We start from the raw sequence: 57,671 nt of genomic DNA on the forward strand, positions 1-57,671 counted from the left end.
TTCACCGACGGCACCAAGGCCGCGATCGAGATGGCGGCGGTCGCGAACGGCACGGGCCTCGATTGCCCGGACAACGGCCTCGCGTTTCCTCCCGCCGGCCTGCACGATCTGGCGCGCGTATTCCGGCCAGCGGAAGATGGCGGACGCTTGTCGCGCAGCGGTCTCGTTGACATCGCCGCCAGCCAGGAGCCGGACGGCCGCGAAGTGTTCAATAACATTCGCTACGGCGTGTTCGTCACGTTCAAGGCGCCGAACGAATACGCGCGCGCTTGCTTCAAGCAATACGGCCTGCTCGTCGATCCGACCGGCTGGTACGGCTCGATGTGGCGCCCGTTCCACATGATCGGCCTCGAAACCAGCGTGAGCGTACTGTCGGCGGTACTTCGCGGCGAAGCGACGGGGTCGTCGAAGGAATTCCGGGGCGACGCCGTGGCGACCGCCAAGCGCGACCTCAAGCCAGGCGAGATGCTCGACGGCGAAGGCGGCTACGCGGTCTGGGCCAATGCAATCCCGGCGTCGAAGAGCCTGGCCATCGGCGGCCTGCCGATCGGGCTCGCGCACAACGTTAGGCTCAAGCGTCCGGTCGCCAAGGACACCATCGTGCGCTTCGAGGACGTCGAACTGGAACGCGATCTCGATGTCGTCGCGCTGCGTCGCGAGATGGAACAAAGTGCGCTCGGCAAGCCGGCGAAGGCAGCGTGAGGCGCGCACATCATGGCATCGAATGGAGAGTCCAGCATGGATAGCGGAACCGAAGCGTTCGTGGTCGTCGCGGAGTTCGAAGTGAAGGCCGATTGCGTTCGCGACTTCCTCGCGCTTGCGCGCGACGACGCCCGGCACTCGCTCGCCGACGAGCCCGGCTGCCGGCAGTTCGATATCGTCCAGCTCGACGAGACGCCGGCGCGCGTCATGTTCTACGAAGTCTACGACGACCGCGCCGCGTTCGACACGCACTTGCAGACGCCGCACCTCGATCGATTTCGTGCCGGCTTTCCAGCGCTGATCGTGGCGGAGCGCCCCGTGCGCTTCGGCCGCCGCGAGCCTGCATGATGCGCGCGAGCCTCGCAGTAGGCTTCATCGGCACGGGCATCATGGGCTTGCCGATGGCCCGGCGCATCGCTGGCGCCGGCTACCGGGTCGCGGCGTGGAACCGTACTCGCGAGAAGGCGGCGCCGCTCGCCGGGGCGGGCATCGAGGTAGTCGGGCACTCGAGCGAAGCCGCGCGCGATGCGGATGTCGTGATCTGCATGCTCAGCTCCGGCCCCGCATGCGACGATATCCTGCTCGGTGACGACGGCATCATCGCGAGGATGCGCGCGGGCAGCGTGCTGATCGTGATGAGCTCGATTCCCGTCGATACCGCGCAGCGCCATGCGCAAGCCGCGACTGCGCGCGACATCGGCTATCTCGATGCGCCCGTCTCCGGCGGCGAGAAAGGCGCGCAGGATGGCACGCTCGCGATCATGGCAGGCGGTGAAGCGCCGGTCTTCGAAGGCGTGCGCGCCGTGCTGCAGACGATGGGCCGTCCGACGCGCATCGGACCGGCCGGTACAGGGCAGCTCGCGAAGCTCGTCAACCAGATGATGGTCGCGAGCACGATCGCGACGGTCGCCGAAGCGATGCTGCTTGCGGAGCGCGGCGGCGCCGATCCTGCGCAGGTTCGCGCGGCGCTGCTCGGCGGATTCGCCGACTCGACCATCCTGCGCCAGCACGCGGCGCGCATGATCACGCGGGATTTCGCGCCGGGCGGCCCAGCCAAGTATCAAATCAAGGATACGAAGACGGCGCTCGGTTTCGCGCAAAGCGTGGGGCTGGAGTTGCCGGTACTGGGGCTCGTCGATGGCCTCTTCACCGACATGGTCGAACATGGCGACGGGGAGCTGGACCACAGCGCACTGATTCGGGAACTGCGCAGGCGCAACGGCTTGCCGGTGTCATGACACTGGACCGAACGGATTTTTGATTCAACACGCACCACGCGTCGTTCCACGCTCTCTTCCGGGAGGCCGTAAGAGATTACGGCCGGTATTGATACATACATGCCGTATGCGCACGCTTGCGCCACGTACCACACGCGGTTTATATCGCGTCTGTAGAACGAAGCGGCGAAGCCGAATTTGGCGTAACTTGCCATGCGCGCGATTTCTCATCGCGGATTTGAAAAAAATCGGTAGCGACGTCCGTCACGAAGCCAGCCATCCACAACCCGACTCGCTTTACGGCTCGTTGGATGATCGCCACGGCCATGAAGTAACCCCGTCAATCGCGCGGCCGCTTACGGGGCGGAAGCGACTTCTGAGCGTCCGAGCGGCGCGTCGGACGAACGTCGGTTTAGGCCGACTGTACTCGTTCAGCAACCGGCACGGTGAGCAGCCATTCGCAGGTTCGCTCGACGCCAACGGCCGCTTTGTGGCGTCCTCGCCGAACGGATGCCGGTCCTTTCCATCGTGCAGTTGAATGACCGCATAGCTGTATGTAAGAGACATCGCTCTCCGTGTCAGCTCGAAGCGCGCTCTTTCAGAATTTCATTCGGAACAGATAGTGCTGAGCCGGCCCTAGGGGATCGGTCCATACCTCACTTGCGACATTGGCGTTGCAATCGCGCGTTGCTTCGACGACGGTCGATGCGCGCCCCGCACAACGTGCTGCGCCAGGGCATCAACCTGCGGCGCTTGCCTGCCGGCACGACACTGCAAGATTATCGGTCACTTGCTGACAATCCAGCGCGTGTTCGAGGTCACACCTTGAAGCATCGCGGCAGACCATGTCCGTACTTCCGGAACAGCCGGGCGAGATACGACGGCGAATCGAGCCCGACGGCTGCCGCGGCCATAACGACCGTCACGCCGGGTGTTTGCAACAGAAGCGAAGCGTGACGCACACGTTGCTGCGATTGATAGTCGACGATGGATTCGCCGGTCACGTCGCGAAACATTCGCGTCAACGTGCGTCGCGGCAGGCCGAATTCATAAGCGATGCGATCGAGGCTGATGGATTGATCGAGTGTCGAATCGAGAAACGTCTGGATGTCTTTCACGAGTTCCCGGCGTGCGTCGACGGCCGTCAAGGGCACATGTTTCGGGGTAAGTCCCGCCTCGACGCATGTGGCGGCCACCATCCTCGCAGTCAGATCCCTGCGATAGGCAGCGAGTTCCCCGTCACTGCGAGCACCCGTTTCGGTGGCGAGGCGGACTGCATTGAGAAGCGGTAACGGCGCGGACCAGATTGATATTCGCGCGCAAGAGAGCGTTCTGTGCCTTCGACGCGGATGTTGAGCGGTTCTGACAGCTGTCCCTTGACGAGGTCAAGAACACGGCCATTTCTTACCATCAAGTGTTCCAAATTCGTCCTCCGATAGATATGTAGTCCTCGCATCGGCGCCGTCACTGGAAGTGCACGGACCGATGGCTTAGATTGAGTCCATGGTAAAAATTAAAAAATTCCATGCGAAGTGATTCTTTCTCATGACCCCATTCCTCAAAAGCATTGGGTAGTCACCTTGATCGATCTATCTATGCAGCGCGTCAATAAAAAATCAGACAGTACATATGTATAGGATTACATATCTATTGATATCCAGTATCAAAAAACAGATCGTCGGAGGGGAATGAACTGCCGGTCTTGATCGCCGTGCGCAGGCTCAGGTTGAGCGATTTGATGACAATCGTAACCGGCATGACATAGCCACTGACTCACGGTCCCGCGACGAACGGTTCAGGCGTTTGGATGTGACCATCCGCGACAAGGGGTGCTGGGTAGCACTTCGGGTGGGATTGCGTTCTTTCACGTGAGCCGCGAGTTCGAATTAGCACTTGGCAGCCCCTGCGACCCGCTGGGTTGCGCAGTGAGCGCGAATCCGTCGCTGTCCTGCTGTCCCACCGGCTCCTGACAGTCATCTGAACGGGAGACGATCATGCCAATCCACTATGCGGTGGACAAAAGTTTTAATCCGATACCGAAGTAGCAGGCATTGGCGCGCGGTACGATGGCTTGACGGCTTACGAAGCTCGTAAGCAAGGATCGGTCTCTTGAGATCGACTTTGATGACGCTCCGGCAATCGCTGACAAGACACAGTTTTGAGTGTCCTAGTGCCCGCAAGCTATTGCTTGTCGGCCTGAACAGCTATCGGATGCTGCTTCCACGTGTACCTGAAAGCAACCACACGCTCATCAGTCCACAAGGCCAACCTTGAAGCGCTCTACAGCGAAGTCGACGAAAGCTCGGACCTTCGGTGTCATCTGCTTACTGCTTGGCCACAGAATCCAGAATACGGTCGACCGGGTCATGTGCCTGTCGAGCACCGTCTTCAACCGACCAGCAGCGAGGGCCTCTTTGATCGCAAAATCGGGAAGACATGTTATTCCACGACCGGCTTGCGCAAGGTAGAGCAGTGCTTCAAGGCTGCTAACCACCATTGTCATTGGCAATGCCAATTCTCCTGCGGCCGTTCGCGAGCGACGAAGGGGCCAAGGCTCAAGCCTGCCAGTAGAGGGGTACCGGTAGTGCAAACAAGCGTGATTCGTTAGTTCGGCGGCCTTTGTTGGTTCGCCTCGGTCGGCCAGGTACGCTGGAGCCGCCACCAAATGCAGTCTGAACGCCCCTAGCCGCTTTGACATCAAGCGCGAGTCATTCAGTTCGCCGCCACGGATGACGACATCCAGGCCCTCATCAATGACGTCGGAGACGCGGTCGGTAATGTCCAGGTCTAGTTCAATGTCGGGGTAAGCCTGCATAAACGCCGAGATCACCGGTAATGGCAAGCCACCGGCCAGCGGGAGACCTATTTTCAAGCGCCCGCGCGGCTCGTCCGACATGGCTGAAAGTTCGTTTTCCGCGCTGTCGATTTCTACCATGATGCGTTGGCATCGCTCCAGAAATACCTGGCCCTCCGAGGTGAGCTTGACGGAGCGCGTGCTGCGTTGAAAGAGGCGAACGCCGACCCGCTCCTCTAGCCGCGAAATACTTTTGCTGACAGCGGACGGGGTCAGACCTAAGGTGCGCCCCGCGCCAACGAAGCTCTCAGCCAACGCAGTCTGTACAAACACTTCAACGCCACTTAATTTATCCATCCTCTGCCTTTAATGACAAAAACTCACTTAAATAATGAAGTGGAACCCACTTTATCTATCAGTGGCGTAAGCCTAGCATTGGACTTGGAAAAGGGCTATGCAACCTGGCCGCGGCAAAGAACGGGGGCGAACGTAAATGTCCGCCGTGGACAAAAACAGTCAGCATAGCCGTGAGCGTCCGAGGACGTCGTACGGGTCTCTCCGCCCGGTTCGAGGGTTGCGCTTTTGGCGACCCGGCCACAACCGCCGCCATCCTGAACATGGCGGACAGCCTAGAGTCCGCTGCGCGTGGCTTTGGACTGGGGGCACCATGCCGCAGATCGTTGGGGCTTACAGCGCTAAGTTCGCGACATGGCATTAATGGAAATGCGGGTCCATAGCGGCCCAAGGCGAATACGGTTCCGTGCCGAGCCTTCACTTTAATTCGAGAAGAGACTAATCATGAAAGAACAGCGTATTCGCGTCGGCATCATCGGTACCGGCGGCTGGGCCCGGTATGGCCACATTCCAGTCCTGCAGGCCCTTCAAGGCTTTGACGTTGTCGCTCTTGCTGGACGCAATAAGGAAAAGGTTCAGAAATATGCAGACGAGTTTGGCATCGGCATGGCGTACGGCAATGCTGAAGAATTGATCGCGCATCCCACTATCGACCTTGTCGTGGTGCTCGCGCCCACACCGGAGCATGGCCGACTATCCGCTGCGGCCATCGCCGCAGGCAAGGATGTGTACTCCGAGTGGCCCCTGTCTACCAGCACTGCCGAGTCGGAGCGGATCCTAGCGCAAGCCCAGGCGCAGGGCGTGAAGCATGTCATCGGCCTGCAACGGCGATTCTCGCCTGCGGTGCGCTATCTGAAGCATCTGATGCAGGAAAATTACGTTGGCACCTTGCGCGGGGTGCGCATGTCGGTTGGGGTAGACGCGTTCGGTCCGGTGATGCCGGACGCCGTCAAATGGGTGCTCGAGGACGCAAACTTCACACACCTGCTGCCGATCTATGGCGGTCATTTCCATGACGTCCTGTTCAGCACGGTGGGTTTCCCCAAGCAACTCGCGGCAATAACGAAGGTCCAATTTCCCATGACGACCCTTGCCGAAACGGGGCAGCAGGTGCCGTATTCAAGTGCGAACGAAGTTATTGTCATGGGGACGCTGGAGGGTAGCGCGCTCTTTTCGATCCAGCTCGAAGGTGGTCAGGCTCACCGTACCGGCCTGCAGATCGACATTACGGGCACCGAGGGCGTGCTCCGCATGACAAACCCGCACGCGTTCCAGAACCAGGCAGACCACAGGATTGAAGGCATGAAGCACGGCGCCGCAACTTTTGCGGAATTGCCGGTTCCCGCCGAATTTGCATTCTTGCCGATGGCCGGCATGGACGCCAGCGCCCGGGATGTCGCCTACCTGTACAGCGCTTACGCCAGAGACAAGGCTAATGGGACAAATGAGGCCACCAGCTTCGAGGACGCAGTGCGTCAGCACCGCCTGATCGACCGGATCAACGCCAGCTCGGCAGCATTCTTCGCGGCAAACGACGCGCCATGAGTGGGTGGCGAGCGCAGTCGGCTCGCCGCCAAATTGCGGGGTGGCCTACGTCTAATGAGGGGCTGAACCGGCCGATGCATTCGCCATCGCCGCTCCCGGATGCGTCGCACGTGAAATCGGCCAGATGGCGCGGGCCGTGCTCGGCAATCCACCTTAGTGGTTCCATGCGCGGCTCGCATGCAATGGCCGCTAGCAAGCAGAACAGCGTGCAAATTGCTGTCCGGTTCAGACCACCCTAGGTAGCCCAAAGGATACTGGCTTCCGATAGCAACATCCAGCTCCCGCACGCATCTGAAACTTCGCCAAACCGCGAAGTTCCGCGATGCGGCTAGCCAGATCCTATCTCGAAGCCGAGCGGTGAACCGCCGCCCCAGTTCGCCGCGAGGCCAGATGTCAGATGCTTGGCGCGAGGTTGTTAAACCTGCACTAAAAGATCGACGTACAGACAGCGATCGCACGCTGAACCGCAGGTAAAAATCGGCGGCCCATGCCGTGCACAAGTGCGAAGCTTTCCGAACCCGTCTGACTGACAATCTGGCGCGCAATGAGTGAGTCCGGAAAACCATCGAGACTCCACACAGGCAGGACACCGACACCAACATTGTGCTGAACAAGCGCAATGATTGCAGGCACGTCGGAGCTATCGGCAACAATGTTGCACTGGGCATCCACGGAACGAAATTCCTGAAGGACGCGTTCGTAGAAGCCGGGGCCGGAACTCCGCCGAAGAACAACCAGCCGCTTCCCTGAGAGATTTGCAAAACTAAGACTAGGTGCTCGTGCAAGGTCGTCGTTCGTTCGCCGATATAGAGCCGCGAACTGAAGCTCCGCCAAAGGATGAACGGCAAGTGCAGGATTTGACACGGGCAGGTGCGTGAGGGCGAAATCGATCGCCCGACGCTCAATCATATCTTCGAGCAAGCGTGGCTCGCCCTGATGGAGGGAGAAGGTGACCGACGGTAGCTCTGCACCTAGAGCTGCGACGGTACGCGCAACGGGCTCGATCCCTGCGGCGACGAACCCTACCCTGACTCGACCACTCACGCCCCGACCAAGGGCCGCCATTTCCTCGCCGATTTCGTTCGCACTATTCAACAGCTGACAAGCACGCTCGTAAAGCGCGAGTCCGGTGTCAGTCACCAAAAGCCCGCGGCCTGTGCGTTCAAACAGAGAAACGCCCCATAGCGCCTCCAGCTGTTTAATCGATACGCTCAAGGGCGGTTGCGCAATATGCAGCACCTCTGAGGCGGCCGCGAGCGATCGGTGCTCGACAACCGTCTTGAAGTACAGAAGCTGACGCAGATTCATCCCCAAGCCTCGTTCTGATGGGCAACGGTAATGATACCCCGAAGGAGCGCGCCGAAAGACCGCGTTCCGATTTTTATAAGGATGATTACAAGTTTCGTACTGGTGCAAACCTTCGCCGAAGCGTTACCTTGCCTGCATGAATGAGGAAAAAATCAACCACGCCCCCATGATTGCTCCGATTCAACCGCGTGGCGCGCACGAGCCGTCACTAGTTTTTCCAATAAGTGTCGCGACAGTTATCAACGGCCGAAACCTCGAATCCAAATGCGAGACCGCTATCGAGCTTCTGACTCACGAGGACGCCGGCTTCCCTCATGTCGCTCACCTAAGTTCGGGTGAGCTTCAGCTTGACACGCAGGGACGGCTACGCGTTGCGTTGTGGTCGTCGTCGCAAACCACCGCAAATCTTCGTCGCACATGTGTAACCACCTTAATGTTCGCTTGCCCTGATGGGCTCTATGAAGTTCGCTGCCGTTGTATTGCGTCCACGCTGCTACCGGGTCACGCTGCACTCCACGCTTTCCTCCTGCAACCAATAAGCATCCGGGACAAATCCGCTCCCTACGCGCAGGTGCTCTCGGGGATCCGTTATCGCCTCGTTGACCGCGATACCACTTTGCAGCGCTGGTACGCCGTGCAGGCTGCACTTTCCGGCTGTTTTTGACGCATGTGTGCCGTGCCATACGCGTTTCGTATCAGTGGTTATGGCAACGGTAATAGCCCCCCGACGACCTGGTCTCTAGAATCTTAATCAATCAGGGAGGTCGTTATGAAACGCATCGTCGTGGGCATTACGGGCGCTACAGGCGCACCGGTTGCCGTGCGGATATTAAAGTTCTTGCGGGACATGGACGTCCAGGTGCATCTCGTCGTTTCTCAATGGGCGCGGGCAACACTGCAGCAAGAGTGCGGCATCAGTGTTCGGGCACTTTCAGAGTATGCACACACCGTCCACGACGCCCGGGACCAGGGCGCATCAATATCGAGTGGCTCGTTTCATACAGATGGAATGATCATTGTTCCCTGCAGCATGAAGACGCTAGCTGCAATCCGCGTCGGTTATGCAGACAACCTCATCGCCCGCTCTGCCGATGTCACCCTCAAAGAGCGTCGTAAGCTGATCATCGTGGCACGCGAGACGCCGCTTAGCTCGATTCACCTCGAGAACATGCTGCATCTCTCCAACCTTGGAGCGGTCATCTTTCCGCCGACCCCCGCCTTTTACAACAACCCAGCCAATCTCGACGAGATGCTGGACCACCTTGCGGTCCGCATTCTCGATCAGTTCCACCTGGATCACCCGGCCGCAAAACGATGGACGGGGATGAAACAGGTTCTTCAACAGGAGTAGAAAACACCATGGCATATCAGGACTTGCGCACCTATCTGGACGCGCTCGCCAAAGAAGGACAACTCATCCAGCTCAAGGATCCGGTTCTTCCCGAGCCGGATATCAGCGCGGCGGCCTGCGCGGTCAACAAGCTTGGCGAAACTGCACCTGCCTTGCTTTTTGACAACATCCAGGGCTACACGGACGCACGCATTGCGATGAACGTTCACGGTTCCTGGTACAACCACGCCCTTATGCTGGGCATGCCTAAAGAGACACCCCTAAAGGAACAGTTCCACGAGTTCGTCCGCCGTTACGAGACCTATCCCGGTGTCGTCGACGGACGCGAAACTGCGCCTTGGCAAGAAGTTGTCGTCGACAAAGACATCAACCTGTTTGACATCCTTCCGCTGTTCCGCCTCAATCATGGCGACGGCGGCTTCTATATCGACAAGGCGTGCATCGTGTCGCGTGATGTCACCGATTGGGAAAATCCCAACACACAGAATGTCGGGATGTATCGCCTTCAGGTGAAAGGAAAGAATCGCATCGGTATCCAACCGGTGCCTGCACACGACATCGCGATTCATCTGCGCAAAGCCGAGGAGATTGGCGAAGATCTGCCCATTGCAATCTGCATCGGTAACGACCCGCTGATCAGCACAGTCGCCGCGATGCCTATCCTCTATAACCAATCCGAATACGAGATGGCCGGCGCTCTCGCGCAAGAGCCGTATCCGGTCGTCAAAGCGCAACATACGGGACTGCAGGTTCCTTGGGGCTCGGAAATTGTGCTCGAGGGCAAGATCCTCTCGCGTGTGCGCGAAGGTGAGGGACCGTTTGGCGAGTTTACGGGTCATTACTCCGGTGCTCGCCAGATGCCGGTAGTCGAAATAACTAAGGTATCGCATCGTCGTAATCCTCTATTCGAGCATCTGTACCTTGGCATGCCGTGGACGGAAATCGACTACCTGATGGGTGTGAACACATGCGCTCCGCTACATGTCCAGCTGAAGGAAGCATTCCCGGAAGTACAGGCGGTCAACGCCCTGTACACCCATGGGCTCGTGGTCATCGTCTCGACGAAGCGACGCTTTGGTGGCTTCGCGAAAGGCGTCGGCATGCGTGTGCTGACAACGCCGCACGGCTTCGGTTACGCAAAGCTGGTGATCGTTGTGGACGAAACCATTGACCCGTTCAATTTGCCACAAGTGATGTGGGCGCTGTCGACGAAGTTCAATCCGCAGTATGACCTCGTTACGGTTCCGGGTCTGTCGGTCCTGCCGCTCGATCCCGCATCCGACCCGGCCGGTATGACGCACAAGCTCGTCATAGACGCGACGACCCCTGTTGCTCCAGAAGAGCACGGCCATTATTCACAGGAACTGAGCGATCCGATCAACACAGAAGAGTGGGTCGAGAAGTTGCGCAATATGCTCTCCCCGGCTTAAAGGAAAATAAAATGAGTAAGAAGCATGTCTGTCCCCGCTGCGAGTCCGTCAAGACGGAAACGTTGACGCAATCTCCCGTCCCCGGTGTGTGGGAGGTGTACCACTGCGAAGAATGCTTCTTCGCATGGCGCAGCACCGAGCCCGAGTTCATCACCGACCCGGCGAAGTACAACCCAGAGTTCAAGCTCAACCGTGCGGAGCTGGATAAGGCGGACGTAATGCCGGCAGTACCGCCGCTTCGCAACCTGTAACAGCTTGACCGCAGCTCATTGATAGATGCCCAGCGCTGCCTGGGCGTCTGAACGCCGGGAACACGGACGAATGACGCATGTGTCACCGTCTCATTATTTCAGAAACGTTTGAGGTTCCAAAAAATGAAGGTGCTTAACAAGGCAATCGCGGTACTTGGTGCACTGGTGCTGCCCGTTGCAGCTCTTGCGCAATCGTCACAACCCGTTTCCCGGGAGCAGGTCAAAGCCGAAATGTCTGAACTGGAGGCTGTCGGCTACAACCCCGCGAGCCGCAATGACGCCAGCTACCCTGCCGAAATCCAAGCGGCTCAGGCACGTCTCTCGGCCCCAGCAACCGCGGCAACCGATACGACGACGTCTTCATATTCCCCACCGATCGTAGTCAATCATTAAACTGAACGCGGGCCGTCTCGAGCGGCTGCGCCATACAAAACCGCGCATTGCAGCTACCCTCATGATTTTTCGACATACCCAATCAAGGCCTCGCAGCGCATGCAGCGCAATCGCGTCTGAATTCGGAATACAATGCCCCCAGCGGCTGACAGCTACAACGGTATCCCGCAATGTCGGTGCGTTCAAATACGCCAACAGACCTGCAACCGATATGCATTTGAAGTGTATCGGCTTCTTCCGCATACACGCCTCAGCAACTACGAACCCTGATCGTTGACGTGCTTGGCGCTGCCCCCTGAAACGCGTAAGCGCACTATCAAGCACACCGAGGCGTCCCTCGGCGACACTGTGTTTTGATGCTGTAACCACCATCGTGCATCCCGCGGACACACACTCAAATCACTTGGCTAACGAGCCCCCGTGCGTGCGGATTTGGCAACCTAAGCCAAGTGCTTGGGCATCGCTCTTTTGAACGCAGGAAAATGCGCACCAGTCGGGGCAACATCGAGCCCAACACCCCGAATGAGGAGCCTGACCTGTATTCGGGCTTGATAGGGACTACGGCCAGCCCACCACGTTGCCAATGCTAGCCGTCTCTGTCGGTGCTTTCGGCACTATGCAGAACCGCGCTGCCGACCACAACTGATGAAATTTATCTTGAGATTCAATCCCACTTACCTTCGCCGCCCACTAGTTCTTTGCGCCGCGGCCGTCTCGTTGCCCGCATCCGCGCAAAGTAGTGTCACCCTGTACGGGAACGTCGACGAAGCCATCGTGTACGCGAACAATCAGAACGGCCATTCGAACTTGTACCTGCGTCAAGGCAATCTGTATGCGTCCAAGTTCGGGTTCAAGGGGATGGAGGTGCTCAGTCCGACGTTGAGCGCGATTTTCGACTTGCAGCAGGGCTTCGATCCCGGAACCGGCGCCGAGCAAACGGCCGGGCTGGCTTTCAACCGCTATGCGTATGTCGGACTGCAGGACACACAGGCCGGTACGGTGGCTTTAGGCCGTCAGTACACACCGTACTATCTGCTCGTAGGCACGCTAGGGCCAGTGACCTACCTGACCGGAGCGACCGGCGCACATCCCGGCGATATCGACGGGTTCGATACCGACATTCGCGCAAACAATTCGGTAACGTACGCGTCCCCGTCGATCCATGGGATTCGGGGCAGCGTGCAGTACGGGTTCGGAGGCGTGCCCGGCAGCGTGCAACGTGGCAGTCTCATCAGCGCTGCGCTGCGGTATGACGGCGGTCCGCTCGCGATCGGGGCCGCCTATCTCAGGATGTACAACACGGGCAACACTGTTGGATTCGACCCGAACGGCAGCTCGCAATTTCCTCACTCGGCGCTGAACAACGGCTATCTGTCGGCACGAGTCGTCCAGCAGGTCGCGGCTGCCGCCCAGTATACAGTTGGCGATTTCGTGTTCGGTCTGAGCTATTCGAATGTGGTTTATCAGCCGGATGGTCATTCGCTTTTTGGCGATGCCGCCGTGTTCAACATCTACGGTGCGCTGGTGAGTTATCGGGTGAGCACCGCGGTCGATTTAGCCGCTGGCTATAGCTACACGCGCGCGTCATCCGCCAATGGCATCGACGACGCGGCCCGCTACCAGCAGGTCTCGCTAAAGGAGCTGTACCACTTTTCCAAACGCACGACTTTGTATGCTTTGCAGGCCTATCAGCACGCCTCGGGTAAAACGCTCGGTGTTGGCGGTAGCGGCGATATCATCGATGCACGACCGATCGTTGGGGACTCGCAGAACACGACGCCATCGTCGACGCCGAATCAGTTTGTCGCGATGTTCGGGCTGGCTATCGCTTTCTGATAAACCGGGAGCTCGTCACCCTGAATTGCGCGCTCGAGGCGTTTCGCGACGGCCGCAGCGTTATCATGCACACTGCGCGCGATCCGCGCATCGGCGAGATGCTGGACGCACTCTTGGCACAAGGCATGACCCGCGACGATGCGCGTCATCGCGGTGACCGCACGCTCGGACAGCAGTTCGGAGGGATCGCGGATGCCGTGCTGAAGGCCCTGCAGTTGCGTCGTCTGATTCTGTAGGGCGGCGATACGTCAAGCCGAGTCACGCAGGTGCTCGGAACAGATGCGCTCGAAATCGACACGCGCCTGACGCTGGGGGCGCCCTTGTGTCGCGTGATCTCCGAAAAACTACGTCTGCGTGACCCCAAGGAGCACTGAGAGGCGGGCAGACAGGCGATGCGGGATTCTTCGTCGGTCGGGAGACGGGAATGTCACGTGATATTCGCCGAGTGACGCATGCGTTCACGGGCGGCGAGGTCCCTCTACATCGCCTTTTTTTCGTTCTCGTCAGTCGCGATTTCGTTGCGGCTGGCGTGCAGCCGTGTGCATCTGATCAATTTTCCTAAATCATCCACTCACCAACACCTAGGGAAGGTCTGCACATCGCGTTTTCAGAGCGCCGATCTCTTGCCACTTGGACCGAGTCAGAGATGAGAATCTACCGACAGGTTGGTCGTCTGGCTTTTGAACCGCGACGCCCCTTGTTTGCTGAGACTTGTGGCCTCAATCTCCGAGCATTTCACGCTTTCCGCAAAGCCTTACGTGCCATCCACAGGTTGCCCAGCGCAAATAGTGTCGTGGTCTGGGCGGTGTTTTTCATCAACGCCCGGTACCGGGTCTTCGTGTAGCCAAACTGCTGTTTGAGGACTCGGAACGGATGTTCGACCTTGGCGCGGATGCCGGCCTTCAGACGTTCAATCTGATCGTATATCGCGTACAGACGATCGTTCAGGTCCAGTTCTCTACGCCTGCCTGGCCGCATCGCGACATGCCAGCGAACCGCGTTTGCCTTGCAGCGCTTTTCGATACCCTGATATCCGGCGTCAGCGTACACATCCGTTTCCTGGCCGTGCAACAACGCTTCGGCCGCGTTGATGTCGTGAACGTTGGCCGCAGTACCGATGACGGTGCGCGCCAGCCCCGACTCTGCGTCCACGCCGACATGCGTTTCCATCCCGAAGTACCACTGATTTCCCTTCTTCGTCTGGTGCATTTCCGGGTCTCGTGTACCAGAGCCGTTCTTCGTCGAGCTGGGTGCAGAGATCAAGGTAGCGTCGACCGCCGACCCTGTTTTAAGCATCAAGCCTTTCTCGCTCAGGATCTCATTGACCAGCGTGAGCATCTGCGCAGCCAGGCCGTGCGTTTCGAGCAGGTGGCGGAACCGGAGAATCGTGCTCTCGTCCGGCAAACGCGTCATCCCCTCGTCTAGCCCCGCAAACTCACGATACACTGGTACGTCATAACGCGCCTCTTCCATCGCCGGGTCTGACAGACCAAACCACCGCTGCATGAAGTGGATCTGCAGCATCGTCGCAATCGGGAACGGCGGCCGTCCAGTCTTACCCTTCGGATAGTGCGGTTCGATCAACGCAATCAACCTCGACCATGGCACAACGCGCCTCATCTCGTCGAGAAATTCCCGTTTGCGTGTACGTTTCGTTGACAGATCCAGACCAAGACCAAGCTGCGTCATCGAAGAACCTCTTAGACTTTCCTATCTACCACGATAGTCTACCCGCACGTCGGCGCCAGGACTTTTGCAGACCTTCCCTTGCCTTTTCTCATTTCCACTGCGGAGAAAACGGCCCTACGACAGGGAAATGCGTACAGGATTATCGTGAGCGCCGATCACGCAGGATGCCGGTGTATGTCGGACCATGCGCATACAAGCCGTCGACTTTACCTGAGTCGCGCCGTCCGGGAGGGCGACTCACCAAAGCGCTCCTTATAGCTCTGCGCGAAGCGTCCAAAGTGGGTGAAGCCGCAATCGAGTGCGATGCCCGCGATGCGTACGTCCGCAGACGTCGCAAGAATGAGTTCACGCGCGCGATCCAGTCGAATCTGCCGCAGATAGTGCATCGGGCTGGTCTGACGGAAGCGCATGAAGCCGTCGCATAACGTGCGTACCGGCACACCCACCGCGTCGGCGAGGTCGGCAAGCTGCAAAGGCGAGCCAAGGCGGGCGATCATCACGTCCTCGGCCCGGCGAACGAACCCCGGCGTGATGCCCGGGCGTGCCACGGAGCTGGCCGGAGCGTCGCGCTCGGCGGACCCCGCCGTGAGCAGATTGACCAGCAGCGACTCGACGTGCTCGCCCACGCGAGCATTGGCGCACGCGCTCGCGAGCAGATCCGGTGAACTGGCGATCAGCTTCAACTGGTCTTGCCATGCGCGCATCGCGCCGCTCGCGAAGCGCACGAGTGCGCCGCCCGGTTCCGCGCCGAGCGCCGCGTCGTGCGGCAAAGCGGCGGGATCGATACGTAACACGAGCTGCTCGCACTGTGGCGAGAGCTTCGCGCTGAAAGACTCACCGGGTGCGCGAACCACGCCTTGCCGGTCGTTGACCTCGATGGTACGGCCCGCCGCTTTCACCTCCGCGCTGCCGGACACGCAAAACATCAGCAGGTAATAGCCGTCCACCGCTTCGACGTCGACATGCATGCCGCTGCCGAAGCCGATCGTGCCGATTCCGAGCCGGCCGATCTTCACGAAATCCATATGCGAGCGCCCGCTGCCGTCGCCGAATGGCGCCAGCGAATGGGGCTGCATCACGCGCGAAATGAGTTCGCGCGTCTCGTCCAGGTCCTTCGACTCGAACAGACGATGATCGCGCAGCGCATGAGGACGGAAATCGGAGCGGGTCATGACGACGAAGGATAAGGTGCCCAGTTCCGGCCGCAACGGGTTTCATTTAGATAACTGCCTGAATCGGACAGGCGGCGCGAGTACTGCCAGAAGCGGATAGCACCGCTATTTTGGATCTCCAAAAATAAGTCCGCAGCCGTCAAAAAAACTGTTTGCAAGCGACGGTCCCTCATACAGGCAGTACCCAGCAATCTAGCGGAGTCATCAGCATGGAAATGGCCGAAACGCCCGTGCGCATTATCAGCAACAGGGATACGGATCACGTCGTGTTCCCGCACGACGACGGGTCGCGTGTACCGTACAAGGTATTCAGTTCGCAAGCAGTGTACGAGCGTGAGCAGGAGCGCATATACCGCGGCCCAACCTGGAATTTCGTTGCACTGGAAGCGGAAATTCCGCAAGCCGGCGACTATAAAAGCACTTTCGTCGGCGACACCCCGGTGGTCGTCACGCGTCTGGAGGACGGTGCGCTTTCGGCGTGGGTGAACCGCTGCGCGCACCGTGGCGCTTCAGTGTGCCGCAAGGCGCGCGGCAACGCCACGTCGCATACCTGTGTGTATCACCAGTGGAGCTTCGACAATAGCGGCAACCTGCTCGGCGTGCCGTTCCGTCGTGGCCAGAAGGGCATGACGGGCATGCCCGCTGACTTCGATCCGAAGAATCATGGCCTGCGCAAGCTGCGCGTGGACAGCTATCGTGGCCTCGTATTCGCGACTTTCAGCGACGAGGTCGTGCCGTTGCCCGAGTATCTGGGTTCGGAAATGCGCCCGTGGATCGATCGCATCTTCCACAAGCCGATCGAATATCTCGGCTGCACGAGGCAGTATTCGAAGTCGAACTGGAAGTTGTACTTCGAGAATGTGAAGGATCCGTATCACGCGAGCATGCTGCATCTGTTCCATACCACCTTCAACATTTTCCGCGTCGGCATGAAGGCGCGCTCGATCCCGGACGCAACGCACGGTCTGCATAGCATCATCACGGTGACGAAAACAGGCGAAGACACCTCGGCGGCGTACAAGCAGCAGAACATCCGCTCGATGGACGAGGGCTTCTCGCTCGAAGACGATACCGTGCTCGGCCACATCTCCGAGTACGAGGAAGACACGACGAACCATATTCAACCCATCTTCCCGCAGCTCGTGATCCAGCAGATCCACAACACATTGGTTGCGCGCCAGTTGTTACCGAAGGGTCCGAATAATTTCGAACTGATTTTCCATTTTTTCGGCTACACGGACGACACGCCGGAACTGCGGGCTCTGCGCGTCAAGCAGGCGAATCTCGTGGGGCCTGCCGGCTATATTTCGATGGAAGACACCGAGGCCACCGAACTCGTGCAACGCGGCACGATTCGCGACGGCGACGCGACGTCGGTGATAGAGATGTCACGCGGCAATCCCGAACAGCAGGACACGGTGATTACGGAAAGCCTGATTCGCCGCTTCTGGGTCGGGTATCAGCAATTGATGGGCTATTAAACAGGCATGCACATGGAAGCGATGAAATTGTGGTTCGAATTGCACATGCTGCAGAACCAGTACATCAGCAATCTCGACAACGACCGGCTCGAAGCATGGCCGACGCTATTCACCGAGGACTGCACGTACGAGATCGTGCCGAAGGAAAACGCCGACATGGGGTTGCCGATCGGCATCATTCACTGCACGAACCAGCGCATGCTGCGCGATCGCGTGGTGTCGCTGCGTAACGCGAACATCTATGAAGACCACACGTACCGGCATATGACCTCGGGCCTCGTCGTCACGGGAGAGAAAGACGGCGTGATCGAAACCGAGAGCAGCTACGTGGTGGTGCAGACGCGTGCGAATGGCGAGTCCGACGTGTATCAGGCGGGCAAGTATTACGACTGCGTGGTGCGTACGCCCGAGGGGCTGCGCTATCGCAGCAAGCGCGTGGTGTACGACACGTCGCGCGTGCAGACGCTGCTCGCCACTCCGATCTGAAGGAGCCCCTATGGAACAGACACTCGAAAACTGGCAAACCATCGGGACACTCGACGATTTTGTCGAAGGCGAACCGGCTGCCATCATTGCAGGCGAGCGGCAAGTCGCGGTTTTCCGGCTCGGCGACGAAGTCTTCGCGCTGAACGATCTATGTTCGCATGGCCACGCGCGTCTGTCGGACGGCTATGTGGAAGACGGCTGTGTCGAATGTCCGCTGCATCAAGGGCTGATCGATATTCGCACTGGCGCGCCGCGTTGCGCACCTATCACCGAGCCGGTGCGTGCGTTCCCGATTCGTGTCGTCGATTCGCGGGTCGAGATTCATGTCGACTGATCGGCATGTGATCGTGGGCGCGGGCCATGCCGCGCGGCGCGCGGCGGAAACGTTGCGCGAACGTGATCCGAACGCGCGGATCGTCATGCTCGGCGAGGAGCCGCATGCGCCATACGACCGCCCGGCGCTCTCGAAAGACGCCTTGCTCGCGGAGGGTGGCGAACAGAGGGCGTTCATTCGCCGGCCAGACTGGTACGCCGCACATGATATCGAATTGCGGCTGGCGACCACGGTCGAGTCGATCGACCGTGCGCGCAGCGAGGTGAGGTTGCGCGGTGGCAGTCCGATCGGATACGACAGGCTGCTGCTTGCAACCGGGTCGCGCGTGCGCAGATTCGCCGGACCTGTGGATCACCGTGTGCCGCTTTACTACGTGCGCACACTGGCCGACTCGCTGGCGCTGCGAAGCGCGCTCGGGTCGGGCAGGAAGGTCGCGATTCTGGGCGGCGGTTTTATCGGGTTGGAAGTTGCCGCTTCGGCGACTCGGGCGGGTTGCGAGGCGACGGTGATCGAGCCGGCGGCGGCACTGCTGCAACGATCGCTGCCGCCAGCGGCGGCGCGTTTCGTCGCAGCACTTCACGCGCGGCACGGCGTGACGCTCAGGCTCGACGAAACGCCGTTGAGCATAGGCTACGAGAATGGCCGCGCACTGATTGAAACAGATCGTGGGACGCTCGAGGCAGATATCGTCGTGGTAGGGATCGGCGTGTTGCCCAACGTCGAACTGGCGCAAGAGGCGGGGTTGCAGGTGGACAACGGCATTGTGGTGGATGCCCGGTGCCGCACGGCCGACCCACGTATTTTCGCGGCGGGTGAAGTGACCATGCATTTCAATCCGCTGCTGGGTCGTCACGTTCGGATCGAGTCGTGGCAAGTGGCGGAAAATCAGCCAGCCATTGAAGCGGCGAACATGCTTGGCGTTGCGCAGGAATACGTCGAATGGCCGTGGCTTTGGTCCGATCAGTTCGACTGCAATATCCAGACGCTTGGCACCATCGATGCGTCGCACACGCTGATCGCGCGCGGCGACACGCATAACGGCCCGTTTAGTCTGCTCGCGCTCGACGCGGACAGGCGTTTGCGCGCGGTGGTCGCGATCAACTCGGGTCGGGATATGGGCGCCTGCAAGCGGCTCGTTGCGTCCGGCAAGGTGCTCGATCCCGCACTGCTTGCCGACCCTGCAGTGGGTCTGCGATCGTTGCTGTGACGTGAGGAAGGTGTGGCGATGTCAGGCGCGAAATTGCTGCATTCGCTCACGACGGCGCCGGTTTTCCGAATGCGCCCGGAAAAGACGCTCGGCCATTCGATCAGGTCTTCGGCCTGCTCGTCGAAATCGACCCGCGACACATTCTTGAGATTGTTGCGAAAGAAGCGGCTGTCCTCGCGGAGGCTGGCCCCCGATCTCCAGCTATTTGCCGTTGCTGTCATAACCGGATTTTCGGGTTGGCAGGCCATTCCAAACTACGATTGCCTCAAATCGTGAACGATCCAATCGAGACATGACTGTGCAAGCTCGTCGAGACTCCGTCCGGCAAGCGTCAGCACCTGAAGACGGCGCTGCGTCAGAAGCGGATTGTCGAATGGAATGGCCTTCATTCGATCCACGGCAAGTCGCTTCGCGACGGAAACGTAACCTGACGGCATGATCGCCTCCGGCACCGCCAACTCGAAGCGGTACAGCGCGGCGACATACCGGCTCGTCATCAGCGGCGTGATCTCGACATTCTCGACGTTGCAGGCGATGTCGAAGAGCTGTCGATTCGTCGTGCCCTTATCCTGAAGCAATACCGGGTACGAACTGAGATCCTTGAGCGCGATCTTCGTCTTGCCCGCAAGCGGATGCGTCTCGTGCATCAACGCCATGACCGGCGCGCGCTGCGTGAACTGCACAACGACACCCGGTTCGGGTTTGAAGCTGAATGCGAGCGCGATCGACGCCTCTCCCGACAGAATCATCTGGCTGGCGCGCTCCGACGGCACGACTTCAAGCTGAATCGCGACATCGGGATGGTCCTGGCAAAAGGCACCCAGTGATACCGGCAGAAAGTCGAATGCAAAACCTTCCGTGCAGGCAATCGTGAGCGTGCGCGCTCGCCGCCTCTCCTCGCCCTGAATTTCGTCGAATACGGCCTGCGCATCGGAAACGGTACGTTGCGCGTGACGCAACAGCAGGCGTCCCGCATGCGAGAGCACCATGCCGCGCGCATGACGCTCGAACAGAGGCACGCCGATATCGCCCTCCAGCTTGGCGATATGGCGGCTCAGCGCCGACACGGTCAGGCCGAGCTTCTCGGTAGCGGACGTGAGCGAGCCCGCCTGGGCCACGACCGAAAAGTAGTAAAGCGATGGCTCCATCAACTTGCGCATGGCGATGCTCGGAACGCGGGGAACCGATGAGGTTTGACGTACTCGCAAATGTACCTTGTTTGATTGCGAATACAAAAACACTTCGACGCGGCTAATCTGCATGCAGCCGATCAAAAAACACGCAACCGATATGTCCCGACAAAGCGCCATCACCCAAGCCCACTCGCACTTCGACAGCGGTGCCTTCCTCGACACCCTTAGCCGCCGCGTCGCGCTCGCAACGGAAAGCCAGCGTGCCGACGCCGCACCGCTCCTGCGCCGCTACCTTTCCGAAGAGATCGGAAGCCAACTGGGCTCACTCGCCTTCACCTACGAAATAGTGGAAAACCCGGTGTCCGGCATGCCGCCATTTCTCGTCGGAGAACGCATCGAATCGCCGGAATTGCCGACCGTGCTCCTGTACGGGCACGGCGACGTCGTCGGCGGAGACGCGGCCAACTGGAGCCATGGCCGCTCGCCCTGGCAAGTAAAGATCGAGGGCGACCGGTGGTACGGACGCGGCATCGCCGACAACAAGGCGCAGCACTCAATCAACCTTGCCGCCCTTTCGGCTGTCTTCGCGGAACGCGGCCAACTGGGCTTCAACGCGAAGATCATCTTTGAGATGGGCGAGGAAGTCGGCTCGCCGGGACTCGACGCCGTTTGCGCGACCTTGCGCCAGCGACTGCGCGCCGATGTATTGATCGCCTCCGACGGCCCGCGCCAGCGAGCCGCTTCGCCGACCGTGTTCCTTGGCTCGCGTGGGGCGCTGCATTTCCGGCTGGCGCTGACCAATGCGTTCGGCGCGCGCCACTCCGGCAACTGGGGCGGCGTGCTCGCCAATCCGGCGACCGTGCTCGCGAATGCGCTCGCGAGTCTCGTCGATGGTCGCGGCCGTATCCGCATCAACGGCCTGTTGCCGCCCGCCATTGCGCCGCAGATACGCGCGCGCGTCGCGCATCTGGAAATCGGCAACGACGAGGGCGATCCGCCTCTGTCGCCGAATTGGGGCGAACCCGGTTTGACTCCCGCGGAGCGCGTCTTCGCGTGGAACACGCTCGAAGTGCTTGCGATGCAATCAGGCAACGTCGCCAACCCTGTCAGCGCGATTCCGCAGTCGGCTGAAGCGGTGTGTCAATTGCGCTTCGTCGTGGGCACGGACTGGAAACGCGCCAGGGAACTGATCGAAGCGCATCTCGCGCGGGAAGGCTTCGATGGCGTCGAAGTCACCATCGAGGCATCGGGCGCGGCAACGCGCCTCGATCCAGATAACCCTTGGGTGGCGTTCACCGAACGGTCCATAGAAACCTCGACCGGCAAACCGGTCACCCTGCTGCCGAACCTCGGCGGCACGATCCCGAATGAATCGTTCGCCGACACGCTCGGACTGCCGACCATCTGGATTCCTCATTCGTATCCCGGCTGCCGTCAACACGCGCCCGACGAGCACGTGCTCGCGCCCGTCATGCGCGAAGCGCTGGAACTGATGACCGGCGTCTTCTGGGATCTCGGCGAGCCCGGCGTGCCCCTCAACCGCTGACCGCTTTCCTCATCCCGACCTTTACCCCTCACCCGGAACACACACCATGGATTCGACTGTCATTGACGATGACGTGCGCCACCCGGACCCGAAACCCATGCGGCGCCTGATCGTCGCGACGAGCATCGGCAACGCGCTCGAATGGTTCGATTTCGCCGCGTACGGATTCTTCGCCGTCACCTTATCGAAACTGTTCTTTCCCGCGCACGACGAAACCGTCTCCCTGCTCATGACGTTCGGCACCTTCGGCCTGTCGTATGTGTTCCGGCCGCTCGGCGCCCTTCTGCTCGGACGCTATGCGGACCGGCGCGGACGCAAGGCCGCGCTCCTCGCCGCGCTCGCGCTGACGACCGTTGGCACGTTCATTTGCGCCGTCATTCCGACTTATGCGCAGATAGGGCTCGCCGCGCCGATCGGCTTGATGGCCGCGCGCATTCTCATCTCCTTCTCGACTGGCGGCGAGTTCGGCAGCGGTACCGCGCTGATGATCGAGCAGAAGAGCAAGCGCAAGGCGTATCTCGCGAGCTGGCAATTCTCGAGTCAGGGCATGAGCACGGTGCTCGCATCGTGCGCGGGTCTCGCCCTCAGCACGCAATTGTCGCCGGCGCAGATCGAGTCCTGGGGATGGCGCACGCCGTTTCTCTTCGGGCTGCTGGTCGCGCCGGTAGGCCTGTACATCCGCAAGCATATCGACGATACGCTGCCTGGCGCGGCACACGGCTCGGCTCATGCCACGGCACGCAATCAACCCGTGCGCGAGCTGCTCGCGCATTGCAAGGGCCGCATTCTACTGGCCGCGGGCATCATGGCCGTGTCGACGGCCGCGAGTTATCTCATGATCCTTTACATGCCGACGTACGCGGTCAAGCAACTGCATCTGCCGGCATCAACAGGCTTCGCCGCGACCGTCGTCACCGGCGCCATCCTGATGCTGTTCACGCCGATCATGGGCCATCTTGCCGATCGCTACGGGCGCAGCCGCATGATGCTGCTCTCTGCCGTCGCCACGCTCCTCACGATCTATCCATGCTTCGCCTGGCTGTTGTCGAGCCCGTCGTTCTCCGTGCTGATGACGATCATGGTCCTTGCGGGCGTGTTGAAGGCGATCTACTTCGGCCCGCTCGCGGCGGTGTTGTCCTCGCTCTTTCCGACCCACATGCGAAGTACAGGCCTTGGATTCAGCTACAACATCGGCGTGATGGTGTTCGGCGGATTCACACCGTGGCTCGTCACCGCGATGATCGGCGCGACGCACAACCCGCTGTCGCCGGCGTTCTACCTGATGGCGTGCGCGGTTTTGAGCCTCGCCTGCATCGCGATTTATCACTACAAGCTCACCAAGCACATCTGAAACATGAACGACCCTCTGAATGACCTCACATCCGATTTCAGCGGCTGGCTGATGTATCACTCGGTTGGCGTCTATCCGGGCCACCGCGAAGCGATGAAGCAGGCGCTCGCGGACTTCGCCACGACATGGTGCGCACCCGACGACACACGCTGGGACGCCGCCCTCGCGGCACGCGCAAAACTGTTGTCGGACTGGGCGGCGCTGATCGCCGCGCCGGACGCGAACGTATTCGGCGCACAGAACGTGACCGATGCCTTCGCACGTTATCTCGACGGCCTCGCGAACGACGTTCTGCGCAACCGCACCGTGCTGGTCGCGGCGGACTGCTTCCCGAGCCTGCATTTCCTGCTCTCGGGCCTGGCAGAGCGGCGCGGCTTCACGCTTCGCACCGTGCCGGTACGCGAAGGCGAAGATTACGTGCGCGACGAAGACTTCATCGAAGCCTGGAGCGGCGATGTCGCGCTCGCTCTGGTCACATGGGTGTCCTCGCTGACCTCGAAGCGCGTGAACCTTGCCGCGATGTGCGAGCAGGCACGCCGTCGCGGCAGCTTCGTGGCGCTCGACGTGACGCAGGGCATCGGCATTCTGCCATTCGATCTGAAAGAGACGCCTTTCGACTTCGTGTGCGGGTCAACGCTGAAGTGGCTGTGCGGCGCACCCGGGACCGGCTTGGGCTATATCGCGCCGGACACGCTGCAAAGAGGCGCCAAACCAGCGGTGCGTGGATGGTTCAGCCAGGAAGATCCGTTCAACTGGAACATCGACGCCTTCACGTATGCCTCGGATGCGCGCCGCTTCGATACCGGCACGCCCTCAGTGCTGCCGTTCGTCGCATCGCAGCCGGGCATGACGTGGATGCGCGCCCAGCCCAAGGGCAGCGTGCGTGCGCACAACCTTGAACTGTGTCATGCGCTGATCTCGCTCGCCCACGAAAAGGGTTATCGTCTGCTTTCCCCACGCGCCGACGACGAACGCGGCGCGAGCATCATGGTCGAGCCGCCCGCGCATCTCGATGCGGCGAACATTGTCATTCAACTGAAGAGCGCGGGCCTGTTCGTCGATTCGCGCGGCCGCACGCTGCGTTTTTCTCCGGGCGTTTGCTCGACGCAAGCGGGCCTCGCGAGACTGGCGCAATGTCTGCCACGCTGATCACAGCGCGCACCTTCTCGCGGGCGCCGCGGCGCATGGGTATTGCCTGCGTGCTGACAGGGCCGCCGGGCTGCGCGAACCGCTAGCCACCCGCCCTTTCATCACTGAGACGAATTTCCATGACCTCATCCTCTATCAATCGCGCTTCCACCGACGCCATCATCGAAGGCGTGCGCGGCATCGTCATGCCGATGCATTGCACCGATTTGCCCACTACGATGCAGTTCTTCATCGCTCGCCTGGGATTCAGGCTCGACGCGATCTTTCCGGCCGACGCCCCTCGCACCGCCATGCTCTCGCGCGACGGCTTCACGTTGCGACTCGGACTCGACGTGGTCAATGGCATCGACACGCTCCAGGTGCTCTGCGACGATCCCGCGCAAATTCCTGGCGAAACGCGCGAAATCATCGCCCCGAATGGCGTAACGGTGCGTCTCGTGAATGCCAGCCCGCCGATGGTGCTGCCGCCCACGCGTCAACAGTTGGTGTTGTCGCGTATGGACGGCGACGCGCACTGGAGTGTCGGCCGTGCGGGCATGCGCTACCGCGATCTGCTCCCCGAGCGGCATGGCGGCGCGTTCATCGCATCGCACATCCGCATTCTCCAGGGCGGCCCGGTGCCCGATTACGTGCATTTCCACAAGATCCGCTTCCAGACCATTTTCTGCCGCAAGGGCTGGGTGCGCCTCGTCTACGAAGGACAAGGCGAGCCTTTCCTGCTCGAAGCGGGCGACTGCGTGCTGCAGCCGCCGGAGATCCGTCATCGCGTGCTGGAAAGTTCGGCGGGCGCGGAAGTCATCGAGCTCGGCAGTCCCGCCGAGCACATCACGATGGCCGATCATGCGATGACGTTGCCCTCGACTGTCTACGACCCCGAGCACGATTTCAACGGTCAACGCTTCGTGCGTCATGTCGCGAAGCAGGCGACGTGGACGCCGTGGAAATCCCCCGGATTCGTGGTGACAGACACGGGAATCGGCGCTGCGACACAGGGCCTCGCCGGCGTGCGCGTGGTTCGTCCGCAAGGCGAAGGACAGGAGGCATCGCGCATGCACGACACCGAGTTCTGCTTTTTCTTCGTGCTAGCAGGCAGTCTCGAAGTCGTTCAGGGCAACCAGACCTGGCATCTGCGCGCCGATGACAGCATCGCGATTCCGGGCATGTCGACTTATGCATTCCGCCGGTGCAGCGCGGATCTCGAACTGCTTGAAGTCACGCTGCCGGCCGATTTCTCACTCGTTTAAAGGTCTGGAGAAGCTTCCCATGATCGATCGCCATACTATCGCCTTCGTCTCAGGCGCGAACCGCGGCCTTGGGGCGCAGTTCGTCGCGCGGCTGCTTGCGCGTGGCGCCGGCAAGGTCTACGCCGCATCGCGCGGGGGTCTTGTCGAACACGATGATGCGCGTGTGATTCCAGTCACGCTCGATATCACCGATGAAACGAGCGTGGCGAATGCCGCACGTCTTGCCGGTGACACCACGCTGCTCATCAACAATGCAGGCGTGAACCACCAGTCCGCATTTTTGTCGCCGTTCGCAGTCGAGCATGCCCGCACCGAGATCGACGTCAATTTCCTGGGCACGTTGCGCATGGCACGCGCGTTCGCACCGGTTCTGATCGGCCGGCGCGGCGCGATGATCAACGTGTTGTCGATACTTGCGCGCGTCAGTCTGCCGGCAATGGGTTCACTGTGCGCATCGAAAGCGGCTGCGCTACGCCTTACCGAATCGATGCGCGCGGAACTCGCACCGCATGGCGTGAGCGTGCTCGCCGCGTTGCCCGGCGCCATCGACACCGACATGAGCCGCGACTTCGACGGCCCGAAGCTCGATCCCGCCTTTAGCGCCGATTCGGTGCTCGACGCCTTGACGGGCGAAACGGGCGAGGTCTATATCGGCGCGATGGCGCAAGGCCTCGCGCAAGATCTGGCGCTCGACCGTGCCGCGACGCAGGCGCGAATTCTTTCCTTACCTTAAGGCGGACGGCAACATGGGTTCCTATATTGACATCGACAGTCACGACGGCCGGCGCTTTCGTGCTTATCACGCGACGCCGGCCCAAGGGTCCGCACCGGGCATCGTGCTGTTACAGGAAATTTTCGGCATCAACGGCTATATGCGGGAGATGGCGGATCGCTTCGCGGAAGAAGGCTATGTGGTGCTAGTGCCGGATCTGTTCTGGCGTATGAAGCCGGGTGTCGAACTGGGCTACGGCGAAGCCGACTTCCGTGAAGCGCTCGGCTACAACGAAAGACTCGATGTCGATCTCGCGATAAGCGATATCGGCTCGACACTGAAGGCCTTGCGCGCACTGCCGATGCTGGCTGGCAGAGTTGGCGCGATCGGCTACTGTCTCGGCGGCAAACTCGCGATGCTTGCCGCCGCACGACTCGATCTGGATTGCGCCGTGAGCTACTACGGTGTCGGACTCGATGCCTACGTCGACGAAGTTCCGTCGATTCGCTGCCCGATGCTGTTCCACTTCGCCGGCGAGGATGCCCACTGCTCACCGGATGCGCGCGAAACGATGCTTGCAGCGTTCGCCGACCGTCCGCAACTGGATGCCCATGTATATCCGGGCTGCGAGCATGCCTTCGCGACACCGGGGCGCCCACACTTCGACAAGCCCGCAGCAACGATGGCTTACTCGCGCACGGTCGCGCTATTGCGCGGCACGCTGGGGCCGATTCACGACCTGAACATGCTTTGGGAGCGTCACTGCTACTATGAATTCGCGACCCGTGACGTCGATGCCATTATGCCGACGATGGTCGCGCAACCTTATGTCAACCATGTACCGACCATGACCGGCGGTGTCGGTCATGACGAACTGAAGCGCTTCTATCGCTATCACTTCGTGAATTCCAATCCGGAGGACACGCGGCTCATACCCATTTCGCGCACGATCGGCGCGGACCGCATCGTCGACGAATTCGTGTTCTGTGCGACGCACGATCGCGAGATCGACTGGCTGCTGCCGGGCCTTGCGCCGACGGGAAAATACTTTGAGGTGCCGATGCTCGCGGTCGTCTGCTTTCGCGGCGACAAGCTCTATAACGAGCATATCTATTGGGATCAGGCTTGCGTGCTCGTGCAAATCGGTGTGCTCGATCCCACCGGATTGCCGGTTAGCGGAATCCAGACCGCGAAGAAGTTAATCGACGAAACCCTGCCGACGAATACGCTCATGTCCAACTGGCCATCGAGCGAAAACAAGCCGATCTGATCTGGCACTGCCCCCGAAAGGCGCGTTGTCCGCATGCGGCAACGCGCCTTTCGTCATTTGCGCCGCAGTATGAAGCGTTGCGATTCCCGCAAATGCAGCTTGATAGATTTCGAATACCAGAATGTTTTGACGCAAGTAATGTTGCATGAGCGGTCAGTGCTGCTTGAACCCCATCCTCAATCGATCCTCACAACCCACTACTTCGCCATGCTAATCAAAATCAAGACGTTATCCGCCACCGCATTGATCGCTGCATGCGGTGCCGCCCACGCCAACGCCAGCTCTGTCACGTTGTACGGGTTGATCGACTACGGCGTGAATTACACGAGCAATAGCGCAGGCGGGCGCGTGATCGGCGGCGCGAGCGGCATCATGCAGGGCTCGCGGTGGGGCTTCAAGGGCGTCGAGGATCTGGGCAGCGGACTATCGGCCATCTTCCAACTCGAGAACGGCTTCGACCTCGGCAAAGGTACGGCCTTGCAGGGCGGCGCGCTGTTCGGCCGGCAGGCCTACGTGGGGCTGTCAAGCAAGACATACGGCACAGTGACGCTCGGGCGTCAGTACGATTCGCTCGTGACCTTCGTCGAATCGCGCATGAACTCCGCGAATTACGGCGGCGGCACGACCGCGCACCCGGGCGATCTGGATAACCTGAACAACAGCAAGCGCGTGAACAACTCGGTCAAGTACACGAGCCCCGAGTTCAGCGGCTTGACCGTGGGCGGCGTGTATGGTCTGGGCGGCCAGGCTGGCGACTTCGCGCGCAACCAGATCTGGTCCGTCGGCGCAGGCTATGAGTACGGCGCCTTCTCCGCGGGCGCCGCATATATGAACGTGCGCAACCCGAATCAGTCGTTCTTCACCGCCACACCGACCAATGTGGCAGGCTCCGCTCTCAACAACATGACGGCGAGCCCTGTCTACAGCGGCTACGCGTCGGCGCACTCGTATCAGGCCGTCGCCGCCGCTGGACGCTATACGCTCGGAGCGGCCACGTTTGGCCTCGTCTACAGCAACGTGCAGTTCAAGAATCTCGGCGACACTTCATCCGGCTCGAATCCGTTGCGGCTCACGGGCACCGCGAAGTTCGACACCGGTGAATTCAACCTCACGTACTTCTGGACGCCGTCCCTTGCCAGCGAGTTCGTCTACAGCTACACGCATGGCTCAGGGGCGGGGACCATCGGCAGCTCGGCGTACAACAACCTCTCGATGTCGCTCGACTACTACCTGTCCAAACGCACCGACATCTATGTCCTCGGCAGCACGGAGTTCGCGAGCGGCACCGATTCCACCGGTCACGCGGCGCGTGCGACGCTCAACGCGCTGACAGCGTCATCGACGAACCGGCAGACCTTCGTCCAGTTAGGGATTCGGCACAAATTCTGACGTATCGTCAAGCACATCGTGTAGCAAGGTGAGCGCAGATGTCGGTCACCGCCCTGTTTCACTAAAGCGGAGCGGTGGCTACGCGAATTCCGACAGAGTCCGCCATGAACCAACTGATCGATCGTCGGCTCTCAATATAGCAACGGCCGCGTCGACGGCGGCCGCATTGTTTGTTGCCTGCTTCGTTACACCCACAGGGCAGTTGAAACCCTCAGCCAGTTGCAGCGCCGTCGCGCACGTGGGCGGGCGGCGCAGCTTCGCCAGCGGTGGCTGAGTCATGGTCGGTCGTGGCGGGCAGCGAAGCAATTTCCACGCGTCCCAGCGAAATCACGATGGCCGCCAGCACCAGCGATCCGGCAAAGAGCGCGAACGTGTAGAACGGATCGGGATTGACCGACGCGACCACGCCGACGATCACCGGCCCAAGTATGCCACCCACGCGGTTCAACCCGACGGCAACCCCCATCCCCGTGCCGCGCACTTCGGTCCGATAGCTCATCGCCTGATAGTTGTTGAGCACTGCCTGTGCGCCGAACACGAAGAAGCCTGTCGCTGCGATCAGCGCAATCGCTTCGGGCTTACCGAGCATCGTCGTCAGACTGCCCATGAAAACAGCCGCCAGGGCGAAGCCGATGATCATCGCGCGAATCCGGCTGCGCAATCGGTCTGCGAGCCAGCCCATCGAGATGCCGCCGAACACCGACGCAATCATCACGAGCGTCCCATAGCCGAACGCCGACGACACACCCTGCCCTTTGGCCACCACGAGCGACGGCAGCCACCCGGTCAAACCGTGAATGCAGAACAGGCTTAGCGAACCGACGATCCAATGAACGATCGTATTGCGACGGTATGTCGGCGACAGCAGTTCGCTTATCGCCCCTGCACGCGCGGCGTTGGCCATAGGCAGGATGCGGGCTTGCGCATAGTCATGCGCCTTCTCCGGGCGTGCCTTGCAAAGCAGCGTTAGCACCTCGTCGTACCGGCCGCGCAGGGTGAGATATTGCGCGGATTCCGGCAGCCATTTCATGGCCGCAAGCGCGACCCCGGCGGACAGCAGCCCGACGAAATACAGCGATTGCCAGCCGAACAACGGTGTCAGCGTAATACCTGCGATGCCCGCAAAGATGCCGCCCGCGGAAAAGCCGAACTGGAATACCCAGGTAGCAAACGTATTGGCGTTGCGGCGCGGCGCCCATTCGTTGATGCAGGTTAGCGCGAGCGGCGTAACCATGCCGAGCGCGGTACCGAGCACCAGCCGGACCACCGCGAAACTCAGCGCAGAATCGACTACGGTGGCAAGCAGGCCGCTGGCCGCCGTCAAGGTCCACAGTGCGATCAGCATCACCTTGCGTCGGCCGATCCGGTCGGCGAGCAGTCCTTGCAGCACCGAGCCGACAGATAGGCCGACAATGCCGCTCGACAGCATGATGCCGATCATCGACGGGGACGGATGCCAGAGCTTGCGGATCAGAGGAATGACGTAGGCGGCGTTGAACAGATCGTAGCCGTCGAAGAACATGATGAACGCAACCAGGACTGCGAAGCGCAGATGGAATTTCCCGACACGTGCGTGCGCAAGTTCTTCGCGCACATTGATGAGCGTAGCCAAGATTGTCTCCGTTAATTTTTTCAGGCGTCGCTTCTGTCTGCGACTTGGCCTTCATTCTTCCCGGCCGGATGGCCGCACGAAGCGGCCATCCGGATGCTTATCCGCGAAGGGTTGCTTCCAGTTGCGCGAGTTCGGCTTCGAGTGCGCTCGCGCTACCTGCCACGCCATACACGTAATGATCGGGGCGCACGATCGCCGCACAGCAGCCCTGCCGATCGAACCAACCCGCCAGTACGCCATCGAGTTCGATCAACGCGGGACGCCCGTTTTCGATCACGGCATGATGCACGTCACCATCGGGCGCCAACGCGATCAAACGTGCACCGAGCCTTTCAGCCGCCGCGTGCACCTGTTGCGTTGCCGGCGCGCCGCCAAGTGTTACCACGCGCCAGCCTTCCCCCACCACGACGTCGAACAGCGCATGCGCGTCGCCATGTGCGACACGGGGCTGCGGAAACAGAGTCCCGTTGGCCGCGTGCACGTGCCCGGACAGCAGACCGCCTTCCAGCTTCGGCACGATCTCCTGACGCGTGATGGTCTTGATCACACCGCCCGCTTCACGCAGAAGACGTGCATCGCGCTCGCGTGCCGCCACGGGATCGCGCTCGCAGATCAACCGGCCGATATCCTTGATTCGTGAGGTCAACTGTTTGACGTGCGCACTGCGTTCGACCTGATACGTATCGAGCAGCGACGGCGCCGCGTCTTCGCGCATCACCGCGTTCAGCTTCCAGATCAGATTGACGACATCGCGTATGCCCTGGCACATGCCTTGGCCGATGAACGGCGGTTGCTGGTGAGCCGCATCGCCCGCGATAAAGACCCGGCCATGACGCCACTGTTTCGCGACCAGCGCGTGAAAGCGATAGCTGGCGGCGCGCCATAGTTCGCCATCAGCCTGCGTCAGCCAGCGGCCCAGCAGCTTCCACACCTGCTCGTCCTGCTGCATCTCGCGAGGATCTTCGTCGGGCATCAACATGATCTCCCAGCGACGATGTCCGCCCGGACCGACAATGTAGGTGCAGGGCCGCGATGGTTCGCAATACTGGATCGCAACTTTCGGCAGCTTTTCGATGCCCTGCTCGTTGACGCGCACGTCCACCACCAGCCACGGCTCGTCGAATTCGAGGTCTTCGTAGCCGATGCCGAGTTGCGTGCGCACGGTGCTCGACGCCCCATCGCAACCGATCAGATAGTTGCAGGTCACCGTGCGGGCCGCGCCGGTATCGTCCTTCAACTCGACCGTGACGCCGTCAGCCGTTTCCTCGAAGCCGACCAGTTCGGTGCCGAGCGCCACTTCCACGCAGTCGTAGGCACTGGCATGCTCACGCAGCGCAGCCTCGACGGGCGGCTGGGTGAACACCATCGTCGGCGTATAACCAAGCGGGTACGGCCTGGGCACCGTGTCGATCCGTTTGATCAACTGACCGTCCACGCCGTAATACTCCGACGGCGGAAACACGGCCACGTGTTGCGCAATCTCATCGACGACACTCAGGCCCTGGAACACCCGCATGATCTCGTGATCGACCGCGATCGCGCGTGGCTTGTCATACACGGTCCGCGAGCGATCGACACATAAGGTGCCGATGCCCAGTTTGCCCAGCAAACCAGCGGCCACCGCGCCCGATGGACCGAAGCCGACTACGACTACATCGAAATGGCTCTTCATCGTGCTCACCGCGCCGTTGCTTCGTCCTGAACCGTGTTCTGCAGGCGGCCCACGCTTTCGATGTCGACCTCCACCCGGTCACCGTGCTTCATGAAGACCGGCGGATTGCGTGCGAAGCCCACGCCCGCAGGCGTGCCCATCACGACGACGTCGCCCGGTTCGAGCGTCAGACACTCGCTCAGCAGTTCGATGGTTTCGGCGACGCCCCAGATCATGTCGGACGTGTTCGCCTGCTGCATCACCTCGCCGTTCAGGATCAGGCGCAGCGACAGACCTGCCGCTCCCGGCGGCAGTGCGTCGGCGCTCACGAGCCACGGACCGAATGCGCCCGTGTTGTCGAAGTTCTTGCCGATCGTCCATTGGCTCGTGCGCTTCTGGTAATCGCGTACCGAGACGTCGTTGAAACACGAATAGCCGAACACGTAGTCGAGTGCCTGCTCGCGCTTGACGTGGCGAGCGCGCTTGCCGATCACCATCACCAGTTCCGCTTCGTAGTCGAGCTTGTCGGAGATCTGCGGGCGAATCACCGGGTCTTCGTGCGCGATCAGCGACGATGCGCCGCGGAAGAAAATCAGCGGATAAACCGGCTTGAGATTGCCGCCTTCTTTCGCGTGGTCGTAGTAGTTGTGGCCGAGGCAGACGATCTTGCCCGGCTCCGGCAGCACCGGCGCAAGCGTCAGCGACGCATACGGCACGCGATGGTCCGAACCCGCCGCGATGACGCGCTTCGCGGCCGCGACCACGTCGACGCCGGCCTTGAGGGCGGCGCGCAGGTCTGCGGGCACTGACGGATCGGCCTTGTTCAGGTCGACCACGTCGTCGCCGTCGATCACACCGAGGCGAGTCGTGTCGCCGGATTTGAAGGTAACCAGTTTCATTGTCTATTCCGAGGATTGAATGATGTAAAGCGGTGCGTCGTGCGCACCGGTCATTTCCGTGCAGAAGCAGATGCGTGGAAGAAGATCGATTTCTGGGCCGCTTTCATCTTCTCGGATGGTGGCTTGCCGATACCCCACTGATCGATCCGGCCAGGCGGCCATTTCCAGTCGTCGGGACCGCCGGTGCGATAGGTGTCGTCCACCTGCTGCACTTCGGCGGTGTATTCGATGACGAAGTCGAACGGCCCCAGGAAATACGCGAATGCGTTGTTGCCAGGACCATGACGCCCCACGCCCCACTCGATCGGATAGCCCGCGTCGTTCATGCGGCCACCGCCGCGCATCACCGAGTCGAGGTCCGGCATCAGGAACGCGATGTGATTGAGCGTGTTCTCCTGCGAGTCCGCGAGCGCGATGCTGTGGTGATCGCTGCAGCAACGCATGAAGGCCATGATGCGCGTGCGATCCGACAGGCGGAAGCCGAGCGCCTTCTCGAAGAACGCCTGCGCCACCGACACGTCTTCGCTATTCAGCACGACGTGCGTGATCTTGATGGGACGGTCCTTGATCGGCTCGTCATTCGCATGACTACGGTCGCCCGCGATGAAGCGCAGCACGCGGCCTTGCGGGTCGAGTGCTTCGAGCAGCGTGCCGCCGCCGGGCATTTGCGTCGGCGCCGGACCGGTCAGCACCTTGCCGCCATGCTCCGTGACAGCGGCGGCGATCGTGTCGAGGCTCGCCACTTGCGCGACGCTGAACTCGATTGCGCGTACATCGGCGCGTTCGCTTTGCACCAGCGTGAGGATGTGGTGCGCGGCACCCGTGCCACGGAAATACACCGCGTTGGGCCGGCGCGTCAGTTCCGTGAGATGCCATGTATCGGTGTAAAAACGTGCGGCTGCTTCGAGATCGGGCACGCCGATTTCGATGCCTCTCAAGCCTGTGACAAGGCACTGGTTCATGTATTGCTCCATCAACTGATTGCCAGAAACGCCTGAGCGTTTCGATAGATGAGGCGTTCGACAGTCGGCTCGTCGAAGTGCATCGACTCGATCTGTCCAACAGGATTTTTTTCGCGGAACGCGAACGGGTAGTCGGTGCCGAGCATAAGTTGCGATTCGCCAAACAGGGCGAGCAGGTGGCCAAGCGTGGCCGCGTCGAACACCAGCGAGTCGTAATAGAGCTTGCGGGCCTGTTCGACGGGCGACGCCTGCAAACTTTCACGCAGTGGGCCGAATACCTCGCTCGCCCGTTGCAAGCGGGGCAGCAGCAAGCCAAGCGTACCGCCGCCGTGACTGAATGCAATTCGCAGTCGCGGACGCCGCACCAGCAGATTGCTCGTGATGACCGACGCGGCGGCAAGACCGACGTCGGTGGGATAAGCGAGCGCCTGCAGCAGTTGTGCGGGTCCGACCAGGCGATCTTTGCCGGTCGGGCGCAAGGCGTGGACGAACACGGCGGCGCCGAGCGATTCGGCGGCTTCGAAGAAGGGATCGAACTGCGCCGCGCCGACAGGAACGCCATTGATATTGCTGCCGATCTCGACGCCCGCGAAGCCTGGCGTCTGCATCAGCCGTTCGAGTTCGCGGATCGCCAGATCGATGTCCTGCAACGGCACTGCGCCGAGGCCCAGCATGCGCCCGTCGCTGTCGTCCACCATCGTTGCAATGACGCCGTTCATGTATTGCAGCAGGGGCAATACGTCGTGCGCGGTCATCCAGTAGGAGAGCAACTCGGGCATCGGCGAGATAGCCTGAATCGCCACGCGCTGGTCGTCCATGTCCGCGACGCGTTTGCCGGTATCCCAGCAGCGGTCCGACACCGTGCGATAGACGCTGCCGTCGATCATCACGTGACGATGGCACTCGTGCGCCGCCGCCATCGACGGCCAGTCGCGCGGCACCTTCGCACCGAGGTAGCGCGGCAGATCGGCCGGCACGACGTGGCTATGCACGTCGATGCCGCGACATCGGCATGCGTATTTCAACTGGGAAGACATGGCGACCTTGCTTGCAGACTTAACGATAGGACAGCGCTGCGGCGCAAACGCCGTCGATGCAGATCTGCTCGTCTTCGTCACCTGTGCCGCCGCTCGCACCGATCGCGCCGAGCACGGCGCCGCTCGCCGAAGTGATGACAATCGCGCCGGTCTGCGGCACGAACTTCCCGGAGCTTGCTGCGCCGATCGCGCTGAAGAACACGGGATTGTCTTTCGCGCGCTCCAGCAGTGTGCGTGACGCGACGCCCATGCCGAACGCCGCCGCGGCTTTTCCGTGGGCGATATCGATGCGCAGAGCGGTCGCACCGTCCTCGCGACTCGTCAGCTTGACGAGACCCGCTTCGTCGAGCACGACGACCGCCATCGGCCGAAAGCCGTGGCGACGCGCGCTGGCCAGCGCCTCGGCGACAATCCGGTTGGCTACATCCAGGGAAACGGTTTCCATTTTCGAGCTCACGACATCAGGTTGAGAGCGATCATAATATATACAAAACGTCAAAGTCCAACGTTTTGTGTATTGTTATAGGGAAACCCCTTACTCGCTATCGTTTTTAACGCGGCACAGGGCTTCGGATATACTTCCGAGCAGAATGATCTACTTGGAGGTGTTTCTTGTCCCGCATCATTGCGACTCCCGGAGCCAGTACGGGCATGGCGGGCCCGCCGGCCGCCACGCTCGCGACGAACCTGTATGACCGCATTCGGGCGGACCTGCTCGACGGCAAGCTGGAGCCTGGGCGCAAGCTGCAGATCGAGTTTCTGTGCGATCACTATCAGGCGGGGCAAACGCCCATGCGCGAAGCGCTAAACCGGCTCACTTCGGACGGGCTGGTCGAGCGCCGCGACCAGCGCGGCTTCGCGGTAGCAGGCATCAGCGCCAGCGACCTGCGCGAAATCACGCGCACCCGCTGCTGGCTCGAAGAGGTGGCGTTGCGCGAGGCATTTGCGACACGCTCGGTCGAGTGGGAAGAACAGGTGGTGCTGGCCTATCATCGGCTGTCGAAAATACCCCGTTCGCTCAGCGAGAGCGAATACAAGGAAAACCCGGAATGGGAGCGGCTGCATCGCGCTTTCCACCGCGCGTTGATCGGCGGCTGTCAGTCGCGCTGGCTGATCAACTTCTGTGAGCAGCTTGCCGACCAGCTTTACCGCTACCGCCAGTTGTCGGTGCGTCGCGTCTACCCGAAACGGCATGAGCGCGAGGAACACCAGGCGATGCTCGAGGCGGTCGTTTCCGGCGATGCCGCCACCGCAATCGAACTCGTCACCTCGCATTACCAGAAAACCGCCGACATCATCCTCGCCGACGCGGACCTCTTCCCGCCGGTCAACTAAGCCCTCTTTGTCCACAGCCGGGTCATCGCGCAAGCGAAGGCCCAGCTCGCGCACGCGTACGCTGCACCCAATGCACGAATTGTGGATTTCCCTGGCTTTGTATATTTTTTGTTGACCTTCGATTCTTTCTACACAAAACTCCTGAAAACCAAAAACGGCCGCAGCGCGGCCATCAGGAGACAAAATGAAAATCAGACAGGCGGCGCTGTCCGCACTTGCAGTGACCGCAGCATCGGTGACTCCTTCGGCTTTTGCTCAAAGCTCGATCACGCTTTACGGGATCATCGACGCCGCTGTGCAATACGCGAACACCGGCGGTCATACGGTGGTCAGGCAGGACTCAAGCTCCGTTGCGCCGTCGCGCTGGGGGCTGACCGGCACGGAAGACCTGGGCGGTGGCTACAAGGCGATTTTCAAGCTGGAAGACGGCTTTAATGTGAACACCGGCACCATCGCGGGCAACGGGGCGCTATTCAACCGGGAAGCGTGGGTGGGAATCCGAGGCCCGTTCGGCCAGATCCAGATGGGCAACAACTACACGCCGCTGTTCATCACCTATGTGAACTACTCGCTGGGTGAACTGAACACGCTGGCCTGGGGCAATGCCGCCAACAACTACGTGTTCATTCCGTCTGCCCGCACGGCCAACTCGGTGCGCTTTACGTCAGCGGTGGTGAGCGGCTTCACGCTGCGCGCGTTGTATGCGCGTGGCACCAACGGCGCGAGCGGGGTGCCCGCTTCACTGGGCGACACAGCGTCGGCGGGTCTGAACTTCAAGGCCGGCAGCTTTTCGGCCGATGCGGATTATCTTCAGCAACGGTTTGCGCCCACCGCCACCCTCACACCGACCACCAGCGTACAGACCGGCCGCTACTATCTGTTTGCCGCTTCGTACGACTTCGGCTTCGTCAAGCCGTCCGCGCTCTATCAGATGCATCGAAACGCCGGGGGGCTCACCACGTCGATTTCGAGCGCCTTCGCGTCGCCGGATCACGATTTTTATGAAGTGAATGCGCTGTTTCAGAATGTGTTCGGCAGCTTCGGCTCGGTGCTGGTCAGCTTCGGCCAGTACATCCTCAAATCGAATGGTGACGGCGACTCGACTTCGTACGCGATCCGTTACGACTATCACCTCTCGAAACGTACGGGCGTCTACGCGGGTGTCGCCGAAGTTCGCAACCATAGCAAGGCGTCGTTTTCGGTGAGCAACGCGGGCGGACCCGGCATTTCGGTTGCTGCGGGCAAAAACATCACAAGCGGGATTGTCGGGCTCGTTCACATGTTTTAGTCGAAAGGTTGGACGCCCGCAGTCAGGTGATCGTATGTGCATTGCATGAGACGCACTGTGCCGCCGACTGAGTGTAGCCTGACAGAACGCCAGCAGGGCGTTTCGGCGGAAGGCAGCCGGAGTCGAACCGACCTGAGAGCGTCTGACGCCCTCAACTGGGTTTGAAGCCCAGCCGCACCACCGGATACGAATGCCTTCCTACGGTGATTGAACTACACGTCGCCGATCAAAATCGACGAAAGCCGATCAAAGCAGATCGAGCCAGCGACTATCCGCGCGCATCAGATGCAGCCCACGGTGGAAGCGAGTATACCCAACCCGGTCGAAGAATTCCAAAAGCTGAATAGCCCGTTTGCGCCCCAGTCCCGTCACATCGCGAAACGGTGCGGCTGCAACCGTACCGGCATTCTTTTGCGCCTCAGCGGCCGCAATCGAAGCCAGTTCCCTTATCACCTCCTGGTGATAAAACAGATCACGCACGACCTGAAACAGCTCGCCTTGTCGCGCGAGCTTGCGCATCAATTGACGCACACGCTCTTCACCTACACCGTTCGCATTCGCCAGATCACGCACCCACGGCGGATCGAACCGTCCCGCTTTCACCGCGGGCAGCAGCGCCGCCGCGAGCGCGCGATCGGCGTCGTCGAGCGTCACTGTGTGGCCTGGCAAATGCAGCCAGGGCCCGCGTTTGACAATCTCACCACGCATGGCGGCATCGTCGACGAGCGCGCGCCACAACGCATCGTCCACCAACGGCGCCGCGATCCGCCGCAAGCGCGAGACATCCGGGCCCAATTCGTCCGGCGAGCGTTCATGGTACTCGGCGAGCGTGGTCGTCAATCGTGTGTTGAGCGTTTGCCAAGGCGTATCAGCGACCAGCAATGCGTCCTCGCCAGGCATATCGACCACGTGCGTATCGGGCGGCAACGAAAGCGCAGCAGCCGGCATGCCCGTCAAGCGTTCCAGCAGCGAGCGCGACAAACCATGCGGCGCTCTTGCGAAGATGGCGTCCAGCTTGCCGGTATCGAGCATGATCTGAAGCGCGTCGAGCCACGCGAGCCGTTCAACTGAACGACGCTTGCGCGACGGCGCGAACGGATCGAGCACATGGCCGCCGCCAATCGTGCGATCGGCCTGCGCGTTGCGCACCACGAAGCGATCGCCGGGCAGCGCACAGACCGGACGCTCGAACACCAGTTGAACGAGGGCCCGCTGACCGGCGCCGAGTGTCTCCCCATCGAGCAACGCAACATGCGCAACCTGATGCTGCGTGCCCAGATGCACATGCAGCGGCGCCCAATGCTCCAGCGTGACCGATGCATCGGCGAGCAGCGTCAGCATGACGTCGACCCGCTCCGACGCCTGCGAGAGGCGCGGGTCGACGATCCAGTCACCCCGATCGATCGCACTCTTCTCGATGCCCGCGAGGTTCAACGCACAGCGCTCGCCCGCTCGCCCCTTCTGCGCCGCACGATTCTGCGCGTGAATGCTGCGCACGCGCACCGGTTGATTCTTCGGCGCGAGCAGCATCGTATCGCCGACCGCCACGCTCCCCGATACCACCGTGCCGGTCACGATCGTGCCTTGGCCCGCGAGTGTGAAGACACGATCGACCGCGAGACGGAACAACCCGTCATCGCGCTTCATGCGCCATGCCGTGGCCGCCGCGAACAGATGCGCCTTCAGCGCAGCCACCCCGGGATCATCGGAATGCGTCGCGCAGGTGTCGAACACGGGCGCGTCCTCGAGCACACTGCCGCTCAGAAACGCGCTCACTTCGTCGTGCACTTCACGCAAACGCTGCGCGTCGACCCGGTCCACTTTGGTCAGCGCGACGGCGCCGCGCCGAATGCCGAGCAACTCGATAATGGCCAGATGCTCGCGGGTTTGCGGCATCACGCCGTCGTCGGCGGCAATCACGAGCAGCGCGAAATCGATACCGCTCGCACCAGCGGTCATGGTATGCACGAGCTTTTCGTGGCCGGGCACATCGATCAGGCCGAGCACGTCGCCGTTGTCGAGCGGCACGTACGCATAACCCAATTCGATCGAAATACCGCGCGCTTTTTCTTCCTTGAGACGATCCGTATCGACGCCCGACAGCGCTTTCACCAGGCTCGTTTTACCGTGGTCGATATGTCCCGCCGTACCGACGATCATGCGTGCGCGCCTTTCAGTTGCTCGATCAGTTGCGCTTCATCGGCGGCTTCAAGACAGCGTAGATCGAGACGCAACGCGTCGTCCGCAATTCGGCCGATGACAGGCCGCGCCATCTCGCGCAGCAGCTTTTCGAGCGCGAGCAATTGGCGGCCACCGCGCTTGCCGTCCGCCATTCTGACGACGAGCCCGTAGCTCGGCAGCACATCGACGGGCAAAGCGCCACTGCCGATCTGACTGAACATGGGCTCTGCCGCCACCGCATAGCGTTCGCCGAGCGCCCGCTGCAAGGCGGGCTGTACGCGCTGCGCAGCGAGCCGGATCTCGTCGGCGGAACGGGTGAGCAAGCGCAGCGTGGTGAGCCGCTGCGTGAGCTTCTCCGGCGTGCGATAAAGCTGCAGCACAGGCTCCAGCGCGGCGAGCGTCAGTTTGCCGACACGCAACGCGCGTTTGAGCGGATGCTTCTTGATCTTCGCGATCAGATCGCGCCGCCCGACGATCAAACCGGCTTGCGGTCCACCCAGCAACTTGTCGCCACTGAAGGTGACGAGGTCGGCGCCGGCTTTGATGGTTTCACGCACGGTCGTTTCGCGCGGCAAACCCCATTGGCCCAGATCGACGAGCGTACCGCTGCCGAGGTCCACGGCAACCGCAAGACCGCGTGCATGGGCGAGCGGCGCGATTTCATCCAGACCGACTTCTTTGGTGAAGCCGTTGATCGCGTAGTTGCTCGCGTGGACTTTCATCAGCAGCGCAGTTTGCGGGCCGATGGCTTCGTCATAGTCCTTCAGATGCGTGCGGTTCGTGGTGCCGACTTCGCGAAGCCTCGCGCCCGCGCGGCTCATGATGTCCGGAATGCGAAACGCGCCGCCGATTTCCACCAGCTCGCCACGCGACACGATGACTTCTTTCTTCGACGCCAGCGCGGAGAGCGTAAGCAGCACCGCAGCCGCATTGTTGTTGACCACGGTAGCCGCTTCGGCTCCCGTCAATTCGCAGATGAGTTCGTCGATCAGATCGTCGCGATCGCCACGCTTGCCGGTGTCGAGGTCGAATTCGAGGTTGGCGGGTTGCGTCAGCGCCTTCACGACGGCCTGCACGGCCTCGTCCGGCAGCAATGCACGGCCGAGATTGGTATGCAGCACGGTGCCGGTCAGATTGAAAACGCTACGCAAGCGCGACTGGTTGCGTTGGCGCAGCGCGGCTTCGACCGCGCCCTTCAGTTGCGCGGTGTCGAGCGCGCTCACGGATGCAGCGCCCGACTGCGCGCTCGCGCGCCAGTTGTCGAGCGCCTCACGCACCGCGCCCAACACCTGCGTGCGGCCGTACTCGCCGATCAGCGCCGTGAACTCGGCCGACGCCATCACCTTTTCCACCGACGGCACGCGCGCCATCAGGGCCCGCAATTCAGAGCCGCTCACATCGCTCACGAGGCAATCCCTTTTCTAGTCTAGTCGTGTCCAGTTGCTGCTAGTCGGACTCGCCGGAAGACTCCGCCGCACTGTCGGCCTGTTCGGGCCACAGCCACGGATGCGGCGACGCCCGCCGGTAACCTTCCGCGCCCATCAGCAGATCCAGCGTGAGACTGGCGAGATCGTCCGCGAACGGTTCGAAATCGTAGTCCTTCGACTGAATGCCGATCTTCCGGTAAGTATGGCATTCGTCGCACGATTCGGCCTTCAGCGCGGCATTCTTCGATTCGGTTTCGCGCGTGGCTTCGTCGGCATCGGGCGAGCCGACCGTGTGATAGGCAATGCCCTTGGTCGAGTCGCAGTTCGAGCACTTCGCGCGAACCATGTGCCATTCAGTCGAGCACAGCCCGCATTGCAGGTAGCGGTAGTTATCATACGCTCCACCCACCCGCACGATGCTGGCCACCGGATGCGATCCGCACACGGGACACAAACCGAGGGTTTCGATGTATGGCACCTCGCGCTTGTCGATATCGGCGGCAAGGTCGGTCCACACGACTTGCAGCGCGGCGACGATGAACGGCGCGCTCGCCGGATCGACCTCTTCGAAGCGCTGCGCGAAGATCGCGTCGGCCTGGAATTCGAGCGCGGCGGTATCGAGCGTGCGCAGGCGGGCGATCAGCGCTTCGAGCGGCGGCGTGAGCGGCCCCGCTACCGCCACCTTGTCGAGCAGTTGGCGCAGCACGTCGCGCCATGCCGGATCACGCACACCGGAAAGCGCCGGAATCAGCGGCATGGAGTGTTGCTGCGCGCTCGCGATCAATTCGGGGCTCGGCGGCTGTGCCTTGAAGTTCGCCATCACGGCTTGCTGCGCGTCGGCGAGCACCGCCATCAGGCGCAAATAACCGGCGATCGGATTGTGAAGCGCCGCGAGCTGGCGCAGGCGCGCAGCGCGCGCCGAAAACACCGCGAGCCGCTCCGGTGTGCGGATGCGCGGAATCGCCGAATGGTCGAGCGATTCGATATCGCCGGCTTCGAGAATACGTTGAACCACAGTATCGACCTCTGAAAACTGAAAAGCCGCCGCCCTTCATCGAACAAGGGCGGCGGCTCGGGTGCAGCGCGCTTTGCATCGCGCTGCCTGGGTTGCCTGGGCGTGGCGCGCTATTTACCGATGATTTCCTTGAACCAGTTCGGATGATGCTTTCTCGCCCACCCGTAGGTCACGGTGCCGCGCGTCATGGCGCCGATCGACCCCTTGATCCACAACGCCGCATAAATATGCACGACGATGCCGACGATCAGCACGAACGCCGCCGCGGCATGCACCACGGCCGCGAGCCGGATAATCTCGATCGGAAAATAGAACGAGAAGTAGCGCCGCCAGATCACGATGCCGCTCGCCAGCAACAGCAGCAGGCAGATCACCATCGTGAAAAATAGCAGCTTTTGACCGGCGTTGTACTTGCCGATCGCGGGGAGCTTTTCCTCGCGATTGTTGAGCACGTCGTCGATCTGCCTCATCCACTGAATGTCGGCCTTGTCCAGATAGTTGTGGTGCCAGAAGCGCAACGCAAGAATCAGGAACGAGAGAAACATCACGCAGCCCACGAACGGATGCAGAATCCGCGTCCATTGACCGCCGCCGAAGATCGCATAGAGCCACGACATGGCCGGATGAAACATGGCGAGGCCGGAGAGCGCCAGCAGCACGAACGTGATGGCGGTGATCCAGTGATTCGTACGCTCATTGGGCGTGTAGCGCACGATCAGGCTGTTGCCCCTCACGTCCTTCAACTCGGTATGCTCAGGGTGCTTCATTGGATGCCTCCCGCGAACGGCGTGCTTCGTCGGCTTCGTGCTGGGCTTCGGCTTCTTCCGCCTCGCTCACCTCGTTCGGACCCACACGCGTGTAGTGGAAGAACCCGGCCACCGCCGCGAACGCGATACCCGCGAGCGCCAGCGGCTTGGCCAGTCCTTTCCACAGCCCGACCATCGCGCTGATCTTCGGATTCTGCGGCAAACCGTGATACAGGTTCGCTTTGTCGGCGTGATGCAGCACGTACATGACGTGCGTGCCGCCCACGCCGGCCGGATCGTACAAGCCGGCATTCTGGAAACCGCGTTCCTTCAGATCTTCCACCCGGTCGGCGGCCTGCTGCTTCATGTCCTCCTTGGTGCCGAACATGATCGCGCCGGTCGGGCACGTCTTCACGCAAGCCGGTTCCTGACCGACCGCCACGCGGTCCGAGCACAGCGTGCACTTGTACGCGCGGTTGTCCTTCTTCGAAATGCGCGGCACGTTGAACGGGCAACCGGTTACGCAATAGCCGCAGCCAATGCAGTTTTCCTCGTGGAAATCCACGATGCCGTTCGTGTACTGCACGATCGCGCCCGGCGACGGGCAGGCCTTCAGACAGCCCGGATCCTCGCAGTGCATGCAGCCGTCCTTGCGGATCAGCCACTCGAGATCGCCTTCGGTGTTCTCGTATTCCGAGAACCGCATGACGGTCCACGAATGCTCGCTCAGATCGCGCGGGTTGTCGTAGATGCCGGTCGTCGTGCCGACTTCGTCGCGCAGATCGTTCCACTCCATGCAGGCGGTCTGACACGCCTTGCAGCCAATGCACTTCGACACGTCGATGAGCTTGGCGACCGTGCCCGTGACCGGCTCACGCACTTGCGGTTCAGGCAAGGTCGTGGCCGAGAGGCGTTTGATGTCCAGTGATTGCAGTGCCATCTCTTTTCCTTATGCCTTTTCGACCTTGACGAGGAACGACTTGAATTCCGGTGTTTGCGAATTCCCATCGCCCACGGAGGGCGTCAGCGTATTGACGAGATAGCCCGGCTTCGTGAGTCCCTTGAAGCCCCAATGCAACGGCAGGCCAACGGTCTGGACTTTCTTTCCTTCGATCATTAGCGGCTTGATCCGCTTGGTAACGAGCGCCACGGCAATGATATGCCCGCGATTGGACGACACCTTCACGCGATCCCCGGCCACCACGCCCACCTCTTTCGCCAGATCCTCGCCGATCTCCACGAACTGTTGCGGCTGCACGATCGCATTCAGGCGCGCGTGCTTGGTCCAGTAGTGGAAATGTTCGGTCAGACGATACGTGGTCGCGGTATGCGGGAAATTCTCGTGCGTGCCGAACGCTGCCTTGTCGTCGGGGAACACGCGTGCCGCCGGACTGCTGACCACCAGCTTGTTGTCCGGATGCAGCGGGTTGTAGCCGAGCGGCGTCTCGAACGGTTCGTAGTGCTCGGGGAATGGCCCTTCCACCAGACCGTCACGCGAGAAGAAACGCGCCACGCCCTCCGGGTTCATGATGAACGGATTCATGCCGTTTTCGGGCGGTTCGTCCACCTTGAAGTCGGGAACATCCGCTCCCGACCACGTCTTGCCGTTCCACGCGATCAGCTTGCGCTTCGGATCGAACGGCTTGCCGCTGACGTCGCAGGACGCGCGGTTGTACAGAATCCGCCGGTTCGCAGGCCAGGCCCATGCCCAGTTGAGCGTGTTGCCGATGCCGGTCGGATCGGAGTTGTCGCGCCGGCCCATCTGGTTGCCCGCCTGGGTCCACGAGCCGCAGAAGATCCAGCAACCGCTCGCGGTGCTGCCGTCGTCGCGCAACTGCGCGAAACTCGCCAGTTGTTCGCCCTTCTTCGCGAGCACCTTGGTTTTGTCGGTCGCGTCGGTGACGTCGGCGAGCGCCTTGCCGTTGAACTCCATCGCGATTTCTTCCGGCGTCGGGCTTTCCGGGTTGGCATACGGCCAGCTCATGTTGAGAATCGGATCGGGATACTTCCCGCCGTTCTTCTTATAAGCCTCGCGAATGCGCAGCCACAACCCCGACATGATCTCCAGGTCGCTCTTCGATTCGCCGGGGCCGTCCGCGCCCTGCCAATGCCACTGCAGCACGCGGCTGGAACTGACCAGCGAACCGCGTTCTTCCGCGAAACAGGTGGTCGGCAAACGGAACACCTCCGTTTGAATCTTCGACGGATCGACGTCATTGAACTCGCCGAAATTCTTCCAGAACTCGGACGTTTCAGTGGCGAGCGGATCCATGATGACGAGCCACTTCAGCTTGGCCAGACCCGCGCCGATCTTCGCCTTGTTCGGCGCGGCGGCGAGCGGGTTGAAGCCCTGCGCGATGTAGCCGGTCATCTTGCCTTGATTCATCAGCTCGAAGACCTGCAGCATGTCGTATGACTTATCGAGCTTCGGCAGATAATCGAAACCGAAGTTGTTCTCCGCGGTCGCGTTATCGCCCCACCACGACTTCATGAAACTGACATGGAATGCGCGATAGTTGCGCCAGTAGCTCAACTGATTCGGCCGCAAAGGCTGGCTCGCGCGCTTCGTGATGAAGGCGTCGAAGTCCTGCTCGGCTTCCAGCGGCAGCGTCATGTAACCCGGCAAGAGGTTCGACATCAGGCCGAGGTCGGTCAAACCCTGAATGTTCGAGTGACCGCGCAGCGCATTCATGCCGCCGCCCGCAATGCCGATATTGCCCAGCAGCAATTGCACCATCGCGCCGGTGCGGATGATCTGCGCGCCGATCGAGTGATGCGTCCAGCCGAGCGCGTACAGGATCGTACCGGCGCGTCCCGGCACAGCCGTCGATGCCAGCATCTCGCACACCTTGAGGAATTTTTCCTTCGGCGTGCCGCATATTTTCTCGACCTGCTCGGGCGTATAGCGCGAGTAGTGCTGCTTCATCAGTTGATAGACGCAGCGCGGGTGCTGCAACGTCGGATCGACTTTGGCAAAGCCGTCGTCGCCGCGTTCGTAATCCCACGAACTCTTGTCGTACTTGCGCTTCTCGGCGTCGTAGCCGGAATACAGGCCGTCGGTAAACGAAAAGTCCTCACGAACGATGAACGGCATGTCCGTGTAGTTCTTTACATACTCGTGCTGGATCTTGTCGTTGGTGAGCAAATAGTTGATCACCCCGCCCAGGAACACGATGTCCGAGCCGGTCCGAATCTGTGCGTAATAGTCCGCAACCGATGCCGTGCGCGTAAAGCGCGGATCGACCACGACCAATCTTGCCTTGCGGTGCGCCTTGGCTTCGGTGACCCACTTGAAACCGCATGGGTGTGCCTCGGCCGCATTGCCGCCCATCACGAGAATCACATCCGCGTTCTTGATGTCGACCCAATGGTTCGTCATCGCTCCACGGCCAAACGTCGGGGCAAGACCTGCCACCGTCGGGCCGTGTCAGACACGTGCTTGATTATCGAATGCGAGCATGCCAAGACTGCGGACAGTCTTGTGCGTCAAATAACCGACTTCATTGCTACCGGCAGATGCCGCGAGCATGCCGGTGGTCAGCCAGCGGTTGACCTTCTTGCCGTCTGCGGTTGTCTCGACGAAGTTGGCATCGCGATCCTCCTTCATCAATTTCGCAATGCGGTCGAGCGCGTCTTCCCACGAAATGCGCTTCCATTCATTCGAGCCGGCCGCGCGGTACTCCGGATACTTCAGACGGCTCGGGCTATGAATGAAGTCGATCAGGCTCGCGCCCTTCGGGCATAGCGTGCCGCGATTGACCGGGTGGTCGGGATCGCCTTCGATGTGAATGATGCTGGACTTCGCGTTCTTGGCGTTGTCGCCCAGTCCATACATCAGGATGCCGCAGCCTACCGAACAGTACGGGCAGGTATTGCGGGTTTCGGTTGTGCGCGACAACTTGTACTGACGGACTTCCGCTAACGCGGGCGTCGGTGAGAAGCCCATGAGGGCGAGACTCGATCCGGCTAGCGTGGTGGCGGAGACCTTCAGAAATTGTCGCCGGGACATATGGGGCATTGAATGGCCTCGGCTCTTTTTGGGATACTGATCATGATTATAGAGGCCGATATAAAGTCCTGCAGCGAGAACTTCTACCAACTGCCAGGCGAGCAAATATGAAGCGGAACAGCCGGTATCGCGACGCGGGGCATTGTTTTTGCTGAGTGTGTAAGCGACAAACCCACCCTCACTTGGATCCTTACCCACCCATGACCCACCATCCGCTCCATTCATCTCACGCAGGCAATTTTTGCAGCGCATTAAAACAGCGGCTGCCGCCAGCTGTCGCGTCATTTGCGCTCGGCTTGGCGATGCTCGCGTCCAGTCAATGCAGCCTTGCTCAGATCACTCAAGGCAGCGGCTCGTCGCAGCAGGAAAAGCGCACGTCTTCAATGGGATCGGCGCCCGATTCGTCCGCGTCCATGGTGCATGAATCGAATAAGCCGCAAACGAAGGATGGCGGCTCGGCGAATTCACGCGGCAAGACCGCAGGGCAAGGACACAAGACGCAAGGCGCGGGCGGATTCGAGAACGGGCTCTACGGCACAGGGGCGGGCAGCAATAAATAGCGCGTCGACTCGCCGCGTCATGGCGGCGCGCTTTGCGCCGCTTCTCTGCGCGTAGAACGAACACCATTCATAATGCGGTGATTCGTAGCCTGAAATGCCCGCCACAATGACCGATACCCCAGCCCAAGCAAGCACGTCTCCCCGCCTGACCAGTCTGTCGCACGGCGGAGGCTGTGGCTGCAAGATCGCGCCTGGCCTGCTGGCCGATCTGCTCAAGCGCAGTGCACCATTGCCGTTCTTTCCCGACCTGCTGGTCGGCAACGACACAGCCGACGACGCCGCCGTCTACAAACTCAACGACGAGCAGGCGATCGTCGCCACCACCGACTTCTTCATGCCGATCGTCGACGACCCGTTCGACTTCGGCCGCATCGCCGCGACCAATGCGCTGTCCGACGTGTACGCGATGGGCGGCAAGCCGCTCATGGCGCTGGCCATCGTCGGCATGCCGATCAACGTGCTGCCGCACGACGTGATCGCAGCCGTGCTGAAGGGCGGCGAATCCGTATGCGCCGAGGCCGGCATTCCGCTCGCCGGCGGTCATTCGATCGATTCGGTCGAGCCGATCTACGGCCTCGTCGCCATCGGCGTGGTCGACCCGAAGCGCGTGAAGCGCAACGCGGGCGCACAAGCGGGCGATGTGCTGATTCTCGGTAAGCCGTTGGGCGTGGGCATTCTCTCGGCGGCACTGAAGAAAGACCGGCTCGACGCAGCCGGCTACGCGGCCATGATCGCCGCGACGACCAAGCTCAATCGCCCGGGCGCCGAGCTGTCGAAGCTCGACGGCGTGCATGCGCTTACGGACATCACGGGCTTCGGCCTGCTCGGCCATACGCTGGAACTGGCGCGCGGCTCGAACCTGACCGCCCGCGTGCGCTATGAGGACCTACCGTGGCTGCCGGACGTGGTCGGCCTCGCGGAAGCCGGCATCTTCACCGGTGCTTCGGGACGCAATTGGGACGCATACGGTCGAGATATCGTTTTGCCCTCCTCATTGCCGGCGACGGCGCGCACCCTGCTCACCGATCCGCAAACCTCGGGCGGCTTGCTGGTCTCGTGCGCGCCGCAAGCCGTCGACGAGGTTCTCGCCCTATTCCACGCCGACGGGTTCGGCGAGGCGTGCGTGATCGGCGACATGGTCAGTGGCGAAGGGCGCGTCGAGGTGATCTGAAGGAGCCGGCCGGCGCAAGCAACGGCCGGGGCGCGTATGTCCGGCAAGCTGTCCTGAGCGCTCCGCCAGCCGGTATTTACGGCGCATGCGATAATTTCGACCTCCCCGCAGGCCTGTTTCGCCCCTAACTCCTTGAAAAACCTACTCGTCAGCCTCGAAAAAGCCGGTGATTTCGATGAAATCATCGATGTGCGCACGCCCCTCGAATTCGCGGAAGACCATATTCCGGGCGCACTCAATGCGCCGGTGCTGAGCAATGAGGAGCGCGTGCTGGTCGGCACGACCTACAAGCAGGTGTCACCTTTCGAAGGCACGCGGATCGGCGCTGCGCTGGTCGCGCGCAATATCGCGCAGCATCTGGAAACCACCTTCGCCGACCGGCCGCGCAACTGGCGACCGCTGATCTATTGCTGGCGCGGCGGCAAGCGCTCCGGCTCGGTGACCACGCTGTTCAATATGATCGGCTGGCAGGCGCGTCAGCTGGACGGCGGCTACAAGAGTTACCGGCGGGCCACGCTGGACACGCTCGACACTTTGCCGGCAACGTTTTCATACATTGCGCTGGTGGGCCCGACCGGCAGCGGCAAGACACGCCTGCTGGCGGCCTTGAACGCGGCGGGCGCGCAGACGCTGGATCTCGAAGCACTGGCCTCGCACCGCGGCTCGCTGCTAGGCGCGTGGGCCGGCGTGCCGCAGCCGTCGCAGAAGCGTTTCGATACGCTGCTCGTCACCGCTCTGCGCACGTTCGATCCGTCACGGCCGGTCTTCGTGGAAGCGGAGAGCCGGCGCATCGGCTCCGTCGCATTGCCGCTCGCGCTGCTCGACACGTTTCATCGGGGCCGCTGCGTCGAGGTGATGTCGAGCCGCGAAGATCGCGCGGCGTTCCTGCTGCACGACTATGCGCATCTGTTCGACGATCCCGAGTTACTGAAGGGACAACTGCAAAGACTGATCGGCTTGCACAGCCGGGAACGCGTCGCGGGCTGGCGACGGCTCGTCGACGACAACCGGCGCGCCGAACTCGCGCATGAGTTGATCGAGCGGCACTACGATCCCGCCTATGCGCGCAGCAGCCATGAACATTTCGTTCAATTGCCGCACGCCCTGAAGTTCAATTTCCGGCCCAACGGCGCCGATGTCGTCGACCAGGCAAGCGCACTGCTTGCGCAGGTCGACAGCAGCGCGCTCACTGTCATCTGATTAAAACCAACGCTTAAGACCACCATGCAATCAACCCTTCGACAACCGCGCGTCGCGCTTGGCTGGATCGTGTTTCTGCTGATTGCCGTCGTCGGCCTCTTTTATGTGAAGTGGTTCCCGTACTACAACCGCGCCTTCGTTGCCGCGAGCCAGCACTCCATCGGCAAATCCATTCTGATGGGTACGTCGGCGAGCGCACCGGCGGCGTCATGGCAGGCGGCAATCGATTACGCCCTCGCCTACGGCAAAGCGATCTGGCAAGCCATGGTGCTAGGGCTGCTGCTCGGCTCGGCGGTGCAGGCGCTGATTCCGCCGCAATGGGTCGCGCGTGCGCTCGGCCGGACTGATTTCAGCAGCGTGGTGAAAGGCGGCCTGATGTCGCTGCCGGGCATGATGTGCACCTGTTGCGCGGCGCCGGTCGTAGCGGGCTTGCGCGCGCGCCAGGCGGCGCCGGGCGCGGCGATCGCGTTCTGGCTCGGCAATACCGCTTTGAATCCGGCTACGCTGATCTTCATGGGTTTCGTGCTCGGCTGGCAGTGGATGGGCCTGCGCCTCGCGCTGGGCATCGTGATGGTGTTCGGCCTCGGCTACCTGGTGAATCGCATGGTCACGCCAAAGGAAGCCGAAGCGTCACGCGAAGCCATGGCGCAACTGATCTCCGCCGATGTGCCCAGCACGGCTTTCGCACGCTGGGTAAAAATCCTCGGCACGATGACGTTGCGGCTCATTCCCGAATACATCGTGCTGGTGCTGATTCTCGGCGCAGCGCGCACGTGGCTGTTTCCGCATGTCGGACCGGAGATCGACAACAGCCTGCTGTGGATCATCGCGTTGTCTATCGCCGGCACGCTGTTCGTGATTCCGACCGCGGGCGAAGTGCCGATCATCCAGGCCATGCTCTCGTTCGGCATGGCCGCCGGCCCGGCGGGCGCGTTGCTGATGACGCTGCCGTTGGTCAGCGTACCTTCAATGGCCATGCTCTCCCGCTCTTTCCCGCGCCGCGTGCTGACGGTCGTAGCCTTGGCCGTGGCGGTGTGCGGCGTGGTCAGTGGGTTGCTGGCAGTCGCCTTGGGGTTTTAAAGCATGAAACGTATTGCCGCATTTGCAATGACGAGCTGGTCGGCCGCCGGCCTGCTCTACTTCGGACAGCATTCGGTCGCGCTGATCGTGGTGAGCGGGGTCGTCGCGCTGGCCGGCTTCGATCTGCTTCGCCCGTAACAGCGCGCTGCATCCGCTCTGAAAAGGCGCGAGACCTGATTGCTGACGCGAAGGTCTCGCAATAGCGCTGGGCGTCGTTTCGAGCGGATACCTGTCCAGCGCCTGAACGATCGCACGTGCGCCACGCTAATGACGAGGTGGAGATAATACGGAAAGGGAAGACCGACAGACAGGACAGCGGCACGATCAAGCAGTGCGCCGAGGTAATGCGAGAACCTGACAGTAGACGAAAGCGGAGCCGCTTTCGTCTACGTCAAGGATGCGTTGGTAGGCTCGATTGGATTCGAACCAACGACCCCCACCATGTCAAGGTGGTGCTCTAACCAACTGAGCTACGAGCCTTTAGAGGCGCGAATTATAGAGAACCTCTGCGCCCTGCACAAGCCCCTAACGCCACTTAAGTTGGCGAGCGCGTGGCAATCAGTTCGTGAGTGCCCACTCGGTCTGCGCATCCAGCGGATACACCGGCCGCTTCACGTGCTCGAAAGCGAACAGCCCGTAATCCGAACTCGTCACGCCGCGGCTGTCGCATTCCACCAGCGCTGCGGCGATCGGCACGAAAACCGGTCGGCAGTACATGCGCGATTTGAGCAACAGGAAACGCGCGCGACGCGGATCGATGCCGACGCTCTCGAATACGCCGAGGTCCCATGGTTCGTGCGTGCGCTCGGTGATCACGAGCTTGATGGCGCCGGTGTCGAGTACCGCCGCGTGCCCCATGAAAGCACGCTGTCCGGTGTAGGTCGGGCCGCTGATGATGTACTCGCCGTCGGTCAGCGCGCGCACCACACCCGTCACGGCAAGCGGCAGGCGCGGCGCTATCGCATCGCTCGCAACCTTGTTGCCGATGGTCACCGTCACCGTGCTGCCGACGCCGGCCGCCATCAACGCCGCGACCGCTTGCGGGTCGCACAACGGCCCGCTCACGATACCATCGAGCTTTTGCTTCAATGCTTCTTCGAGCAGATCCATCGTGTCGCATGTGCCGCCCGACATGCAGTTGTCGCCATGATCGAGCAGGAGCACGGGCTTGTCGGCGTCTCTCGCGAGCGCCGCCGCTTGCGCGACGGATTCAGCAAGCGGCGCGCTGCGATACACGAAGTCTTCTCGCTCGCTCCAGATCTGTCGAGCGATCCGCTCCGCCACCGCGTCTGCTTCGCCGCGCTCACCGTTGCCCACCACCACGACGCTGATACACGGCGCCGCGATATCGGCCAGCGAGAAGCCAGATAGCACCGACACCGCGAGCATGCCATCGGCTTCGGCTGCGCGCGCGGCATCCACGGCACGTTTCATCGCGCCTTCGGCAGTCGCGCTGCGCAGCGTATGCGTGAGGAGCGGCGGCTGGCGCCACGCAATCACGGGCTTCGCCTTGCCGTGCACCAGGTCGAACATCAGACGCGCCGCATGCGCGCCGGTCTCGTACATATCGACGTGCGGATAGGTCTTGAAGCTGACGATCACATTGGCGTTGTCGATCATTTTCTGCGTGACATTGCCATGCAGATCGAGCGCGACCGCGATCGGCGCGTCCGGCAGCAACGCACGCACGCGTTCGAGCAGGTCGCCTTCACCATCGTTCGAATTCTCGGCGACCATGGCGCCATGCAGATCGAGCATGACGGCGTCGCAACCCGCCGCGGCCGACACGATCGCCTCGCAGATCGCGTCGTAAGCGGCGGCCTCAACGGGTCCGCTCGGATTCGCCGACGCCGACACGGGCGTCACGATCTGCGCATGCTCCTTTTCGGCGGCGTCGATGAACGCGGCCATCGCCGTTTGCATGCCTTTGTTCTCGTTGAACGCGTCTTGCCCATAGCTCGGGCCGTTACGCCCGAACGCGGCCAACGGCGTGGCCACCGGCGAAAACGTGTTGGTCTCGTGATTCATCCGCGCGATGAGGATTTTCATGCGTCTGCGCTCCCCGCTTTCTGCGCGGCGTTCAGCATGGCCTGCAACAGCACGTTGCAACCGGCTTCGAGATGGTCCGCGCGCGCGTCTTCGATCTCGTTGTGGCTGATGCCGTCTTTGCATGGCACGAAGATCATCGCCGCGGGCGCGACTCTCGCAAGATAAACGGCGTCGTGGCCGGCGCCGCTGATCACGTCCATCGACGAAAAACCGAGCGTGTCGGCGCCCTGCTTCACGGCGCCGACCAGTTCCGCGGCGAACGGTTGCGGCGGGAAATACACGACCTGCTCGACGCCTACCTCGATGCCGGCTCGCTCGCCCGCCAACGAGCATGCGGCGCGCAACGCGCTATCCATGGCCGTGAGCGTGGCATCGTCGGCGGCGCGCAGATCGACGGTGAGTGTCACGCGACCCGGAATCACGTTGCGCGAATTCGGATGCACGTCGAGCCAGCCGACCGTGCCGCGCCCATGAGGCGCGTGATCGAGCGCAATGCGGTTGACGGCATGAATCAGATCCGCCGCGACGAGCAGCGCGTCGCGGCGCAGCTCCATCGGCGTCGGGCCGGCGTGGGCCTCCATGCCCTGCACGGTCACGTCGTACCAGCGTTGGCCGAGCGCGCCCTGCACCACGCCGATTGTTTTGTCATGTGCTTCCAGCACCGGCCCTTGTTCGATATGCGCTTCGAAGTAGGCGCCGACGGCGTGCGGCTTCTCGTTCGCGCCGGCATATCCGATCTGCGACAGTGCGTCACGCACCGTGACGCCTTCACGGTCGCGCTGTTCTAGCGCGTGCTCCAAGGTGAACGCGCCGGCAAACACACCGGAACCCATCATCACCGGCACGAAGCGCGAGCCCTCTTCATTGGTCCACACCGCGACTTCCAGCGGCGCGAGCGTCCGCACATTGGCATCGGCAAGCGTGCGCAGCACTTCGAGACCCGCGAGCACGCCGTAATTGCCGTCGAACTTGCCGCCCGTGGGCTGCGTATCGATGTGGCTGCCGGTCATGACCGGCGGCAGATCATCGCGCAAACCGGCGCGGCGCGCGAAGATATTGCCGATCGCGTCGACCCGCACACTGCAACCAATCTCCTTCGCCCACGCAATAAAAAGGTCACGCGCCTCGCGGTCCAACTCGGTGAGTGCGAGGCGGCATACGCCGCCTTTATCGGTCGCGCCGATTCGCGCGAGTTGCATGAGACTGTCCCAGAGCCGCGCGCCGTCGACTCGCAGATCGGCGAACGTCGCGACGGTTGTTGATTCATGAACTTGCATCGATGCTTCCTCGTGTTGAAGACTGCTGCGCGTCAGACCACGCCGACGCCGAGATAACGGTCCTTGATCGAATCGTCCGCGGAAAAGGACGCGTTATCGCCTGAATAGACGATCACGCCTTGCTCGATGATGTAATGCCGGTCGGCGAGTTGCGTGCAAACTTCGAGGTTCTGCTCGACCAGCAAGATCGCCACGCCCGCCTCGCGGATCAGCTTGAGTTGCGCGACGATCTCTTCCACGATCACGGGCGCGAGGCCTTCCACCGGTTCGTCGAGCATCAGCAAACGCGGGTGATTCATCAACGCGCGGCCGATCGCCAGCATTTGCTGTTCGCCGCCGGATAGCTGCGCGCCCCCGTTGGTGCGCCGCTCTTTGAGGCGCGGAAAAATGCGGTAGATATCGTCGAGCTGCCACGGCGAATCTTTGCGTGCGCCAAGCCGCAAATTTTCCTCGACCGTGAGCAAACGAAAGATGCCGCGATGCTCAGGCACGAAACAGACACCTCGTGAGGCAATCTTGTGCGGCGGCAGGCCGCTGATTTTGGCGCCATTGAACGTGATCGCGCCGCGCTGCGGTGCCACGACGCCGGCAATCGCCTTCAGCGTGGTCGACTTGCCGGCGCCATTGCGGCCCAACAGCGTCACCGTTTCACCGTCGTTGATCTGCAGGGACACGCCTTGCAGGATATGGCTTTTGCCGTAGAAGCCGTGAATCTGCTGCACGTCGAGAATCATGCGCGGCCTCCGGTGATCATGTTGCCGAGATAGGCGCTGCGCACGCGCTCATCGCCGCGAATGTCGTCGGGGCGCCCCTCCACCAGCACACGCCCTTGTTGCATGACGGTGATCGTGTCGGAAATGTCCATCACGATACCCATGTTGTGTTCGATCAGCACGACGGTGTAATCGTCGCGCAAGCCGCGAATCAACTGCTTCATATCGTCGAGGTCGTCGATACCCATGCCCGAGGTCGGCTCATCCAGAAAGATCGCCTTGGGTCGCGCGGCGAGCGCCATGCCGACTTCCAGCCGCCGCTGTTGACCGTGCGAAAGCGCGCCTGCCGATACCTCGCTGAAACGCTGTAGTGCGAGCCGTTCGAGAACACTGTCGACAGTGTCCGAATGAGTGAGCGCACCATGCGGCGGCGTCCACGCATTGAGCGCGCGTACCGCGTCCACACCCTGCGCGGCGAGCCGCAGATTTTCTCGTACGCTCAGATTGGCGAACAGGCTCGTCACCTGAAACGAACGCGCGACGCCGCGCCGCACACGTTTATGATCCGGCTCACGCGTCACGTCGTGGCCGTCGAATACGATCTTGCCTTCGGTGATCGGCAGCGTGCCGGTCAACACGTGAAACAGCGTGGTTTTTCCCGCGCCGTTCGGACCGATTACGGAATGCACCGTGCGCGGCATGATGTTCAACGTGACGTCGGAGAGCGCCGTGAATTTGCCGTAGCGCTTCACAACACCACTCGCTCGCAGAATGGCTTCGCTCATACGGGCTCCTTGTCCGCGGCATTATCGGCATTGGCGGATGATTGGCGGCGCAGCGATTGCCAGATGCGCTCGCCCAGCCCCCACAACCCGCGTTGCATGAACAGGCTGACGGCGATCAGCACGATGCCGAGCAGCAACAACCAGCGCGGCCACAAAGTGGAGAGCCAGTCGGCGAACAGCACGTAAAACGCGGCGCCTAATACGGATGCGAACAGATTGCCTGTGCCGCCGATCACGGTCATCACGAGGATCATCTCGCTCGTGTGATAGTCGATGTTCGAGAGCGGCGCGATGCCGGTCATCAGCGCGTGCAGCGCGCCCGCGAGCCCGGTGACCGCACCGGAGATCACGAACGCCATCAGCTTGAAGCGTTTGACGTCGTAGCCCACTGCGGCCGCGCGGGCTTCGTTGTCGCGAATCGCGAGCAACGTACGGCCGAACACGGAGTGCGATACGCGCATCAACAACCAGAACACCACGAGAAAGAGCACGGCGACAAAGCCGTAGTATTGCCACGGCGAAGTCAACGGCAAGAGCGTTTTGCCAAACAGCCCGAGCGCCGGGCGCGGGATGTCGAGTAACCCATTGTCGCCGCCGGTCAGATCGGGCGTGGTGTAGGCGAGGAAATAGAACAATTGCCCGAACGCGAGCGTCAGCATGACGAAATACGTGCCGCGCTGACGAATCGAAAACCAGCCGACGAGCGCCGCAGCCGCCGCGCCGATTACAACCGATGCAAGCAACGCCACGGGCACAGGTAACGCCGCTTTGGTCAGAACCAGTCCCGCGCTATAGCTGCCCAGTCCGAAGAAAATGCCTTGCCCGAACGAAAGCAAGCCTGTGTGGCCGAGCAGCAAATTGCAGCCGAGTGCGGCGAGCGCGAACACCAGAACTTCTGTGGCCAGCGATCCGGAGCGCAGCGTCAGCGGCAAAATGCAGACCACCAGCAGCGCAAGCAACAGGAAGCGATAGCGATGCAGTGAATGCTTCAGGCCCGGTTGAGTTCTTGCCGATGAAGCGCTTTGCACAATGGGCTTCGAGGAATCGATCATGCCGCCCTCCCGAGCAAACCATTCGGTCGCAACAACAGGACGGCGGCCATTGCGACGTAGATCATGAGTCGCGCACCTTCCGGCCACAAGGTACTCATCACGCTTTGCACGATCCCAACCAGTAGGCCGCCGACCAATGCACCCAAAAAATTACCCATTCCGCCGACCACTACCACGACGAACGCAACGCTGAGCGCTTCGATGCCCATGAACGGATCGACGCCGCGAATCGGCGCAGCAAGCACGCCGGCCAATGCGGCCGTCGCAGCGCCAAGCGC

The 57,671-nt window shown here is 61.4% G+C and carries 52 protein-coding genes and 2 tRNA genes (2 of these 54 cut by a window edge); 28 read left to right on the forward strand and 26 right to left on the reverse strand.

Features of this window, described 5'->3' with window-relative positions; genetic code table 11:
• The 3 genes in view from P0D70_RS12820 to P0D70_RS12830 are tightly spaced (at most 36 nt apart) and all read left to right on the forward strand, a layout consistent with a single transcriptional unit that may run on beyond the window.
• Positions 1-702: the 3' portion of an NAD(P)H-dependent oxidoreductase gene (locus P0D70_RS12820; protein ID WP_112008907.1), read on the forward strand. It extends 657 nt beyond the left edge of the window; the window shows 702 of its 1,359 coding nt (coding positions 658-1,359); its start codon lies beyond the left edge, outside the window; it ends in the stop codon at positions 700-702.
• A gap of 36 nt (positions 703-738) precedes the next feature.
• Positions 739-1,050 (forward strand): putative quinol monooxygenase, encoded by a 312-nt coding sequence (locus P0D70_RS12825; protein WP_408184750.1) that lies wholly within the window; start codon positions 739-741, stop codon positions 1,048-1,050.
• A complete protein-coding gene (locus tag P0D70_RS12830) occupies positions 1,047-1,940 on the forward strand; it encodes an NAD(P)-dependent oxidoreductase (RefSeq protein ID WP_408184751.1) in 894 nt (297 codons plus the stop codon). Before P0D70_RS12825 ends, P0D70_RS12830 begins: the two co-directional genes overlap by 4 nt.
• Positions 1,941-2,737: 797 nt before the next feature.
• Here the strand turns inward: P0D70_RS12830 and P0D70_RS12835 are convergent.
• Positions 2,738-3,067 (reverse strand): helix-turn-helix domain-containing protein, encoded by a 330-nt coding sequence (locus P0D70_RS12835; RefSeq protein ID WP_408184752.1) that lies wholly within the window; start codon positions 3,065-3,067, stop codon positions 2,738-2,740.
• A gap of 1,103 nt (positions 3,068-4,170) precedes the next feature.
• Positions 4,171-5,070 carry a LysR family transcriptional regulator gene (locus tag P0D70_RS12840; RefSeq protein ID WP_408184753.1) on the reverse strand — a complete coding sequence of 300 codons (900 nt, stop codon included), beginning with the start codon at positions 5,068-5,070 and terminating at the stop codon, positions 4,171-4,173.
• A 441-nt stretch (positions 5,071-5,511) separates the two neighbouring features.
• On the opposite strand from P0D70_RS12840, the gene P0D70_RS12845 reads away from it, so the two are divergent.
• The gene (locus P0D70_RS12845) at positions 5,512-6,612 is read left to right on the forward strand and encodes a Gfo/Idh/MocA family protein (RefSeq protein WP_408184754.1); all 1,101 of its coding nucleotides are present in this window, start codon (positions 5,512-5,514) and stop codon (positions 6,610-6,612) included.
• Between the two features lie 426 nt (positions 6,613-7,038).
• Here the strand turns inward: P0D70_RS12845 and P0D70_RS12850 are convergent, their stop codons facing one another.
• Complete coding sequence (locus P0D70_RS12850) at positions 7,039-7,920, reverse strand: LysR family transcriptional regulator (protein WP_408184755.1); 882 nt, start codon at positions 7,918-7,920, stop codon at positions 7,039-7,041.
• Positions 7,921-8,689: 769 nt separating this feature from the next.
• Here P0D70_RS12850 and P0D70_RS12855 point away from each other — a divergent pair.
• The 6 genes from P0D70_RS12855 to P0D70_RS12880 all read left to right on the forward strand — a co-directional run bounded on the left by P0D70_RS12855 (position 8,690) and on the right by P0D70_RS12880 (position 13,417).
• Complete coding sequence (locus P0D70_RS12855) at positions 8,690-9,271, forward strand: UbiX family flavin prenyltransferase (RefSeq protein ID WP_408184756.1); 582 nt, start codon at positions 8,690-8,692, stop codon at positions 9,269-9,271.
• Positions 9,272-9,279: 8 nt separating this feature from the next.
• Positions 9,280-10,701, forward strand: coding sequence for a non-oxidative hydroxyarylic acid decarboxylases subunit C (locus P0D70_RS12860; RefSeq protein WP_408184757.1), 1,422 nt, complete (start codon positions 9,280-9,282; stop codon positions 10,699-10,701).
• A gap of 11 nt (positions 10,702-10,712) precedes the next feature.
• Positions 10,713-10,952 carry a non-oxidative hydroxyarylic acid decarboxylases subunit D gene (locus tag P0D70_RS12865; RefSeq protein ID WP_408184758.1) on the forward strand — a complete coding sequence of 80 codons (240 nt, stop codon included), beginning with the start codon at positions 10,713-10,715 and terminating at the stop codon, positions 10,950-10,952.
• 123 nt (positions 10,953-11,075) lie between these two features.
• Positions 11,076-11,345 carry a DUF4148 domain-containing protein gene (locus P0D70_RS12870; protein ID WP_408184759.1) on the forward strand — a complete coding sequence of 90 codons (270 nt, stop codon included), beginning with the start codon at positions 11,076-11,078 and terminating at the stop codon, positions 11,343-11,345.
• 645 nt (positions 11,346-11,990) lie between these two features.
• Positions 11,991-13,181 (forward strand): porin, encoded by a 1,191-nt coding sequence (locus P0D70_RS12875; protein ID WP_408184760.1) that lies wholly within the window; start codon positions 11,991-11,993, stop codon positions 13,179-13,181.
• Positions 13,182-13,246: 65 nt separating this feature from the next.
• A complete protein-coding gene (locus tag P0D70_RS12880; RefSeq protein WP_408184761.1) occupies positions 13,247-13,417 on the forward strand; it encodes a hypothetical protein in 171 nt (56 codons plus the stop codon).
• Positions 13,418-13,916: 499 nt separating this feature from the next.
• Here the strand turns inward: P0D70_RS12880 and P0D70_RS12885 are convergent, their stop codons facing one another.
• Both P0D70_RS12885 and andR read right to left on the reverse strand, forming a co-directional pair.
• The gene (locus tag P0D70_RS12885; protein WP_408184762.1) at positions 13,917-14,870 is read right to left on the reverse strand and encodes an IS5 family transposase; all 954 of its coding nucleotides are present in this window, start codon (positions 14,868-14,870) and stop codon (positions 13,917-13,919) included.
• 206 nt (positions 14,871-15,076) lie between these two features.
• Positions 15,077-16,042 carry an anthranilate 1,2-dioxygenase regulatory protein AndR gene (gene andR, locus P0D70_RS12890; protein WP_408184763.1) on the reverse strand — a complete coding sequence of 322 codons (966 nt, stop codon included), beginning with the start codon at positions 16,040-16,042 and terminating at the stop codon, positions 15,077-15,079.
• 209 nt (positions 16,043-16,251) lie between these two features.
• Between andR and andAc the strand changes: the two genes are divergently transcribed.
• The 4 genes from andAc to andAa are packed head-to-tail and all read left to right on the forward strand — an operon-like array spanning position 16,252 to position 19,550.
• Positions 16,252-17,523, forward strand: coding sequence for an anthranilate 1,2-dioxygenase large subunit AndAc (gene andAc, locus P0D70_RS12895; protein ID WP_408184764.1), 1,272 nt, complete (start codon positions 16,252-16,254; stop codon positions 17,521-17,523).
• A 12-nt stretch (positions 17,524-17,535) separates the two neighbouring features.
• Positions 17,536-18,009, forward strand: a complete 474-nt coding sequence (andAd, locus tag P0D70_RS12900) for an anthranilate 1,2-dioxygenase small subunit AndAd (RefSeq protein WP_408184765.1) — start codon at positions 17,536-17,538, stop codon at positions 18,007-18,009.
• 10 nt (positions 18,010-18,019) lie between these two features.
• Positions 18,020-18,343, forward strand: coding sequence for an anthranilate 1,2-dioxygenase ferredoxin subunit AndAb (andAb, locus tag P0D70_RS12905; protein ID WP_408184766.1), 324 nt, complete (start codon positions 18,020-18,022; stop codon positions 18,341-18,343).
• Positions 18,333-19,550, forward strand: coding sequence for an anthranilate 1,2-dioxygenase system ferredoxin--NAD(+) reductase (andAa, locus tag P0D70_RS12910; RefSeq protein WP_408184767.1), 1,218 nt, complete (start codon positions 18,333-18,335; stop codon positions 19,548-19,550). Before andAb ends, andAa begins: the two co-directional genes overlap by 11 nt.
• A 254-nt stretch (positions 19,551-19,804) precedes the next feature.
• On the opposite strand, the gene P0D70_RS12915 is transcribed toward andAa, so the two are convergent.
• Positions 19,805-20,710, reverse strand: coding sequence for a LysR family transcriptional regulator (locus P0D70_RS12915; protein WP_408184768.1), 906 nt, complete (start codon positions 20,708-20,710; stop codon positions 19,805-19,807).
• Between the two features lie 130 nt (positions 20,711-20,840).
• Here P0D70_RS12915 and P0D70_RS12920 point away from each other — a divergent pair, with 130 nt between their 5' ends.
• The 7 genes from P0D70_RS12920 (at position 20,841) to P0D70_RS12950 (ending at position 29,344) form a co-directional block, all read left to right on the forward strand.
• Complete coding sequence (locus P0D70_RS12920; protein WP_408184769.1) at positions 20,841-22,229, forward strand: M20 family metallopeptidase; 1,389 nt, start codon at positions 20,841-20,843, stop codon at positions 22,227-22,229.
• Between the two features lie 46 nt (positions 22,230-22,275).
• Positions 22,276-23,580, forward strand: a complete 1,305-nt coding sequence (locus P0D70_RS12925) for an MFS transporter (protein ID WP_408184770.1) — start codon at positions 22,276-22,278, stop codon at positions 23,578-23,580.
• 3 nt (positions 23,581-23,583) lie between these two features.
• Positions 23,584-24,729: an aminotransferase class V-fold PLP-dependent enzyme gene (locus P0D70_RS12930; protein WP_408184771.1), complete on the forward strand. Its 1,146-nt coding sequence runs from the start codon at positions 23,584-23,586 to the stop codon at positions 24,727-24,729.
• A gap of 119 nt (positions 24,730-24,848) precedes the next feature.
• Positions 24,849-25,973 carry a cupin domain-containing protein gene (locus P0D70_RS12935; RefSeq protein ID WP_408184772.1) on the forward strand — a complete coding sequence of 375 codons (1,125 nt, stop codon included), beginning with the start codon at positions 24,849-24,851 and terminating at the stop codon, positions 25,971-25,973.
• A gap of 19 nt (positions 25,974-25,992) precedes the next feature.
• Positions 25,993-26,706 carry an SDR family NAD(P)-dependent oxidoreductase gene (locus tag P0D70_RS12940; RefSeq protein WP_408184773.1) on the forward strand — a complete coding sequence of 238 codons (714 nt, stop codon included), beginning with the start codon at positions 25,993-25,995 and terminating at the stop codon, positions 26,704-26,706.
• Between the two features lie 13 nt (positions 26,707-26,719).
• The gene (locus P0D70_RS12945; protein ID WP_408184774.1) at positions 26,720-27,955 is read left to right on the forward strand and encodes a dienelactone hydrolase family protein; all 1,236 of its coding nucleotides are present in this window, start codon (positions 26,720-26,722) and stop codon (positions 27,953-27,955) included.
• Positions 27,956-28,162: 207 nt separating this feature from the next.
• Entirely contained in the window at positions 28,163-29,344 is a 1,182-nt protein-coding gene (locus P0D70_RS12950) for a porin (RefSeq protein WP_408184775.1), read from the forward strand.
• A gap of 211 nt (positions 29,345-29,555) precedes the next feature.
• Here the strand turns inward: P0D70_RS12950 and P0D70_RS12955 are convergent, their stop codons facing one another.
• The 6 genes from P0D70_RS12955 to P0D70_RS12980 all read right to left on the reverse strand — a co-directional run bounded on the left by P0D70_RS12955 (position 29,556) and on the right by P0D70_RS12980 (position 35,950).
• On the reverse strand, positions 29,556-30,956 hold the full coding sequence (locus P0D70_RS12955; RefSeq protein WP_408184776.1) for an MFS transporter: 1,401 nt from the start codon (positions 30,954-30,956) through the stop codon (positions 29,556-29,558).
• A gap of 97 nt (positions 30,957-31,053) precedes the next feature.
• Positions 31,054-32,628 carry a bifunctional 3-(3-hydroxy-phenyl)propionate/3-hydroxycinnamic acid hydroxylase MhpA gene (gene mhpA / locus P0D70_RS12960; protein ID WP_408184795.1) on the reverse strand — a complete coding sequence of 525 codons (1,575 nt, stop codon included), beginning with the start codon at positions 32,626-32,628 and terminating at the stop codon, positions 31,054-31,056.
• A gap of 5 nt (positions 32,629-32,633) precedes the next feature.
• Complete coding sequence (locus P0D70_RS12965) at positions 32,634-33,506, reverse strand: fumarylacetoacetate hydrolase family protein (RefSeq protein ID WP_408184777.1); 873 nt, start codon at positions 33,504-33,506, stop codon at positions 32,634-32,636.
• A gap of 50 nt (positions 33,507-33,556) precedes the next feature.
• Entirely contained in the window at positions 33,557-34,468 is a 912-nt protein-coding gene (locus tag P0D70_RS12970) for a VOC family protein (RefSeq protein WP_408184778.1), read from the reverse strand.
• An 11-nt stretch (positions 34,469-34,479) separates the two neighbouring features.
• Positions 34,480-35,505: an amidohydrolase family protein gene (locus tag P0D70_RS12975; RefSeq protein ID WP_408184779.1), complete on the reverse strand. Its 1,026-nt coding sequence runs from the start codon at positions 35,503-35,505 to the stop codon at positions 34,480-34,482.
• Between the two features lie 19 nt (positions 35,506-35,524).
• Positions 35,525-35,950, reverse strand: coding sequence for a GlcG/HbpS family heme-binding protein (locus P0D70_RS12980; RefSeq protein ID WP_408184780.1), 426 nt, complete (start codon positions 35,948-35,950; stop codon positions 35,525-35,527).
• A gap of 167 nt (positions 35,951-36,117) precedes the next feature.
• Between P0D70_RS12980 and P0D70_RS12985 the strand changes: the two genes are divergently transcribed.
• Entirely contained in the window at positions 36,118-36,840 is a 723-nt protein-coding gene (locus P0D70_RS12985) for a GntR family transcriptional regulator (RefSeq protein WP_408184781.1), read from the forward strand.
• Between the two features lie 184 nt (positions 36,841-37,024).
• Positions 37,025-38,128, forward strand: a complete 1,104-nt coding sequence (locus P0D70_RS12990; protein ID WP_408184782.1) for a porin — start codon at positions 37,025-37,027, stop codon at positions 38,126-38,128.
• A gap of 106 nt (positions 38,129-38,234) precedes the next feature.
• On the opposite strand, the gene P0D70_RS12995 is transcribed toward P0D70_RS12990, so the two are convergent.
• From P0D70_RS12995 to fdnG, 7 genes are all read right to left on the reverse strand, one after another.
• Positions 38,235-38,327 (reverse strand) — tRNA-Sec (locus P0D70_RS12995).
• Positions 38,328-38,374: 47 nt separating this feature from the next.
• The gene (selB, locus tag P0D70_RS13000; RefSeq protein ID WP_408184783.1) at positions 38,375-40,288 is read right to left on the reverse strand and encodes a selenocysteine-specific translation elongation factor; all 1,914 of its coding nucleotides are present in this window, start codon (positions 40,286-40,288) and stop codon (positions 38,375-38,377) included.
• The gene (selA, locus tag P0D70_RS13005; RefSeq protein ID WP_408184784.1) at positions 40,285-41,715 is read right to left on the reverse strand and encodes an L-seryl-tRNA(Sec) selenium transferase; all 1,431 of its coding nucleotides are present in this window, start codon (positions 41,713-41,715) and stop codon (positions 40,285-40,287) included. Before selA ends, selB begins: the two co-directional genes overlap by 4 nt.
• Before the next feature lie 40 nt (positions 41,716-41,755).
• Positions 41,756-42,751 carry a formate dehydrogenase accessory protein FdhE gene (gene fdhE, locus P0D70_RS13010; protein ID WP_091804196.1) on the reverse strand — a complete coding sequence of 332 codons (996 nt, stop codon included), beginning with the start codon at positions 42,749-42,751 and terminating at the stop codon, positions 41,756-41,758.
• Between the two features lie 110 nt (positions 42,752-42,861).
• A complete protein-coding gene (locus P0D70_RS13015; protein ID WP_091804199.1) occupies positions 42,862-43,518 on the reverse strand; it encodes a formate dehydrogenase subunit gamma in 657 nt (218 codons plus the stop codon).
• Positions 43,505-44,437 (reverse strand): formate dehydrogenase subunit beta, encoded by a 933-nt coding sequence (fdxH, locus tag P0D70_RS13020; protein WP_007176169.1) that lies wholly within the window; start codon positions 44,435-44,437, stop codon positions 43,505-43,507. The genes P0D70_RS13015 and fdxH overlap by 14 nt, the downstream gene beginning before the upstream one ends.
• A 9-nt stretch (positions 44,438-44,446) precedes the next feature.
• Positions 44,447-47,515, reverse strand: coding sequence for a formate dehydrogenase-N subunit alpha (fdnG, locus tag P0D70_RS13025; protein WP_408184785.1), 3,069 nt, complete (start codon positions 47,513-47,515; stop codon positions 44,447-44,449).
• A 293-nt stretch (positions 47,516-47,808) separates the two neighbouring features.
• On the opposite strand from fdnG, the gene P0D70_RS13030 reads away from it, so the two are divergent.
• The 5 genes from P0D70_RS13030 (at position 47,809) to P0D70_RS13050 (ending at position 51,655) form a co-directional block, all read left to right on the forward strand.
• The gene (locus P0D70_RS13030) at positions 47,809-48,066 is read left to right on the forward strand and encodes a beta-xylosidase (RefSeq protein ID WP_091808955.1); all 258 of its coding nucleotides are present in this window, start codon (positions 47,809-47,811) and stop codon (positions 48,064-48,066) included.
• Between the two features lie 106 nt (positions 48,067-48,172).
• Complete coding sequence (gene selD, locus P0D70_RS13035) at positions 48,173-49,237, forward strand: selenide, water dikinase SelD (RefSeq protein WP_091808958.1); 1,065 nt, start codon at positions 48,173-48,175, stop codon at positions 49,235-49,237.
• A gap of 132 nt (positions 49,238-49,369) precedes the next feature.
• Positions 49,370-50,437, forward strand: coding sequence for a tRNA 2-selenouridine(34) synthase MnmH (gene mnmH, locus P0D70_RS13040; RefSeq protein WP_408184786.1), 1,068 nt, complete (start codon positions 49,370-49,372; stop codon positions 50,435-50,437).
• A 24-nt stretch (positions 50,438-50,461) separates the two neighbouring features.
• The gene (locus P0D70_RS13045; protein WP_408184787.1) at positions 50,462-51,517 is read left to right on the forward strand and encodes a permease; all 1,056 of its coding nucleotides are present in this window, start codon (positions 50,462-50,464) and stop codon (positions 51,515-51,517) included.
• Positions 51,518-51,520: 3 nt separating this feature from the next.
• Positions 51,521-51,655, forward strand: a complete 135-nt coding sequence (locus P0D70_RS13050) for a hypothetical protein (protein WP_286162130.1) — start codon at positions 51,521-51,523, stop codon at positions 51,653-51,655.
• Positions 51,656-51,920: 265 nt separating this feature from the next.
• Here the strand turns inward: P0D70_RS13050 and P0D70_RS13055 are convergent.
• The 7 genes from P0D70_RS13055 to P0D70_RS13085 all read right to left on the reverse strand — a co-directional run.
• Positions 51,921-51,997: transfer RNA gene (locus P0D70_RS13055), tRNA-Val, on the reverse strand.
• 78 nt (positions 51,998-52,075) lie between these two features.
• Positions 52,076-53,566: a M81 family metallopeptidase gene (locus P0D70_RS13060; RefSeq protein ID WP_408184788.1), complete on the reverse strand. Its 1,491-nt coding sequence runs from the start codon at positions 53,564-53,566 to the stop codon at positions 52,076-52,078.
• Positions 53,563-54,843 carry a Zn-dependent hydrolase gene (locus tag P0D70_RS13065; protein ID WP_408184789.1) on the reverse strand — a complete coding sequence of 427 codons (1,281 nt, stop codon included), beginning with the start codon at positions 54,841-54,843 and terminating at the stop codon, positions 53,563-53,565. The genes P0D70_RS13060 and P0D70_RS13065 overlap by 4 nt, the downstream gene beginning before the upstream one ends.
• Positions 54,844-54,875: 32 nt before the next feature.
• Positions 54,876-55,577, reverse strand: a complete 702-nt coding sequence (locus P0D70_RS13070) for an ABC transporter ATP-binding protein (protein ID WP_408184790.1) — start codon at positions 55,575-55,577, stop codon at positions 54,876-54,878.
• Entirely contained in the window at positions 55,574-56,341 is a 768-nt protein-coding gene (locus tag P0D70_RS13075) for an ABC transporter ATP-binding protein (protein ID WP_408184791.1), read from the reverse strand. Before P0D70_RS13075 ends, P0D70_RS13070 begins: the two co-directional genes overlap by 4 nt.
• Positions 56,338-57,393, reverse strand: coding sequence for a branched-chain amino acid ABC transporter permease (locus P0D70_RS13080; protein ID WP_091804227.1), 1,056 nt, complete (start codon positions 57,391-57,393; stop codon positions 56,338-56,340). The genes P0D70_RS13075 and P0D70_RS13080 overlap by 4 nt, the downstream gene beginning before the upstream one ends.
• Positions 57,390-57,671: the final stretch of a branched-chain amino acid ABC transporter permease gene (locus P0D70_RS13085; RefSeq protein WP_091804229.1), read on the reverse strand. The gene runs 579 nt beyond the window's last position; only the last 282 of its 861 coding nucleotides appear in the window; its start codon lies off the right edge, out of view; the stop codon is at positions 57,390-57,392. Before P0D70_RS13085 ends, P0D70_RS13080 begins: the two co-directional genes overlap by 4 nt.

The organism is Paraburkholderia sp. RL17-381-BIF-C (assembly GCF_046026435.1).
Taxonomy (GTDB): Bacteria; Pseudomonadota; Gammaproteobacteria; order Burkholderiales; family Burkholderiaceae; genus Paraburkholderia.

Bases quoted from the DNA above. Each gene is read 5' to 3' on its own strand.
- P0D70_RS12825 (WP_408184750.1), top strand. From the start codon at position 739: ATGGATAGCGGAACCGAAGCGTTCGTGGTCGTCGCGGAGTTCGAAGTG.
- P0D70_RS12830 (WP_408184751.1), top strand. From the start codon at position 1,047: ATGATGCGCGCGAGCCTCGCAGTAGGCTTCATCGGCACGGGCATCATG.
- P0D70_RS12840 (WP_408184753.1), bottom strand. From the start codon at position 5,070: ATGGATAAATTAAGTGGCGTTGAAGTGTTTGTACAGACTGCGTTGGCT.
- P0D70_RS12845 (WP_408184754.1), top strand. From the start codon at position 5,512: ATGAAAGAACAGCGTATTCGCGTCGGCATCATCGGTACCGGCGGCTGG.
- P0D70_RS12850 (WP_408184755.1), bottom strand. From the start codon at position 7,920: ATGAATCTGCGTCAGCTTCTGTACTTCAAGACGGTTGTCGAGCACCGA.
- P0D70_RS12855 (WP_408184756.1), top strand. From the start codon at position 8,690: ATGAAACGCATCGTCGTGGGCATTACGGGCGCTACAGGCGCACCGGTT.
- P0D70_RS12860 (WP_408184757.1), top strand. From the start codon at position 9,280: ATGGCATATCAGGACTTGCGCACCTATCTGGACGCGCTCGCCAAAGAA.
- P0D70_RS12865 (WP_408184758.1), top strand. From the start codon at position 10,713: ATGAGTAAGAAGCATGTCTGTCCCCGCTGCGAGTCCGTCAAGACGGAA.
- P0D70_RS12870 (WP_408184759.1), top strand. From the start codon at position 11,076: ATGAAGGTGCTTAACAAGGCAATCGCGGTACTTGGTGCACTGGTGCTG.
- P0D70_RS12875 (WP_408184760.1), top strand. From the start codon at position 11,991: ATGAAATTTATCTTGAGATTCAATCCCACTTACCTTCGCCGCCCACTA.
- P0D70_RS12880 (WP_408184761.1), top strand. From the start codon at position 13,247: ATGCACACTGCGCGCGATCCGCGCATCGGCGAGATGCTGGACGCACTC.
- P0D70_RS12885 (WP_408184762.1), bottom strand. From the start codon at position 14,870: ATGACGCAGCTTGGTCTTGGTCTGGATCTGTCAACGAAACGTACACGC.
- andR (WP_408184763.1), bottom strand. From the start codon at position 16,042: ATGACCCGCTCCGATTTCCGTCCTCATGCGCTGCGCGATCATCGTCTG.
- andAc (WP_408184764.1), top strand. From the start codon at position 16,252: ATGGAAATGGCCGAAACGCCCGTGCGCATTATCAGCAACAGGGATACG.
- andAd (WP_408184765.1), top strand. From the start codon at position 17,536: ATGGAAGCGATGAAATTGTGGTTCGAATTGCACATGCTGCAGAACCAG.
- andAb (WP_408184766.1), top strand. From the start codon at position 18,020: ATGGAACAGACACTCGAAAACTGGCAAACCATCGGGACACTCGACGAT.
- andAa (WP_408184767.1), top strand. From the start codon at position 18,333: ATGTCGACTGATCGGCATGTGATCGTGGGCGCGGGCCATGCCGCGCGG.
- P0D70_RS12915 (WP_408184768.1), bottom strand. From the start codon at position 20,710: ATGCGCAAGTTGATGGAGCCATCGCTTTACTACTTTTCGGTCGTGGCC.
- P0D70_RS12920 (WP_408184769.1), top strand. From the start codon at position 20,841: ATGTCCCGACAAAGCGCCATCACCCAAGCCCACTCGCACTTCGACAGC.
- P0D70_RS12925 (WP_408184770.1), top strand. From the start codon at position 22,276: ATGGATTCGACTGTCATTGACGATGACGTGCGCCACCCGGACCCGAAA.
- P0D70_RS12930 (WP_408184771.1), top strand. From the start codon at position 23,584: ATGAACGACCCTCTGAATGACCTCACATCCGATTTCAGCGGCTGGCTG.
- P0D70_RS12935 (WP_408184772.1), top strand. From the start codon at position 24,849: ATGACCTCATCCTCTATCAATCGCGCTTCCACCGACGCCATCATCGAA.
- P0D70_RS12940 (WP_408184773.1), top strand. From the start codon at position 25,993: ATGATCGATCGCCATACTATCGCCTTCGTCTCAGGCGCGAACCGCGGC.
- P0D70_RS12945 (WP_408184774.1), top strand. From the start codon at position 26,720: ATGGGTTCCTATATTGACATCGACAGTCACGACGGCCGGCGCTTTCGT.
- P0D70_RS12950 (WP_408184775.1), top strand. From the start codon at position 28,163: ATGCTAATCAAAATCAAGACGTTATCCGCCACCGCATTGATCGCTGCA.
- mhpA (WP_408184795.1), bottom strand. From the start codon at position 32,628: ATGAAGAGCCATTTCGATGTAGTCGTAGTCGGCTTCGGTCCATCGGGC.
- P0D70_RS12965 (WP_408184777.1), bottom strand. From the start codon at position 33,506: ATGAAACTGGTTACCTTCAAATCCGGCGACACGACTCGCCTCGGTGTG.
- P0D70_RS12970 (WP_408184778.1), bottom strand. From the start codon at position 34,468: ATGAACCAGTGCCTTGTCACAGGCTTGAGAGGCATCGAAATCGGCGTG.
- P0D70_RS12975 (WP_408184779.1), bottom strand. From the start codon at position 35,505: ATGTCTTCCCAGTTGAAATACGCATGCCGATGTCGCGGCATCGACGTG.
- P0D70_RS12980 (WP_408184780.1), bottom strand. From the start codon at position 35,950: ATGGAAACCGTTTCCCTGGATGTAGCCAACCGGATTGTCGCCGAGGCG.
- P0D70_RS12990 (WP_408184782.1), top strand. From the start codon at position 37,025: ATGAAAATCAGACAGGCGGCGCTGTCCGCACTTGCAGTGACCGCAGCA.
- selB (WP_408184783.1), bottom strand. From the start codon at position 40,288: ATGATCGTCGGTACGGCGGGACATATCGACCACGGTAAAACGAGCCTG.
- P0D70_RS13015 (WP_091804199.1), bottom strand. From the start codon at position 43,518: ATGAAGCACCCTGAGCATACCGAGTTGAAGGACGTGAGGGGCAACAGC.
- fdxH (WP_007176169.1), bottom strand. From the start codon at position 44,437: ATGGCACTGCAATCACTGGACATCAAACGCCTCTCGGCCACGACCTTG.
- P0D70_RS13030 (WP_091808955.1), top strand. From the start codon at position 47,809: ATGCTCGCGTCCAGTCAATGCAGCCTTGCTCAGATCACTCAAGGCAGC.
- selD (WP_091808958.1), top strand. From the start codon at position 48,173: ATGACCGATACCCCAGCCCAAGCAAGCACGTCTCCCCGCCTGACCAGT.
- P0D70_RS13045 (WP_408184787.1), top strand. From the start codon at position 50,462: ATGCAATCAACCCTTCGACAACCGCGCGTCGCGCTTGGCTGGATCGTG.
- P0D70_RS13050 (WP_286162130.1), top strand. From the start codon at position 51,521: ATGAAACGTATTGCCGCATTTGCAATGACGAGCTGGTCGGCCGCCGGC.
- P0D70_RS13060 (WP_408184788.1), bottom strand. From the start codon at position 53,566: ATGAAAATCCTCATCGCGCGGATGAATCACGAGACCAACACGTTTTCG.
- P0D70_RS13065 (WP_408184789.1), bottom strand. From the start codon at position 54,843: ATGCAAGTTCATGAATCAACAACCGTCGCGACGTTCGCCGATCTGCGA.
- P0D70_RS13070 (WP_408184790.1), bottom strand. From the start codon at position 55,577: ATGATTCTCGACGTGCAGCAGATTCACGGCTTCTACGGCAAAAGCCAT.
- P0D70_RS13075 (WP_408184791.1), bottom strand. From the start codon at position 56,341: ATGAGCGAAGCCATTCTGCGAGCGAGTGGTGTTGTGAAGCGCTACGGC.
- P0D70_RS13080 (WP_091804227.1), bottom strand. From the start codon at position 57,393: ATGATCGATTCCTCGAAGCCCATTGTGCAAAGCGCTTCATCGGCAAGA.